This is a genomic window from Cupriavidus sp. SZY C1, from assembly GCF_032190535.1.
Taxonomy (GTDB): domain Bacteria; phylum Pseudomonadota; class Gammaproteobacteria; order Burkholderiales; family Burkholderiaceae; genus Cupriavidus; species Cupriavidus pauculus_C.
On the sequence record NZ_JAUANU010000004.1, the window covers coordinates 227,408 to 284,176 of the forward strand.

50 protein-coding genes and 1 pseudogene (1 of these 51 running past the window's edge) are annotated in these 56,769 nt (G+C 62.0%); 19 read left to right on the plus strand and 32 right to left on the minus strand.

Annotated elements, in window-relative coordinates:
* Positions 1–269: 269 nt before the first annotated feature.
* Positions 270–2,126, minus strand: coding sequence for an FUSC family protein (locus QTN24_RS09295; protein ID WP_313836625.1), 1,857 nt, complete (start codon positions 2,124–2,126; stop codon positions 270–272).
* A 122-nt stretch (positions 2,127–2,248) separates the two neighbouring features.
* Between QTN24_RS09295 and QTN24_RS09300 the strand changes: the two genes are divergently transcribed.
* The gene (locus QTN24_RS09300) at positions 2,249–3,139 is read left to right on the plus strand and encodes a LysR substrate-binding domain-containing protein (RefSeq protein WP_313836627.1); all 891 of its coding nucleotides are present in this window, start codon (positions 2,249–2,251) and stop codon (positions 3,137–3,139) included.
* Positions 3,140–3,371: 232 nt separating this feature from the next.
* On the opposite strand, the gene QTN24_RS09305 is transcribed toward QTN24_RS09300, so the two are convergent.
* From QTN24_RS09305 to QTN24_RS09335, 7 genes are all read right to left on the minus strand, one after another.
* Positions 3,372–4,538, minus strand: a complete 1,167-nt coding sequence (locus QTN24_RS09305; protein WP_124684286.1) for an ABC transporter permease — start codon at positions 4,536–4,538, stop codon at positions 3,372–3,374.
* A gap of 9 nt (positions 4,539–4,547) precedes the next feature.
* The gene (locus QTN24_RS09310) at positions 4,548–5,702 is read right to left on the minus strand and encodes an ABC transporter permease (protein ID WP_124684285.1); all 1,155 of its coding nucleotides are present in this window, start codon (positions 5,700–5,702) and stop codon (positions 4,548–4,550) included.
* Between the two features lie 10 nt (positions 5,703–5,712).
* Entirely contained in the window at positions 5,713–6,432 is a 720-nt protein-coding gene (locus QTN24_RS09315) for an ABC transporter ATP-binding protein (protein ID WP_124684284.1), read from the minus strand.
* Between the two features lie 3 nt (positions 6,433–6,435).
* Positions 6,436–7,644: an efflux RND transporter periplasmic adaptor subunit gene (locus tag QTN24_RS09320; RefSeq protein WP_313836632.1), complete on the minus strand. Its 1,209-nt coding sequence runs from the start codon at positions 7,642–7,644 to the stop codon at positions 6,436–6,438.
* Between the two features lie 74 nt (positions 7,645–7,718).
* Entirely contained in the window at positions 7,719–9,131 is a 1,413-nt protein-coding gene (locus QTN24_RS09325) for an FAD-binding oxidoreductase (protein WP_313836634.1), read from the minus strand.
* A gap of 34 nt (positions 9,132–9,165) precedes the next feature.
* Positions 9,166–9,861 (minus strand): FadR/GntR family transcriptional regulator, encoded by a 696-nt coding sequence (locus tag QTN24_RS09330; protein WP_124684281.1) that lies wholly within the window; start codon positions 9,859–9,861, stop codon positions 9,166–9,168.
* A gap of 86 nt (positions 9,862–9,947) precedes the next feature.
* Positions 9,948–11,111, minus strand: coding sequence for an ATP-binding protein (locus QTN24_RS09335; protein WP_313836636.1), 1,164 nt, complete (start codon positions 11,109–11,111; stop codon positions 9,948–9,950).
* Between the two features lie 175 nt (positions 11,112–11,286).
* Between QTN24_RS09335 and QTN24_RS09340 the strand changes: the two genes are divergently transcribed.
* Entirely contained in the window at positions 11,287–11,652 is a 366-nt protein-coding gene (locus QTN24_RS09340) for a glyoxalase superfamily protein (protein WP_124684279.1), read from the plus strand.
* 15 nt (positions 11,653–11,667) lie between these two features.
* Here the strand turns inward: QTN24_RS09340 and QTN24_RS09345 are convergent, their stop codons facing one another.
* The gene (locus tag QTN24_RS09345) at positions 11,668–13,404 is read right to left on the minus strand and encodes a Na/Pi cotransporter family protein (RefSeq protein ID WP_124684278.1); all 1,737 of its coding nucleotides are present in this window, start codon (positions 13,402–13,404) and stop codon (positions 11,668–11,670) included.
* A gap of 91 nt (positions 13,405–13,495) precedes the next feature.
* Between QTN24_RS09345 and ampC the strand changes: the two genes are divergently transcribed.
* Both ampC and QTN24_RS09355 read left to right on the plus strand, forming a co-directional pair.
* Positions 13,496–14,710, plus strand: coding sequence for a class C beta-lactamase (ampC, locus tag QTN24_RS09350; RefSeq protein WP_409558996.1), 1,215 nt, complete (start codon positions 13,496–13,498; stop codon positions 14,708–14,710).
* A gap of 285 nt (positions 14,711–14,995) precedes the next feature.
* Entirely contained in the window at positions 14,996–15,430 is a 435-nt protein-coding gene (locus tag QTN24_RS09355) for a nuclear transport factor 2 family protein (RefSeq protein WP_313836642.1), read from the plus strand.
* A 12-nt stretch (positions 15,431–15,442) separates the two neighbouring features.
* On the opposite strand, the gene QTN24_RS09360 is transcribed toward QTN24_RS09355, so the two are convergent.
* The gene (locus QTN24_RS09360) at positions 15,443–15,994 is read right to left on the minus strand and encodes a GNAT family N-acetyltransferase (protein ID WP_313836644.1); all 552 of its coding nucleotides are present in this window, start codon (positions 15,992–15,994) and stop codon (positions 15,443–15,445) included.
* A 111-nt stretch (positions 15,995–16,105) separates the two neighbouring features.
* The gene (katG, locus tag QTN24_RS09365; RefSeq protein WP_313836646.1) at positions 16,106–18,361 is read right to left on the minus strand and encodes a catalase/peroxidase HPI; all 2,256 of its coding nucleotides are present in this window, start codon (positions 18,359–18,361) and stop codon (positions 16,106–16,108) included.
* 268 nt (positions 18,362–18,629) lie between these two features.
* On the opposite strand from katG, the gene QTN24_RS09370 reads away from it, so the two are divergent.
* Positions 18,630–19,103 carry a YbaK/EbsC family protein gene (locus tag QTN24_RS09370; RefSeq protein ID WP_313836648.1) on the plus strand — a complete coding sequence of 158 codons (474 nt, stop codon included), beginning with the start codon at positions 18,630–18,632 and terminating at the stop codon, positions 19,101–19,103.
* A gap of 67 nt (positions 19,104–19,170) precedes the next feature.
* On the opposite strand, the gene QTN24_RS09375 is transcribed toward QTN24_RS09370, so the two are convergent.
* Both QTN24_RS09375 and QTN24_RS09380 read right to left on the minus strand, forming a co-directional pair.
* A complete protein-coding gene (locus tag QTN24_RS09375) occupies positions 19,171–20,673 on the minus strand; it encodes a DUF1254 domain-containing protein (protein ID WP_313836650.1) in 1,503 nt (500 codons plus the stop codon).
* A 2,098-nt stretch (positions 20,674–22,771) separates the two neighbouring features.
* A complete protein-coding gene (locus QTN24_RS09380) occupies positions 22,772–24,379 on the minus strand; it encodes a PIN domain-containing protein (protein WP_313836652.1) in 1,608 nt (535 codons plus the stop codon).
* A 242-nt stretch (positions 24,380–24,621) separates the two neighbouring features.
* Here QTN24_RS09380 and QTN24_RS09385 point away from each other — a divergent pair.
* Positions 24,622–25,820, plus strand: a protein-coding gene (locus QTN24_RS09385) for an IS3 family transposase (protein ID WP_116311498.1) whose coding sequence is annotated in 2 segments (ribosomal slippage) — positions 24,622–24,937 and positions 24,937–25,820 — 1,200 coding nt in all. Because the reading frame shifts where the segments join, the coding sequence is not laid out codon by codon here.
* A 20-nt stretch (positions 25,821–25,840) separates the two neighbouring features.
* On the opposite strand, the gene QTN24_RS09390 is transcribed toward QTN24_RS09385, so the two are convergent.
* Positions 25,841–28,105, minus strand: a complete 2,265-nt coding sequence (locus QTN24_RS09390; RefSeq protein ID WP_313836654.1) for a hypothetical protein — start codon at positions 28,103–28,105, stop codon at positions 25,841–25,843.
* 116 nt (positions 28,106–28,221) lie between these two features.
* Positions 28,222–29,157 (minus strand): LysR substrate-binding domain-containing protein, encoded by a 936-nt coding sequence (locus QTN24_RS09395; protein WP_052495059.1) that lies wholly within the window; start codon positions 29,155–29,157, stop codon positions 28,222–28,224.
* Positions 29,158–29,567: 410 nt separating this feature from the next.
* On the opposite strand from QTN24_RS09395, the pseudogene QTN24_RS09400 reads away from it, so the two are divergent.
* Both QTN24_RS09400 and QTN24_RS09405 read left to right on the plus strand, forming a co-directional pair.
* Positions 29,568–30,194, plus strand: a pseudogene (locus tag QTN24_RS09400) (aspartate/glutamate racemase family protein); the annotation flags it as partial.
* A 63-nt stretch (positions 30,195–30,257) separates the two neighbouring features.
* Positions 30,258–31,097 carry a D-alanyl-D-alanine carboxypeptidase family protein gene (locus QTN24_RS09405; protein ID WP_052495066.1) on the plus strand — a complete coding sequence of 280 codons (840 nt, stop codon included), beginning with the start codon at positions 30,258–30,260 and terminating at the stop codon, positions 31,095–31,097.
* A 261-nt stretch (positions 31,098–31,358) separates the two neighbouring features.
* On the opposite strand, the gene QTN24_RS09410 is transcribed toward QTN24_RS09405, so the two are convergent.
* Positions 31,359–31,739, minus strand: coding sequence for a winged helix-turn-helix transcriptional regulator (locus tag QTN24_RS09410; protein WP_043355288.1), 381 nt, complete (start codon positions 31,737–31,739; stop codon positions 31,359–31,361).
* Positions 31,740–31,832: 93 nt separating this feature from the next.
* Here QTN24_RS09410 and QTN24_RS09415 point away from each other — a divergent pair, with 93 nt between their 5' ends.
* The 3 genes from QTN24_RS09415 to QTN24_RS09425 all read left to right on the plus strand — a co-directional run bounded on the left by QTN24_RS09415 (position 31,833) and on the right by QTN24_RS09425 (position 33,718).
* A complete protein-coding gene (locus QTN24_RS09415; RefSeq protein ID WP_043355290.1) occupies positions 31,833–32,237 on the plus strand; it encodes a DoxX family protein in 405 nt (134 codons plus the stop codon).
* A gap of 12 nt (positions 32,238–32,249) precedes the next feature.
* Positions 32,250–32,981, plus strand: a complete 732-nt coding sequence (locus QTN24_RS09420) for an SDR family NAD(P)-dependent oxidoreductase (protein ID WP_043355291.1) — start codon at positions 32,250–32,252, stop codon at positions 32,979–32,981.
* Between the two features lie 98 nt (positions 32,982–33,079).
* On the plus strand, positions 33,080–33,718 hold the full coding sequence (locus QTN24_RS09425; protein WP_043355292.1) for an NAD(P)-dependent oxidoreductase: 639 nt from the start codon (positions 33,080–33,082) through the stop codon (positions 33,716–33,718).
* A 258-nt stretch (positions 33,719–33,976) separates the two neighbouring features.
* On the opposite strand, the gene QTN24_RS09430 is transcribed toward QTN24_RS09425, so the two are convergent.
* Genes QTN24_RS09430 through QTN24_RS09445 form a run of 4 tightly spaced genes read right to left on the minus strand, consistent with a single transcriptional unit; the run spans position 33,977 to position 36,280 of the window.
* A complete protein-coding gene (locus QTN24_RS09430) occupies positions 33,977–34,708 on the minus strand; it encodes a hypothetical protein (protein WP_066735637.1) in 732 nt (243 codons plus the stop codon).
* A 47-nt stretch (positions 34,709–34,755) separates the two neighbouring features.
* Positions 34,756–35,391, minus strand: a complete 636-nt coding sequence (locus QTN24_RS09435) for a hypothetical protein (RefSeq protein ID WP_043355296.1) — start codon at positions 35,389–35,391, stop codon at positions 34,756–34,758.
* 29 nt (positions 35,392–35,420) lie between these two features.
* Positions 35,421–35,744: a hypothetical protein gene (locus QTN24_RS09440; RefSeq protein WP_066735635.1), complete on the minus strand. Its 324-nt coding sequence runs from the start codon at positions 35,742–35,744 to the stop codon at positions 35,421–35,423.
* 5 nt (positions 35,745–35,749) lie between these two features.
* A complete protein-coding gene (locus tag QTN24_RS09445; RefSeq protein WP_043355300.1) occupies positions 35,750–36,280 on the minus strand; it encodes an HAD domain-containing protein in 531 nt (176 codons plus the stop codon).
* A 330-nt stretch (positions 36,281–36,610) separates the two neighbouring features.
* Between QTN24_RS09445 and QTN24_RS09450 the strand changes: the two genes are divergently transcribed.
* Complete coding sequence (locus QTN24_RS09450) at positions 36,611–36,874, plus strand: helix-turn-helix domain-containing protein (RefSeq protein WP_043355301.1); 264 nt, start codon at positions 36,611–36,613, stop codon at positions 36,872–36,874.
* 25 nt (positions 36,875–36,899) lie between these two features.
* On the opposite strand, the gene QTN24_RS09455 is transcribed toward QTN24_RS09450, so the two are convergent.
* Together QTN24_RS09455 and QTN24_RS09460 are read right to left on the minus strand one after the other, a co-directional pair.
* Positions 36,900–37,100 (minus strand): H-NS family nucleoid-associated regulatory protein, encoded by a 201-nt coding sequence (locus tag QTN24_RS09455; protein WP_373424148.1) that lies wholly within the window; start codon positions 37,098–37,100, stop codon positions 36,900–36,902.
* A gap of 60 nt (positions 37,101–37,160) precedes the next feature.
* A complete protein-coding gene (locus tag QTN24_RS09460; RefSeq protein WP_043358190.1) occupies positions 37,161–38,192 on the minus strand; it encodes a DNA-binding protein in 1,032 nt (343 codons plus the stop codon).
* A gap of 526 nt (positions 38,193–38,718) precedes the next feature.
* Here QTN24_RS09460 and QTN24_RS09465 point away from each other — a divergent pair.
* Positions 38,719–40,008, plus strand: coding sequence for a tyrosine-type recombinase/integrase (locus tag QTN24_RS09465; RefSeq protein WP_313836656.1), 1,290 nt, complete (start codon positions 38,719–38,721; stop codon positions 40,006–40,008).
* A 25-nt stretch (positions 40,009–40,033) separates the two neighbouring features.
* On the opposite strand, the gene QTN24_RS09470 is transcribed toward QTN24_RS09465, so the two are convergent.
* The 3 genes from QTN24_RS09470 to QTN24_RS09480 form a co-directional block, all read right to left on the minus strand.
* Positions 40,034–40,369, minus strand: coding sequence for a helix-turn-helix domain-containing protein (locus QTN24_RS09470; RefSeq protein ID WP_043355318.1), 336 nt, complete (start codon positions 40,367–40,369; stop codon positions 40,034–40,036).
* Between the two features lie 461 nt (positions 40,370–40,830).
* The gene (locus QTN24_RS09475) at positions 40,831–41,238 is read right to left on the minus strand and encodes a DUF4345 domain-containing protein (RefSeq protein WP_043355321.1); all 408 of its coding nucleotides are present in this window, start codon (positions 41,236–41,238) and stop codon (positions 40,831–40,833) included.
* 10 nt (positions 41,239–41,248) lie between these two features.
* Positions 41,249–42,313, minus strand: coding sequence for a sterol desaturase family protein (locus QTN24_RS09480; protein WP_306418434.1), 1,065 nt, complete (start codon positions 42,311–42,313; stop codon positions 41,249–41,251).
* Positions 42,314–42,329: 16 nt separating this feature from the next.
* On the opposite strand from QTN24_RS09480, the gene QTN24_RS09485 reads away from it, so the two are divergent.
* The gene (locus QTN24_RS09485; RefSeq protein ID WP_043355323.1) at positions 42,330–43,328 is read left to right on the plus strand and encodes an AraC family transcriptional regulator; all 999 of its coding nucleotides are present in this window, start codon (positions 42,330–42,332) and stop codon (positions 43,326–43,328) included.
* Between the two features lie 230 nt (positions 43,329–43,558).
* Here the strand turns inward: QTN24_RS09485 and QTN24_RS09490 are convergent, their stop codons facing one another.
* From QTN24_RS09490 to QTN24_RS09500, 3 genes are all read right to left on the minus strand, one after another.
* Positions 43,559–43,897 carry a DUF4286 family protein gene (locus QTN24_RS09490; RefSeq protein ID WP_052495067.1) on the minus strand — a complete coding sequence of 113 codons (339 nt, stop codon included), beginning with the start codon at positions 43,895–43,897 and terminating at the stop codon, positions 43,559–43,561.
* 327 nt (positions 43,898–44,224) lie between these two features.
* Positions 44,225–45,850 (minus strand): GMC family oxidoreductase, encoded by a 1,626-nt coding sequence (locus QTN24_RS09495; RefSeq protein ID WP_196765235.1) that lies wholly within the window; start codon positions 45,848–45,850, stop codon positions 44,225–44,227.
* Positions 45,843–47,219, minus strand: coding sequence for an MFS transporter (locus tag QTN24_RS09500; RefSeq protein WP_063778466.1), 1,377 nt, complete (start codon positions 47,217–47,219; stop codon positions 45,843–45,845). The genes QTN24_RS09495 and QTN24_RS09500 overlap by 8 nt, the downstream gene beginning before the upstream one ends.
* A gap of 1,035 nt (positions 47,220–48,254) precedes the next feature.
* Here QTN24_RS09500 and QTN24_RS09505 point away from each other — a divergent pair.
* From QTN24_RS09505 to QTN24_RS09525, 5 genes are all read left to right on the plus strand, one after another.
* Positions 48,255–49,544 (plus strand): cytochrome P450, encoded by a 1,290-nt coding sequence (locus QTN24_RS09505; protein WP_196765234.1) that lies wholly within the window; start codon positions 48,255–48,257, stop codon positions 49,542–49,544.
* Between the two features lie 23 nt (positions 49,545–49,567).
* Positions 49,568–49,765, plus strand: a complete 198-nt coding sequence (locus tag QTN24_RS09510; RefSeq protein ID WP_043355325.1) for a ferredoxin — start codon at positions 49,568–49,570, stop codon at positions 49,763–49,765.
* Complete coding sequence (locus QTN24_RS09515) at positions 49,765–50,961, plus strand: NAD(P)/FAD-dependent oxidoreductase (protein ID WP_062794398.1); 1,197 nt, start codon at positions 49,765–49,767, stop codon at positions 50,959–50,961. The genes QTN24_RS09510 and QTN24_RS09515 overlap by 1 nt, the downstream gene beginning before the upstream one ends.
* A gap of 31 nt (positions 50,962–50,992) precedes the next feature.
* Entirely contained in the window at positions 50,993–51,961 is a 969-nt protein-coding gene (locus QTN24_RS09520; RefSeq protein WP_043355327.1) for a Bug family tripartite tricarboxylate transporter substrate binding protein, read from the plus strand.
* 62 nt (positions 51,962–52,023) lie between these two features.
* A complete protein-coding gene (locus QTN24_RS09525) occupies positions 52,024–53,451 on the plus strand; it encodes an NAD-dependent succinate-semialdehyde dehydrogenase (RefSeq protein WP_062794397.1) in 1,428 nt (475 codons plus the stop codon).
* A gap of 257 nt (positions 53,452–53,708) precedes the next feature.
* Here QTN24_RS09525 and QTN24_RS09530 read toward each other — a convergent pair whose 3' ends face one another.
* From QTN24_RS09530 to glcE, 4 genes are all read right to left on the minus strand, one after another.
* Complete coding sequence (locus QTN24_RS09530) at positions 53,709–54,155, minus strand: MarR family winged helix-turn-helix transcriptional regulator (RefSeq protein WP_081050314.1); 447 nt, start codon at positions 54,153–54,155, stop codon at positions 53,709–53,711.
* Positions 54,156–54,461: 306 nt separating this feature from the next.
* Positions 54,462–54,986, minus strand: a complete 525-nt coding sequence (locus tag QTN24_RS09535) for a gamma carbonic anhydrase family protein (protein ID WP_043355330.1) — start codon at positions 54,984–54,986, stop codon at positions 54,462–54,464.
* Positions 54,987–55,113: 127 nt separating this feature from the next.
* Positions 55,114–56,373, minus strand: coding sequence for a glycolate oxidase subunit GlcF (glcF, locus tag QTN24_RS09540; RefSeq protein ID WP_043358198.1), 1,260 nt, complete (start codon positions 56,371–56,373; stop codon positions 55,114–55,116).
* A gap of 10 nt (positions 56,374–56,383) precedes the next feature.
* Positions 56,384–56,769: the final stretch of a glycolate oxidase subunit GlcE gene (gene glcE, locus QTN24_RS09545; RefSeq protein WP_062794395.1), read on the minus strand. It continues 688 nt past the right edge of the window; the window shows 386 of its 1,074 coding nt (coding positions 689–1,074); its start codon lies off the right edge, out of view — the gene reads right to left on this strand; it ends in the stop codon at positions 56,384–56,386.

The following is a 56,769-nucleotide window of genomic DNA, read 5'->3' on the forward strand; positions in this document are numbered from 1 at the left end:
AAGTCGTTTTTTCTTGTCGTTCTGCAGCTTTTGCTGCTTCTGCTAAATCTGGGCTTTTGTAAGAAAAGCTTGCAGATTGTAACAGTATTGTATGGAGCGTTTGCAACACTTGATCGGCGATTTGGGAGCCGGGTGTTGCGTCTGCCGCACGTTTTTGGGGCGCCAGATGGCAAAAAAGCCACACCCCGCGAGGGATGCGGCAAGTCTCGTCTCACCCGCGAAGCAATGCGCCCGGCCGCGAGGTCAGCCGGGCATGTCAGGGGCGCCCGTCATTCGTTTTTTTCATGGGGCGCGAGGGTCAGGCCGAGCACGACCAGCGCGCTCTGAAGCTCATCGGCCAGCGCGCGGTCGGGCACGTCGCCAAGCCCGGCGAGCGTCGCGTCGATCCACGGGAGCCACCCATCGGGCGCGGCTACGGTATGGCCGGCCTGGGTTCTGGCCCGGAAGTGGCGCGCCACCCCGCTCAGCACGCGCCGGACGGGTTTGCGAACGGGCGGCGGCAGCGCTGGCAGCGCGCGCTGCAGGGTCAGCGCGCAGTAGCCGACCTGGAGTTCGGTAAAGCCGTCCGACGCCAGCCGGCCACCGCTAGCGCCCAGGCGCGGCATCAACTGGCCGAGCCGGTCGAACATCCGCGCGCCCACGTGGCCGTGTCGGTCGGCGGCGCGCCATGTGGCGGCGCGCGCCAGGTCGTCCCAGCTTGCGCTAATCAGCCGCTGCGCGGCCACGTGGGCGCCGAATGGCCGCGCCAGCATCGCCCAGACCGGCGCGAACAGCATCGCCGCCGCGTTGGCCAGGCTGGTGTTGAACAGGCCGATGAAATTGGCGTCGTAGACCGCCTGCACGTTGGCGAATGACGCCGTGTTGACCGACAGTAGCATCGCCATCAAGTGGAAGCCGGGCCGCGTGATCAGCACGCCGATGCCCAGGTAGGGCACGGCCAGCAGGCCGGCCAGCGCCTCGAAGGTCTGCGCGTGTGGCACCACCAGAAACAGGTAGCCCGACGAGATCAGCAGGCAGACCGCCGACCATCGCGCGAACGATCGGGCGACCGGCCGGGGCGCGTCGATGGTCGCAAAGAAGCAGCAAGCGATGGCGGCCACCGCCACCGGCCCGCCGCCGTCTTCCCAGCCCGAGAACATCCAGAGCAGCCCCGCGCAGAACACGGCCAGCCCGGCCGAGGCGGCGCCGAATGCGAGCATCACGTGGTCATGGCCCGCGCTGGCCGGTTCGTCCGGTTCCGGGACCGGCGCTGACAGCCGGGCGTTGTCGATGCCGTCGTGCCACGCCGCGCAGGCGCGCATCAGCATGTCGCGCCGGGCGTCGAGGTGCCGGGCCGCGCGTTCGAGTTCGGCACGGGGCAGCGGCGGCGCGTCACACCGCAGCGCGCGCCGCACGACTTCCAGGCCCGACAGCACCGGCATCAGCCGCGACATGCTGGCTCGCAGCGCCCGCGCGTGAGCCACCGCGTGGCGGCTTTCCGTATCGAACGACAGATGGACGATCAACTGGTCGAGCGCCAGCATGTCGGCGGCCAGCCGGTGGCGGCTGGCCAGCGCGTGGGGATGGCCGGCGGCGATATCGGCGGCCCACGTGGCGGCATCGGCCAGCCAGACGCCAGCCCGCTCGCGCAGCGCCGGGGCCACCTTGGCCGGCAACACGATGGCGCCGACCAGGCTGGCGCAGACGATGCCGATCACGATTTCCTCGATGCGGGCCACGGCGATGTCGAAGATGTCGGCCGGCTGCATCACGGCCGGCAGCGCGACAATCGGCAGCGTATAGGCGGCCAGCAGGAATACGTAGCTGCGCGGCGACCGCTGCAGCAGCGACAGGTAGACCAGCGCCGTTATCCACAGCGCGACGGCGCCGGTCAACAAGATGGGCATGTTCACAAGCTGCGGCACCGTGGCCACGGCCGCCGCCGCGCCCAGCACCGTGCCGGCCACGCGATAGGCGGCCTTGGAGCGCGTGGCGCCCGTGAGCGGGTGGGACACGAAGTAGACCGCCGCCATCGCCCAGTACGGACGCGGCAGGCCAAACCAGAGGGCGATATAGAGCGCCAGCATCGCGGCGGCAAAAGCCTTCAGCGAGAACAGCCACTGTTGGGCATGCGGCCAGCTAGCCATGTTCTTGGGCGCCGGCGGAACCGGCGGGGTGGGGGCGTTGGACGAGCAGTGTAGTCGCCTGTCGTCGATTCCGATCATGATTTAAAATGCCGCGTCTCAGTCGGAATATTCATGGAAAAACCATGCCCATCGACATCCGCGCGTTGCGCTACTTCGTCGAGACCGCGCGCCTGAAGAGCTTTACCCAGGCGGCGGCGTCGCTCTACGTCACACAGTCGACCATCAGCAAGATGGTCAAGCAGCTGGAGGACGAGGTGGGCCAGCCGCTGCTGATCCGCGAAGGCAAGTCGGTGCGGCTGACCGATGTGGGCCGGGTCGTGTACGACCGGGGGCAGGAGGCGCTCGGCGTGGTCCACCGGCTGACGCTGGAGGTGCAGGATTTGTCGTCGCTCGGGCGCGGCCAGTTGACCGTGGGGATTCCGCCGATGGTCAACCTGTTCTTCTCGCCGGCGGTCAGCGCGTTCCGCAAGCGCTATCCGAACATCCAGCTGACGCTGTCGGAGCATGGCGGGCAGGTGGTGGAGCAGCACGTGGCGAACGGCGAGCTGGAAGTGGGCGCCACGGTGCTGCCCGGCGACAGCGGGCTGGCGCTGGAGGCGCGCCAGTTCGCCAAGTATCCGATCTGGGCAGTCGGCCCGCATCGTGCCGCATGGGCCAGCGGGCGCACGGTCACGCTGGAGGCGCTGCGCGACGAGCCGCTGGTGCTGCTGACCGACGAGTTCTCGCTGACGCGCAAGCTGCGGCAGGCATTCCTGGACGCCCGCATTGAGCCGCGCGTGGTGGCGCAGAGCGGGCACTGGGACTTCCTGGCATCGATGGCCGCCGCCGGACTGGGCACCACGTTCCTGCCCGAGCCGCTGCTGTCACGGCTGGAAGCGCGCGACAAGCTCGCCGTGGCCCGCCTGGCCGAGCCGACGATGGACTGGGTACTGGCCCACATCTGGCCACCCGGCCGCTACCTGTCGCACGCCGCCCGCGCGTGGCTGGAGGTGTGCGAGGAGGTGATGGGGTAGGGGGGCTGCCGGGGGTTTTTGGCGATGGCGGTTCGGGTCCCCAGGGTTTGCTCCCCTCTCCCGCAGCGCGGGAGAGGGGCCGGGGGTGAGGGCGTTGAGGCGCTGCTTGCCGACATGTGCCAATTTGAACCGCCGGCCCTCACCCCCAACCCCTCTCCCGCAGGCGGGAGAGGGGAGCTAGAGCCGTCGGGATATCAAAACGGCAAGCGACAACGGGGAAGCCAACACCCCCTCACCGCGCCCGCAGCGCATCCACGATATTCAGCCGCGACGCCCGCAGCGCGGGCAGGAAGCCGCCGATCAGGCCCATGGCCATCGAGAACAGCAAGGTCTTGATGATGATGGCCGGCGTCAGCACGAAGCGGAACGACAGGTCGGCGAAGGTCTGGAAATTGGTGGTGGAGAACGACGCGAACTGCATCAGCGACGCGCAGAGCAAGCCGGCGATGCCGCCTACCAGCCCCAGCAGCACCGCCTCGATCAGGAAGGCCATCAGCACGTTGGCGCGCTGGAAGCCCAGCGCGCGCAGCGTGCCGATCTCGCCGACGCGGTTGGCCACGGACGCGTACATGGTGATCATCGCGCCGATCATGGCGGCCACCGAGAAGATCGTCGTCAGCGTCAGGCCCAGGATGTTGATGAACGCCGACAGCGCACGGGACTGGTCGCTGTAGAACTGCTGCTCGCGCTTGGCTTCGTTGGCCAGCCGGGGGTCGACGTCGATGTCGGCGCGGAAGCGGTCGAAGGCGTCGGTGTTGGCCAGCCGCAGCACCATCGACGAATAGCCGGTGCGGCGGAACGACTGCATCAACTGGTCCACGTCGCCCCAGATCTCGGAGTCGAAACCGCTGCCGCCCGCGTCGAAATGGCCGACCACGGTCCAGTCGCGCTGGGCAAAGCGCAGGCGGTCGCCGATGCGCACGTTGCCGTAGCCCTTGGCGATGCTGCTGCCGACGATGATCTCGGACGAGCCGGGCTTGAACACGCGGCCCTCGGTCAGCCGCACCTGGGGGCGCAGCGGCACGCCCAGCGGCGACACGCCGCGGATCACCACGTTCGACGGCGTGGCCTGGCCGGTCTTGGTCAGCGATATCAGCACCACGGCCTCGCGCGAGGCCATCGGGCGGCCTTCGGGCGTCAGTGCGATCGACGGGTACATCTCCAGCGCGGCCGCCTGGTCGCGCGAGATGGCGCTCTGGATCTCGGTCTCGGCGCCCTTGCGGATGACCACGACGTTGTCGCGCTCGCCGGTGGTCACCAGCGTCTGCTTGAGGCCCGCGTCGAGCATCAGCATCGTCGCAAAGACGAACACGACCAGCGCCAGCCCGCCGGCCGTCAGCGCCGTGGTCAGGCGCCGGGCCCAGACGTTGCGGGCGATGTAGTGGAGCGGAATGACCATGGCGTTCCGTCAGCCGATGGCCCGCAGGCCCTCGACGATGCGCACGCGCGCCGCCTGCACGGCCGGCACGATGGCGGCGGCCACGCCCACCACCAGCGCGCAGCCGGCCTGCATCGCCATGGTCTCGTGCGAGACCGTGAAGACCGGGAATACCCCGCCCACGGCCTGCTTGAAGAAGCGCGCCGCCGGGGGTGTCAGCAGCATGCCCAGCGCACCGCCAAACGCGCTGATGATCATCGATTCGCCAAACACCAGCAACGACAGGAAGCCGGGGCCGAAGCCCAGTGCCTTGAGCGTGGCGTACTCGGTGATCCGCTCGCGGGCGCTCATCGCCATGGCGTTGGCCATCACGGCCATCACGATGACGATCACCACGTACGACACCACGCGGATCGCCGCGATGATCTGGTTCGACATCGCCACGAAGCCAAGCTGGAACGCCTGCTCGGTCTCGGTCAGCGTCTCGGCCAGCGAGTTCTTGAAGACGTTGTCCACGGCGCGCGAGATGGCGGCGGCGTTGTCCGGGTTGTCCACGCCCAGCACGAACACGCCCACCTGGTCGGCCTGGCGGGGGTTCTTCTTGCGAACGGTCTCGTTCAGGTAGTCCCAGTGGAACACCATCTGGCGCGTGATGGTGCTCTCGTCGCGGCCTTCCATGATGCCGCGCACCACGAAGTCCCACGTGCCGGCGTAGATCGTCCCCTTGATCGGGATGACGTCGCCCACCTTGAAGCCGTACTGGTCAGCCAGCTGGCGGCCCACCAGCGCGCCGCGGCGGTCGCGCTGGTAGTCGGCGCGCTGCTCGGGCGGGACGATGAATTCCGGGTACAGGTCGAGATAGTTGTCGGACACGGCGAACTGGGCGAAGAAGTTCTTCGGGTCGCGGTAGACGCCGCCGAACCAGTTGGAGCGGGCCACCTGGGTGACGCCGTCGACGCCCTTGATCCGGTACTCGTAGTTCAGCGGCAGCGCAAAGGTCAGCGAGATCGCGTTGCGGGTCACCAGCCGCGCGTTCGACGCCGCCGAGGCGCCGGCGTACCAGGCATCGACCACGGTCTGCAGCAGCCCGTAGGCCAGCACGGCAATCACCAGGCCCAGCACGGTCAGCGCCGTGCGCAGCTTGTGGCGCATGGCGTTGCGGGCGATCAGCTTGGGCAGGTACATGGCGGGGACGTCAGCGGCGCGGCTCGGTCTGGATCAGTTCACCTTTCTCAAGGTGGACCAGCGACTTGGCGGCCTCGGCCGCGTGGGCGTCGTGCGTGACCATGATGATGGTCTTGCCGACGTCGGCGTTGAGCCGTTGCAGCATCGCCAGGATCTCGGTGGCCGACGTGCGGTCCAGGTCGCCGGTGGGTTCGTCGGCCACGATCAGCGTGGGGTCGGTGATCAGCGCGCGGGCAATGGCCACGCGCTGCTGCTGGCCGCCGGACAGCTCGGTGGGATAGTGGTCCATCCGGTCGGCCAGGCCGACCATGCCGAGCACCATTTCCACACGCTCGCGGCGCTCGGCGCGGGTCAGGCGCGTGAGCATCAGCGGCAGTTCCACGTTCTCGTAGGCCGTCAGCACCGGCATCAGGTTGTAGAACTGGAAGATGAAACCGACGTGGGCCGCGCGCCAGTCGGCCAGCGACGACTCGGGCAGGGTCGAGATATCCACCCCGTCCACCAGCAGTTCGCCGCTGTCGGGCCGGTCGATGCCGGCAATCAGGTTCAGCAGCGTGCTCTTGCCGGAGCCCGATGGGCCCATCAGCGCGATGAAGTCGCCGGCGGCGATGTCGAGCGAGATATCGGACAGCACGGGCACGGTCTGCGCGCCGCGCTGGTACGACTTGGCCAGGTGGCGGATCGAGACAAGCGGGGTAGGGGCCGCTCCGGCGGCGTGGGCTTCGGCCATGGCTTACTTCTTGGCGACGGTGACGCGGGCGCCGTCGGCCAGCTTGTCGCCGGGGGCCAGCACCACGGTGTCGCCGGGCTTGACGCCCTGCACGGCCACCAGTTCGCCGACCTTGGCGCCGCGCGTGACCGGCACCTGGCGGGCCTTGCCGTCGGCCACCACGAACACCACCGGCTTGCCGTCGCGCTCGACCACGGCCGACGGCTGCACGGCGGTCAGCGGCTTGTTGTCCTCGGGCGGCACGGGCTTGGACAAGAACGCGATCTTGGCGCTCATGTCGGGCAGCACGCGCGCGTCGCGGTCGACAAAACGCACCTTGACCAGCACGGTGGCCTTGGAGCGGTCCACGGTTGGCACGATGCGCGACACGCGCCCGGCCATGCGCAGGTTCGGCAGCGCGTCCAGCAGGATCTCGCAGGGCTGCTCGACGGTGATCTTTGCGATGTTGGACTCGGCAACGTCGGCCTCCACCTCCAGCGTGTCCATGTCGGCAATCGTCACGATGGCGCCCTTGGTGTCGGCGGCGGCCGAGAACGGCGTGATGTTGTCGCCGACGTTGGCGTGCTTGATCAGCACCACGCCGTCGAACGGGGCGCGGATCACGGTCTGCTCGACCGAGACCTCGGCCGCCCGGGCGTTGGCCTTGGCCGACGTGATCGACGCCTGCGAGTTGTTGATCGACGCCCGCGCCTTGTTGTAGCGGGCCAGGTCGGCGTCGTACTGCTGCCGGGAGATGGCCTTGGGCTCCAGCAGCATCTCCGACCGCTTCAGGTTGACCTCGGCATCGCGCAGTTCGGCCTGCTGGAGCTGCAGGTTGGCCTCGGCCACCTGCACCTGGGCGCGCGCCTGGGCCGCCGATGCCTCCACGTCGCGGCTTTCCACGCGGGCGATGATTTCGTCCTTCTTGACGCGCGAGCCTTCCAGCACGCCCAGCCATTCCAGCCGGCCCTGCGCCTTCGATGCCACGGCCGCCTTGCGTTGGGGCACCACGTAGCCGGTGGCGTTCAGCAGCGTGTAGTTCTGGGACGGATAGGCTGCGGAAACGGTGGTGGTTTCCACCGGCTGCGGGCCGGCCAGCCGGGCGCCGATGCCGATGGCCGCCAGCAGGATGACCGCGATGACCGCGTAGCGCACCCAGCGGCGGCGCCGGCGGGGCGCGGGCGCCATGGCGCTGCGGTCGATTTTCAGCTTGCTCAGGTCTTGATCGGCCAATTTGGGAACCGTTCGGTGGCGGTATGCACGAAAAGGCTCCCAGTATAGCGACTGGCCGCGGCGCTCAGGCGGGGCTAGAGGAGCTTGCCGGGATTCATGATGCCGCTGGGGTCGAACACCTGCTTGATGGCGCGCATCAGCCGCAGTTCGAGCGGGTCCTTGAGCGCCAGGAAGGCGTCGCGCTTGAGCTGGCCGATGCCGTGCTCGGCGCTGATGCTGCCGTCGTAGCGCGCCACTTCGTCCATCACCTCGTCGCTGACCGGCTTGCCTTCGCCGAGCGCCCATTTGGGGTCGGCTCCCAGCGGGCGCGACAGGTTGTAGTGCAGGTTGCCGTCGCCGAAATGGCCGAAGATGAACGGGCGGATGCCGGGGTGCCGGGCCTGCAGCCGGGCCTCCATCGACGCCATGAAGTCGGGAATCCGCTCGATCGGCAGCGATACGTCGTGCTTCAGGTGCAGGCCGTCGGCGCGCTGGGCCTCGGAAATCTCCTCGCGCAGCCGCCACAGGCCCTGCAACTGGGCCAGCGACGCCGACACCGCCGCGTCCAGGCACAGCCCCTGTTCCAGCGCCTCGCCAATCACCGATTCCAGCAGCGCGTTGAGCACGTCTTCCGACGCCGTATCGGCGATTTCCAGCAGCACATAGGCCGGAAAGCGCTCGGCAAACGGCGCCTGGACGTTTTCGGCATGGGTCAGCACGAGGTCCAGGCAGGCACCGGTGAAGAACTCGTAGGCCTGCAGCCGCGCCCCGCAGCGCGCGAACAGCAGCGAATAGAGTTCCAGCGCCTGCCGCGACGACTCCACGGCGGCCAGCACCACGGCGCGGGAATCGGCGCGCGGCGACAGGCGCAGCGCGGCGGCCGTGATGATGCCCAGCGTGCCTTCCGATCCGATCAGCAGTTGCTTGAGGTCGTAGCCGGTGTTGTCCTTGCGCAGCGTGCGCAGCCCGTGAAAGATCTCGCCGTTCGGCAGCACCGCTTCCACGCCCAGCACCAGTTCGCGCGTCATGCCGTAGCGCACGACGTTGACGCCGCCGGCGTTGGTCGCCAGATTGCCGCCGATCTGGCACGAATCCTCGGCCGCCAGCGACAGCGGGAACAGCCGGTCGTTTTCCTCGGCGGCGCGGCGCAGGTTGCCCAGGATGCAGCCGGCTTCGGCCACCATCGTGTTGGCAATCGTGTCAATCGAGCGAATCTTGTCCATGCGGTCCAGGCTGATCACGACGTTGGCCTGGCTGGCGTCGGGCGCGGCCCCGCCGCACAGGCCGGTATTGCCGCCGCGCGGCACCACCGGGACGCCGGCCTGCTGGCACAGCGCCAGCGCCTGGGCCACCTGTTCGGTACTGCGCGGGCGCACCACGGCCTGCGCCTGGCCCTTGTAGAGGCCGCGCCAGTCGGACAGCCAGGGCGCCACGGCGTCAGCGGCGGTGGCGACGATTTCGGGACCGAGGGCCTCGGTCAGGCGCTGGGCGAAGGGCGTGATGGACATCGTATTGCCTCTGAAACGGTAGGGAGACGGGGATTCAGGACTGGCGCAGCGGCAAGCCCAGGCGGCCGGCCGCGTTGCGCAGGTGTTCGGTGGCGCGCTGGCGGGCCAGATCGGCGTCGCGGGCGCGGATGGCGTCGAAGATCGCCACGTGTTCGCCGTGGACCCGGCCCGGCAGCCCCGGCTGGCGGCTGGAATTGACGCGGGCGGTCCGCACGGCCTGGTGGAGCTGCAGGTTCATGTACTGCAGCAACTGCTGGTAATAGGGATTGTGGGTCGCGGTGGCGATGGCGATATGGAACTGGATGTCGGGCTCCACGCCAAGCTCGGCATCGTCCAGCCGCGCGGCAATGGCATCGAGCAGGGCGCCCATGCGCTGGAGGTCGGCGTCGGTCCGGTGGCGGGCCGCCATGGCTGCCGCCGCGCTCTCCAGGTCGATCCGCAACTCGAAGATGGCCGCCAGGTCCGTTGCATCGGCATGGCCGGCCAGCCGGAATCCGCTGTCGCTGACACGCGAGCGGACGGTACTGCCCAGCCCCTGCCGGCTCTCGATCATGCCCTGCGACCGCAGATGCTCGGTCACCTCGCGGATCACGGCCGCGCTGACGCCGTAACGCTCGGCAAGCTGCTTGCCGGTAGGCAGCCGGGCGCCGACGGGAAACGTGCCGTCGGCAATCTCGCCACGCAGCTGCTGGATGACGCGCTCGGTCAGGGTGATAGGCCGTGTCTGCATAGGCCAGCACCTTACGCTTTTCTGGTTATATGAAAACTAGGGGTAAACGCTTAGATCGAAGGAGGGCGCCAAGGCGGGCGGCGCGCTCAGAGCTTGCCTTCCAGCGATTTCCGTTCGCGCCACATCTCCTGCACGAATGGGTCGGTGATGCCGTACAGGCCGTGGCCCTTGCGCATGATGAGGTTGGTGGCCATCAGTTCGTTGACCACGGGCTGGGCCTCCTCGACCTTGACCTCGCGCCCGATGGCCTGGGAGTAGGCGGCGGCCGCGTCAGCCGAGAACAGGCCCCGGGCGTCGCCCTTGGCCGTGGCGATGCGGTCGAAGATGGCCGTTGCCAGGCCGCCCAACTGTTCCAGCTTCATCAGTTCGATATCGGCGGCGGCCGAGCGCAGCGTGTTGGCGATGACCGGCAGGTGCTCGTCGGGATTGCTGCCGTCGGGCAGGTGGAAATGCAGCTGGCGCAACGCCTTGATCATCTCCTCGGGCCGGTTGCCGAGCGTGTGGAACGCCTGGATGGCCACGTCGAGCGATGGCAGGGACGTAAAGCCCTCGGCGGCCAGCCGTTCCAGCAGGTAGGCCACGTAATCCTCGTCCAGCACCGGGTAGGCCACCGACGTGGCGCCCGTGAACGCCTGGTTGCGCCGGGCCGTCAGTTCGCCGACCAGCGCGCGGTGGGACCCGGTGCCGACGAACAGGAAGTGCCCGGGGGTGTCGGGCCGGGGATTGATCGCGTCGCGCGCCGCCTTCAGCGCCAGCAGCATCTGGTTGCCTTCCTCGGACGTAATCGCGTGCTGGACTTCGTCGACGATCAGCACGACGTCGGTGCGGCCCTGGTCCACCACTTCGGACAGCGCCTGCGCCAGCGTGGCGCCGCCGGGCTCGCCCAGGTTTTCCAGCTTGAAGCCGAACTTGAAGCTGAAGGCGCCCACGTCGATGCCGGCCACCCGCTTGAGCTTGCGCCGGGCCGCCGCCGGCGGCGACTCCAGGGCTTCGAGCTTCTTGCGCACCGCGTCGCGGATCAGCGTGGCGGGGCTGCGCTGGGTGTCGCTCCACAGGTCGACATAGATCACGATGGCGCCCAGGTCTTCCAGCGCCGGGATCAGGTCGTTCAGCAGGAACGTGGTCTTGCCGATCCGGCGCAGGCCAGAAAGGAACAGCCCGGACCGCAGGCCCTCGTCCAGCACGCTGGGGTAGAGCAACTGGCGCGCCATCTGGCTGGCCAGCTCGGGGCGCTTGTAGACGTAGCTCATCGGGTTTAGGTGGAATTATGAATTTCCAATAATTATAGGGAATCCATAAAACGAAGTAAAAGCCGGCGTGGAGACAAATCCTAGTCAAAGTGGATGACAGTACACGTGAGCGTCATGCCGCCGTGGCAGAATCGCCAGATTCCAGCTTCGGGCGCCTTTCCATAGGCGATTTGCCATGCAGATGTCGCAAGCCATTCCGATCCTCCGCATCTTCTCGGAGGACAAGGCAAGGGAGTTCTACGTGGACTTTCTGGGCTTCAAGCTCGACTGGGAGCACCGGTTCGGCGACAACTTTCCGCTCTACGCGCAGGTCTCGCGTTCGGGGCTGGTGCTGCATCTGAGCGAGCACCATGGCGACGCCACGCCCGGTTCGGCGATCTTCATCCCGATCGACGACGTGGACGCGCTGCACGCCGAACTGACCGCGCGCGCGTATCGCTACGCCAAGCCCGGCGTGGAGGATGCCGGCTGGGGGCGGCAGTTGCAGGTCAAGGACCCGTTCGGCAACCGGCTCTGCTTCTGCCAGCAGACCGAGGCGTAGCGCAAGCTGCCGGGCTCAGGTTGCCTGCTGGGCGGACGCCTGGACGGGCACGCCGGGCTGGACATCGTCGAGCCGCACGTCGCGCAACTGCGCGGTGGCCTTGGCGATGGCGCGCGACAGCCGCGCGATCTCGTTCAGGTGCTCGATCATGTCGTTGGCCAGCCGGAAATTGGCCACATCGTCGTGGCTGCTTAGCTGCAGCTCGGCCATGATGCCCTGGCGCGCCGCCATCGCCATGGCTTCCAGCGCCGGCTTGGCGGCGACGATGCGCTGCACGGTGTCGGCGGACGGATGCGCGACGGTGTCCACGGCCTGCGCAAGCTGGTCCAGCACGGAAGCGGCAAAGGCCATGGCGTCGGCGTTGCGCCAGCGGCCGGCATCGGCGCTGTGCGACAGGCGCCGCTGGCTCAGCGCCAGCATGCTCGTGGTGGCCACCTCGCGCGTGGCATCGAGCGTGGCCGCGATGCGCGCCAGGTCCACCAGTTGGCGGCTCTCGTCCTCGCTGCCGTTGCCTTCCGACAGCCGGCCGATATAGCCGATGACCGCGGTGCTCAGCGCTTCGGCGGCCTGGTCCTGGCCGGCCATCGCCACGATGTCCTGTGCGGTGCCCTCCACGGCGATCTCGGCGCTGCGGCGCACCAGCCCGTGCACCTGCCGGCCCAGGCTGGCCAGTTCGAGCTGCACGCGGGCGATGCCCAGCGCCGGCATGTCCAGCAGCGTGTCGTCGAGGTAGCGGGGCACGGCCGGGTCCTGCGCGGTCGTGCGCGTGGACGGCGCGATGCGCTCGGCCAGCCGGCCGATGGGCCCGGTGAACCAGATCAGCACCGTCGTGCTGAACACGCTGAAGATGGTATGGGCGTTGGCGGCCTGGCGCGGCGTCTCGGCCGCCAGCCGCGCGGCGCCCGTCAGTTCCGGCGCCGACGGCGACACCAGCCGCACGAGGTCCGCAAACTGCGGGATCAGGAAGGCGAAGAACAGCACGCCCAGCACGTTGAACAGCAGATGGACGACGCCGACCTGCGTGGCTTCCGCGTTCTTGCCGATGGCGGCCAGCAACGCCGTGCCGCAGGTGCCGACGTTGGCGCCCAGGATCAGCGCGATGCCCGATTCCAGCGGGATCAGCCCCTGGCTGCCCAGCGCGATCACGATGGCCAGCGTGGCGGCCGAACTCTGCACGATGGCCGTAAACAGCGCGCCAATCAGGATGCCCAGCGCCGGGTTGCGCATGTCCTGCATCGCCGCGATGAACGGCTCGTAGTTGCGCAGCGGCCGCGTGGCATCGCCCATGAACTCGATGCCGAGGAACAGCAGGCCCAGGCCCAGCAGCACGCCGCCCAGCTGGCGCAGCAGTTCCTGCCGGGCAAAGGCGTGCAGCAGGAACCCGAAGCCCAGCAGGAACGGCGTGACCGCCGAGATATTGAACGCGATGATCTGCGCGGTCAGCGTGGAGCCGATGTTGGCGCCCATGATCACCGGGATCGACTGGCCCAGCGTCATCAGGCCGGCCGATACGAAGCCGACCAGCAGCACCGTGGTGATCGTGGAGGAATTGAGCAGGGCGGTGATGCCCGCGCCCGCCAGCACGCCGCGCAGGCGGCTGGCCGTGAGCGTGCCGAGCAGCGATTGCAGCCGCGCGCCGGCAATCGCCTTGAGCCCGCCCGTCATGCATTCCAGGCCGTAGAGGAAGAGGGCCAGCCCGCCGGTCAGCAGGCCCACGATTTCGAGCAGGTTCAGCGAGGCAGCGGACTGCATGGCATGGGGACCTATCGGGAGGGCGAGGCTGCCATTGTATGCCGCACGCCGGCGGATACAATGCACTCCTTCGCCCCCGCCCGACACCGCCATGCGCCGCGCCGCCGCCCTCCGAATCCCGCTCCGCCTTGCCGTGACAACCCTGGCCACCCTGGCCACCTTTGCCGCTACCGCCGCCGGTGGGCCGGCCTGGGGCGCCGATGCCGGGGCTGACCCCATCCGCGCGACGGTCGACGCCGCCGTCCGGCCGGTCATGGCCAAGTACGACGTGCCGGGCATGGCCGTGGCCGTCACGCAGGGCGGCCAGCATCGGGTGTTCAACTACGGCCTGGCATCGCGCCAGGGCACCCGGCCGGTCACCGACGCCACGCTGTTCGAGATCGGATCGGTCAGCAAGACGTTCACGGCCACGCTGGGCGCCTATGCGCAGGCGCGCGGCGTGCTGTCGCTGGCCGACAAGGCCAGTCGGCACATGCCCGCGCTGGCCGGCAGCGCCTTCGATGGCATCAGCCTGCTGGAACTGGGCACCTATTCGGCCGGCGGCCTGCCGCTGCAGGTGCCCGATGCCATCAATACGCTGCCGCAGATGGTGGACTGGCTGCGGCAGTGGCAGCCAGACTTCGCGCCCGGCACCCGGCGGCGCTATTCGAACGTGAGCATCGGCCTGTTCGGCCATGCCGCCGCGCAGGCGCTGGGCATGCCGTTTGGCGACGCCATGGCCGGGCAGTTGCTGCCGAAGCTGGGGCTGTCGCATACCTGGATCGACGTGCCGCGCGCCCGCATGGGCGACTACGCCTGGGGCTACAAGGGCGACAAGCCGGTGCGGGCGTCGCCGGGCGTGTTCGACGGGCAGGCGTATGGCATCCGGACCACGGCGGCGGACATGATCCGCTTTGTCGAACTGAACATCGACGGCCAGTCGGTGGCGGACCCGGCCGTGCGGCAGGCGCTGGCGACCACGCACGCGGGCTATTTCCGCGTGGGGCCGATGACGCAGGGGCTGGGCTGGGAGCGCTATGGCTGGCCGGTGACGCTGGACGACCTGCTGGCTGGCAACGACGCCCGGATGGTGCGCGACGCGCAGCCCGTGCAGCGCATCGACCCGCCCGAGCCGGCGGCGGCCGACGTCCTGCTCAACAAGACCGGGTCGACCAATGGCTTCGGCACCTATGTGGCCTACGTGCCCGGCCGCCGCATCGGCGTGGTGCTGCTGGCCAACCGCAACGTGCCGATCCCGGCGCGGGTGACGGCGGCCTACGCCATCCTCCAGGCGCTCGACCGCGCCGGCGCCCCGGCCACCCGCTGAACACCGTCCGCCCAAAAAAAGACCCGCCTGAGGGGATCAGGCGGGTTTGCAGGGGGAGGTTAAACAGGACGGGTCAGGTCCTGCGATGAAGCTTAGAGTGAGGCACACGCAGTCGATGTAGGCGTTTGTCTGATTTTGTATTTCTAGCATTTTGACCGCAACTTAATCGACCGAATGCAGCCAGTGCATGGTCGTTTCATGGTTGGGCCGCTGGCGTTTTGCCGATCTCCCGGCTACGATGTTGTTATGCAACTGGTTGCATAACAACACACCGAGGAGACCCGCATGGAAGTTCACGGCCTGATTCCCGCCGCGCAGCAGACCCTGGCCGCCTGGCACGGCCTGCTGGCGCGCAATGCGATGGAGGAACTGGACCCGCTGCTGTCGGACCAGATCGTCTTCCGCTCCCCGGTGGCGCACAGCCCGTATCCGGGGCGGGCCGCCATCAAGCTGGTGCTGAAGACCGTCAATACCGTGTTCCAGGATTTCACGTACCACCGCGCGTTTGCGTCCACCGACGGCCGCAGCGTGGTGCTGGAATTCAGCGCCACGGTCAGCGGCAAGGCGCTAAAGGGTATCGACATGCTGCGCTTCGACGATGCCGGCCGGATCGAGGAATTCGAGGTGATGGTGCGCCCGCTGTCGGGCCTGCAGGCGCTGGGCGAGGCGATGGGCGCGCGGCTGGCCGGGCAGAAGGCCGTGCTGGCCGGCGCTGGCTGATGGCTTGGGCCGTCAGAGCGACAGGTGGACGACGCGCTGCGACGGGTCGTCCGGGCAGGGCGTATCGGCAAAGCCCAGCCGATGCGCCAGCCGCCGCATGCCGGTGTTCGATGCCAGCACGTAGCCTTCGATGGTGCCGAACCCGGCGGCGCGCGCGAATTCGATCAGCGTTTGCAGCAGCACCCGGCCCAGCCCGGTGCCTTGCCAGCCGTCGAGCACGGTAACGGCAAACTCGCAGGCGTCGCGGCCCGGCAGCGCCACGTAGCGAGCGCCGCCAACCAGATGGGCCCCCACGCCGTCCGTGCCGTCCACGGCGGCCAGCGTGCATTCGCGGCCCGGCTCCGGGTGAACCACGTCGTCCAGCAGGGCGTCCGGCAGGTCCTTGATCGCGGCCATGAAGCGCGTGTAGCGCGAATCCTCGGACAGCGCGTGGAAGGCTTCGAGCACGCCGGCCTTGTCGTCCTCGCGGATCTGGCGCACGACGATCACCTGCCCGTTGCGCAGGATTACCTGCATCGGCAGATAGGGCACGGTCGGCGTGTGTGAAACGGTGGCTTGCGGCATGGCAGGGCCCGCGGATTGAGGTCCTGTCATGGTAGGCAACGGGGCAGGGAAGGGCAAAGGGCGCCGCGTACCGCTGCGGCGCCCCTGGGGCACAAGACGCGTCCGGCTACGTCACTTGCGCAGGTCGAAGCGGTCCAGGTCCATCACCTTGGACCAAGCGGCGACGAAGTCCGTATAGAACTTGTCGGCGCCGTCGTCGCTGGCATAGACCTCCGACAGCGCGCGCAGTTGCGCGTGCGAGCCGAAGACCAGATCCACGCGCGAGCCCGTCCACTTGACCGCGCCGGTCTTGCGGTCGGCGCCTTCGAACACGTCGCGCGACAGCGGCGTCCATTCCAGCGACATGTCGAGCAGGTTGCGGAAGAAGTCGTTGGTCAGCGTCTCGGGCCGGTCCGTCAGCACGCCGTGCGCATCCTTGCCGTGATGGACGTTGAGCACCCGCAGCCCGCCGATCAGCACCGTCATCTCGGGCGCGGTCAGCGTCAGCAACTGGGCGCGGTCGATCATCATGTGCTCGGCCGGCACGCGCACGCGCGGGTTGATGTAGTTGCGGAACGCGTCGGCGGTGGGCTCCATCGCGCCCATCGACTTCACGTCGGTCTTCTCCTGCGACGCATCCATGCGGCCCGGCGAGAACGGTACCTTCAGCATCTTGCCCGCCTTCTCGGCCGCCTTCTCGATGGCCGCGCCGCCCGCCAGCACGATCAGGTCCGCCATCGAGACCTGCTTGCCGCCCGATTGTGACCCGTTGAAGTCTTTCTGGATGCCCGCCAGCGTTTCCAGCACCTTGGCCAGCTTGTCCGGCTCGTTGACGGCCCAGTCCTTCTGCGGGGCCAGCCGGATCCGGCCGCCGTTGGCGCCGCCGCGCTTGTCCGAGCCGCGGAACGTCGACGCGGCCGCCCAGGCGGTCTTGACCAGTTCCCCGATCGACAGCCCCGCAGCCAGCACTTTCTGCTTGAGCGCGGCAATGTCGTTGTCGTCGACCAGCGGGTGGTCCACCTTCGGGATCGGGTCCTGCCAGAGCAGTTCCTCCTGCGGGACTTCCGGGCCCAGGTAGCGCTCGATGGGCCCCATGTCGCGATGGGTCAGCTTGAACCACGCGCGGGCGAAGGCATCGGCAAACGCCTGCGGGTCGTCCTTGAAGCGGCGCGAGATCTTCTCGTAGATCGGGTCGAAGCGCAGCGACAGGTCCGTGGTCAGCATGGTCGGCTTGAGCTTCTTCGACGGGTCGTATGCGTGCGGCACCGTCTCGGGCGCGTCCTTGGCCACCCACTGGTTGGCGCCGGCCGGGCTCTTGGTCAGCTCGTACTCGAAATTGAACAGGTTTTCCCAGAAGCCCTGGCCCCACTGCGTGGGCGTGTTGCTCCACGTCACTTCCAGGCCGCTGGTGATGGTGTCCGGGCCCTTGCCGGTGCCGAACTGGTTGCGCCAGCCAAAGCCCTGCAGTTCCAGGTCGGCCGCCTCGGGCTCGGGGCCGACATTGCTGGCCGCCGCGGCGCCATGGGTCTTGCCGAAGGTGTGGCCGCCGGCGATCAGCGCCACGGTTTCCTCGTCGTCCATCGCCATGCGGCCGAACGTATCGCGGATGTCATAGGCCGCCGCGAGCGGGTCTGGGTTGCCGTCCGGGCCTTCCGGATTGACGTAGATCAGGCCCATCTGGACGGCGCCGAGCGGGTTCTCCAGGTTGCGGCCGGGATCGGTGCGGCTCACTTCCTCGCCGTGCTTCTCGGCATCGGCGACCAGCACGCCGCCATCGTCGTCATTGCCCGCCGCGCCCTTGCCGTAGCGTACGTCGCCGCCCAGCCAGGTCTTCTCGTTGCCCCAGTAGACGTCCTGATCCGGTTCCCAGGTGTCCTCGCGCCCGCCACCGTAGCCAAAGGTCTTGAAGCCCATCGTTTCCAGCGCCACGTTGCCGGCCAGGATCATCAGGTCCGCCCAGGAAATCTTCTGGCCGTACTTCTGCTTGACCGGCCAGAGCAGCCGGCGCGCCTTGTCCAGGCTGACGTTGTCCGGCCAGCTGTTGAGCGGTGCAAAGCGCTGCTGGCCGCGGCCGCCACCCCCGCGGCCGTCGCCGATGCGGTAGGTGCCGGCGCTGTGCCAGGCCATCCGGATGAACAGCGGGCCATAGTGGCCAAAGTCGGCCGGCCACCAGTCCTGCGAGTCGGTCATCACGTCGGCCAGGTCCTTCTTCAGCGCGGCGAAGTCGAGGCTCTTGAAGGCCTCGGCGTAGTTGAAACCCTTCTCCAGCGGATTGGATTTGTCCGAGTGCTGGCTGAGCAAGTCCAGCCTGAGCTGCTTCGGCCACCAGTCCGCATTGGTGGTGCCGCCGCCCGCGGCATGGTTGAAGGGACACTTTTCGTTAGACATGCTCTCTCCTTTGGGGGAACCATCGGTAGTTCTAGTCTTTCTCGCGTCAACACTTCCACGCGGCCCTGCGTTGGTCAGGTCCTGTCGCACGAGAAATATAGGCGAGAGCCCATGGCAAAAACATGAGAGCTTTGCAATCGCCGCGATAGGGCAACGCTATGACGCGAAAGGCATCGCGATTCGGGTTAGCCCGACCTGATCCCCCCGGTGCATGACCTATAGTTGCGGTACTCAGAACGACAGCGCCACGCGCGCGGAGGGTGCGATCATGACCATGTCAGTCAGGCTCGCGAGATGCCTGAGCCGCAACGAAAGCCATTTCGACACGGTCAGGCGCCCCGGCGACATCCGCGAAGTGGCCCCGTCCACGGCGCCTGCCGTGCCCCAGGACCGCCTGGCGCGCACTGTCCTGTTCGAGGACGAACGCGGCTACCTGACCGCCGTCATCCCCGCCAGCCACCACCTGAAACTGGCCGAGCTGCGCAGGCAGACCGGCCGCGAACTGGGCCGGGCCCACGCGGAAGGGGTGCGCGAGGTGTTCCGCGACTGCGATCCGCGCGCGCTGCCACCAGTCGGCATGGCCTATGGCACGCAAACGTGGATCGACGAAAGCCTGCTGGCGCACGACGACGTCTATTTCGAATCGGGTGACCGCGACGCGCTGGTGCACATGCGCGTCGACGACTTCGCTCGGCTCATGGCGGACGCGAGGCGAGGGCGGTTTGCCCATCGTGTGATGTAGCGCGGGCGGTGGCCCCGCGACGGGCCGCGCCATGGGACCAAGGTCCAATGGCGCGGCCGGCTTGCGTCTATTCCACGGGCTCCAGGTCGCCCGGTTTCCACGTCTTGTCGAACCACGGCTCCAGCGGCCCGTACAGCCGCAGGATCACCTGCCAGCTCTTGCCCGGCCGCGTCTGCACCCAGTTCGACGCCTGGCCCGGCGGCGCCTTCGGGCCGAACCAGATCGTATAAGAGCCATCGGGGCCCGCCTTCAGGCCCTTGCTGTGGCTGTCGATGCCGGCCGCCTTCTGGTCGGTTTCGAGCATCGAGCGGGTCTGCGCGTCGTAGACCGTGAACGACCAGAACTGCCGGGCCGGCACGGGGCCGGGCAGGGTGATCCGGTAGGTCTTGCCGCCGTCCAGGTAGGTCCCGCGCGCGTCGCGCACGGCGAATGCGTAGGCCGAGCCAGTACCGGGCTTGGCGGCCGCCATGGCCGGCGTGATGCCGGTGGCGGCGTAGTGGAACAGCGTGCGGGCGTCGAGCATCCGCTCGCCGTGATCCAGGAACTGGTAGCTGTTGCCGATGAAGCCGTTGCCCCATTGGCGGTCCGGGAAGAACTTGAGCCGCGGGTCGCGCGACGCGAACAGGATGGCCCGCGCCGACGCATTGCCCACCGCCACGGCATCCACCAGCAGCGCCTTCATGCGGGCATCGGGCCGGAACGGCTGGCCTTTCTTGATGCCGATCGAGGCAAACAGGCCGACGATCTCCGGATCGAATGCGTCGGCTGGCTCGTGCTGGATGACCGCGTCGATTTCCTCGAAGAAACGGAAATCGTTGGCATGGATCGTGTTGAATTTCTTGCCCGACAGGTTCACGAACTTCGTCGGCGGCGGCTTGGCGGCGGCCGCCAGCGGATAGACGCGGGCGCGATCCTTGACCAGCTTCACGGCCGCGGCCACGTCGTCGTGCTCGACAAACACGCGGCACAGGATCCAGTTGATATAGGTGGGCGATCTGGTGATGAAGTAGCCGCTGTCCGGCAGCGGGCCCTTGTAGTCGGGCGGCACGAACAGGTACTTGCCGCCTTTGCCCTGGTCCGGGCCGGTCAGCCCGACGTCGGTCACGAAGCGGAAATAGGCATCGTCCACCGGCCCCAGTGCGTTGGGCGGGATTTCCACCACCACCGGGCCGTCCTTGAGATCGATGCAGAAGAAGTTGTAGACCGTTGTGGCGTTGGGCGTCAGGAACAGCGACCGGGCGTCCATCAGGTTCTCGGTGATGCCGATGGCCTGGTTCGGCGTGACGCCGGCCTCGCGCAGCCCGGTGCACATGGCCTGCAGCGAAGCGGCCGGGATGCCGGACAGGAACGCCTGGATGCCGCGCGAGAAATCAAGCTGGTCGTAGACCTTCTGGACCGTGGCGTCGTTGGGCAGGCCATCGAAGAACTCCAGCGGCCCGATCCGCGTGTCCACGCGGGACGGCGTCACGATATCGGGCGGCACGCTGGCCGCGTAGCGCGGTGCCTGCGCCAGGGCTGGCAACGACACCAGCCAGATCAGGGCGCCGATGAACAACAGACGTGTCGACATACGTTTCCTTTGCTGCAATGAATGGCCCATGCAGCATAAGGCGCCAGCGTCGCCGCGGATCGGGGTGCCGTATTGAATGTTTTCGGGGGCTGCGTTAAGTGGCTGGGATGGGGTTGGCGGCAGGCAGGTGTCCGAGGAACAATCTATCTTATGTTAAATGAAAGATGGACAAGGACAGCCGACTCTGGTTTTCCCGCACTGTCAGTCGAAAGACGCAAAACTATGTTTGATCGCGACGTAAATACGTGTCCGAATGCTCTTCGGCTCATACGCGCCAAAACAAACATACTTTTTCATTTGCATCCCTTACTGCCCACAGTTTTGTTATCGGCCGAATGCCTTCGACCCGTGCGATGATGTCCAACGCATACGTGCCGCAGGAGTTTACATGGCCGCTCAAGAAGATGGGCTAAGCATCTCACCGTTTCCTTCTTCCCTGAGGGATCTCCGAACTCTATGCCAACCAGGGCATCCTTGCGATCCCGTCGATCGCGCTTTACATGATGGCGCGTATCAGGAGCTGGGGACTGTACTGCAGTGGCTGTCTGGATTTGCTACCCATGCTACGGAGCGTGCCTATGAGAAGGAAGTCCATAGGTTTTACTGCTGGGCGCTCTTCATCGATCGAAAGCTGTTGGCCGAAATCACCCCGTCAGACCTAGACTTCTATGATGCATTTCTCCGGGATCCTCCAGACTCCTGGTGCGGAATGCGCAATCGGCGTCGTACTGCCGGAGATTGGCGGCCGTTCGAGGGAGCTTTGTCGGACGCGAGCTGCTCATTCGCATTTCGCGTCTTGGAAAGTTTATTTTCGTTTCTGGTCGATTTCCGGCACATCCAATATAACCTCTTCCGCGAGCGACGAATCCGTCGGAAGAAAAGTGCCATGGGATCCACAAAGCCCTCGAGATCCCTGCCCCTTTTGTCGTTTGTTCGATTACTCCGAGAGCTCGAGTTAGAGTGCGAGAAGTTTCCAGTCGGACATCCAGCGCATGACGAGGCCGAGCGGATGCTCTTCGTAATTCGGTTCATGGGAAACACTGGCATCCGCGGGGAGGAGTTGGCCTGTATCCGCCTGTCCGATTTGTTTTGCTACAAGTCACCAAGCTCCGGAGATGAAACGTGGTCGCTTTCTTTAAGGAACGCGAGCGGGCAGCAGGCAAGGAAGATTGTCCTGAATCCTTCGGCCAAGTATGCCATTTACAGATACTTGGCGGCACGTGGTATCCACATTCCTCCTCCTCCGTCAGCAACGCCCTTGGTATCCCGGCTCCACGGAGACGAGCAAGCTGTTCCTTTAGGCCGGGACTCAATCTATGGAATAGTAAAAAACGCCGTGAACCTCGTTGCCGACAGGATCGAACACAAAAATCCGGATGAAGCTGCCCGTTTTAGGAAGGCAACTCCCCATTGGTTGAGGGTCACGTATCGTCGAATGAACGTAGATTCTCGGCAAAATGTCTACGCAATCCCAAGGATGAGTGCTTAGCTTACGGCATATCGGCACCGCTGCACCCGCCCAGGGCACCACCATTCGGCATATGGATACGCGAATAGTCTCGGCATCGTTGTCACTGGCTGGGTTACCGGCTATACGAGCCTGTGGAGTGTTGTGCCGCCGCCAACTAGCGCTGAATCTGAAAATCCTCTAACTGCTATTTCTCGTTCACACATCGCGCCACGCTCGAGTGCTCAGGTTCGCCTTCAGCGCAATTCTGAGCCATAGAGACGAACAAAAGCCCGCTTGCGCGGGCTTTTGGCGGCCACCAATGAGACATTGGGGTGGCCTCGTAGGCTAGGCCTGCTTCCATTATGCCATCGCGAAGCAGGGCTTCATCTATCTCGCAGACGGGGGCAGATTCCAACTGCCGCCGATAGCCTGAAGATGGGCCGCACTGCCAAGGCAGCCAATTGCCTGGCGGTCACGGCAAAGCGTCGGTGGACGCGAGCAGAACGCTTATGATTGACTACTAGCCACGCATTGCTGCCACGATATCAGCGGATTGCCAAATGCACGTGCGTCATTCATGCGCAACGTATAGGTGATGCGACGAAAGCTGGCCTGCCCTGCCCTACGCGTTGACCCGTCGCCGTCCTATTAGCTTGCCGTTGCCGGTGACACCGTGACGTTTGTGAGCGCTTTCGCATTTGGCTGATGAACGACGAAGCCGGTTCTGCAATAGAGCGCTCCGATCGCGGGCGGCTCTATCGCGCCGCCCTCCCCGGCCAATGCAATTCCCGTTTCTAAGCCATGCTCCAGCACGTTGAGAAATTCAGCCTTGTCTTCCCTGGGAATCTCTCGTGTAGCGGGATACGGCGAGGTATAAGCAAACAACATGTCCGCTACTTGCCGCAACCATCGGGCAAAGCCCTCGCGCATTCCTGTGACGTTATCCTTTCTGCGAAACAAGCCATTGGCGATAAATTTCACGAACTCTACAACTGCGCCGTACTGCATGGACACGTTTGGCATTCCTTGAATCAGGTCGCGCGCTAGGCCGATCGCGTACCGGCGATTGAGCGCGGTTGCGAGGTGGGTGGCAACAAATTCAAGCGTCCGCGCCGCCATCTGCGGCTGCTGGAGTCCCCAAAAGACGTCATCTGCATGAAGGGCGAAAACGGTGCGATTGTGCAGCGCCGAGTTGAGGGCGAACTCTGCGTGATCACCACGTGAGATCTTGCCGTCCTGCAAGCCCTTCATCGCCACGAGATAGGGGAACACACCCTTGATACCAAACACTCCATAGACCCAGTTCCTAAGGCGTTCATCCACCGAGAACAAGGCTGCCCCCTTTTCGAGGCACAACGCGAGCGCGTCATAGGTATCTGTATCGAGAAGATCCTTTAGAAGGATGAGTTCGTGAGGCATTTGCTCCGGCCCATACACCGGGCAAACTTCGCAGTGTTCGTCCATTAGCCTCAATGCTTCGGTATATTGGCTTGCCTTCCACTTGCGAGCCTCTTCCGTGATAGGCAAGAATGCGAACTGCCCATCTATATCGGCCGCATGTCCCTCTGCGCGAGAATCCAACGCCTCGACTTCCGCTTGTTTGAATCGATCGTAGGTCCCCCGGCAAACATACACCCGTGGCAACACTGAGAGAAGATCACCCTGTCCAAAGCGGACAAGTTCAGCCAGCGTGAGCGCGTCCATCACAACGGGGAACGATTGGTCGAGCAACAATGCACTTGCGGCCTCAAGCTCTGGCGCTGTGGTGACACCACTTGCGAGCGGAGGGTTGCGCTGGTCCCAACTGAAGACCATTTGCATGCCGTCGGCGCCGAGCATTTGCGCACACAAGCCAAGCGGAAGCTTGCTCTCGGCGTATTGCTCCATTACCGATTTGCTACGTTGCGTTTGCGCCTTGAGTCGGTCATGGATGGGCGAGACATCCAGGTTCCCATCCTCTTTCTCGGTCAGGCTGAAGAGCTGCAGACCAGGCGCGGGTTCTAGCGATTTCGACAAGAGTTCGTGCGCGTACTCGCCCAGTCCTTGATGAGCATCACTGATCTCACGAATCGTGAAATTGCGAACATCGAACGTTCCCTCGATGTCAACGGTGTCGCCGCATGCCAGTCCTAGCATCGTTTTCGCCAGCGGGCTGTCCGCAGCAAGGAATCTCGCAGATTTCGGCAGATCCGTCATGCCTGCAGGATCGATCACGATTTTTACGATGCTCCTGTCCGCGCCCTCAAGCGTCACCATGGAGCCAGGCCTCACCTCCGGAAAGTGTGTTCTACCGTGTCTGGCTCGGTGACCGATCAAAACTCCCATTAGATAGGAGGAGGCGGCACTGACGTCGTCCATGTTCGAGCGGAACATGCGATAAAGCCGCGCGTACCCGACCTCTGGCTGGAGCGGCACCTTGAATCTCAGGACACCTGGCACCTCTTATAATTAGGGGTAGTCTTGTGACTAGTTTCAAGCCTAGGCAAATAGTGGAAAGCATCGAAGTTCTGACCGAACCTGAGCGGCGGCGGCGCCGTTCAGCCCAGGAAAAGCTCGCCATCATTCAAGAAACGATGGAGCCAGGCGCCACCGTTTCAGCGGTCGCGCGGCGGCACGGGCTCAATCCCAATCAGCTGTTTGCCTGGCGCAAGCAGTACCAGGAGGGCAGCCTGGCTGCCGTGACTGCTGGCGAAGCTGTGGTCCCAGCTTCGCAGTTGGCTGCTGCCTTTAAAGAGATCAGGGAGTTGCAGCGACTGCTGGGAAAGAAAACGCAGGAAGCAGAAATCCTGAAAGAAGCCGTGGAGTACGGGCGCTCAAAAAACTGGATTGCGCGCTCGCCCTTACTGCCCGGGGACGACCAATGAAGACGGTCTGCGATGTCCTTGGCGTGGCGCGCTCTGCGGTGGCAGTTAGACAGGCCCGATCAGCGGATTGGCAAGATGGTCGCCGTGCCCGCGAGCACGACGATACGACGCTTGTGACTGAGATCCATGAGCTGGTTGCAGACCTGCCCACGTACGGCTATCGAAGGATCTGGGCTCTGCTACGGCGCAGTCACGAGCTCAGCGGGGCACCGCCTGTGAACGTCAAACGTGTTTACCGCGTCATGCGAGAGCATCAGTTACTGCTTCGCCGGCCTGGGCGAAGACGCGATACACGTCGCCATGATGGCCGTGTTGCTGTCGACCAAAGCAATACTCGTTGGTGTTCCGATGGCTTTGAATTCCGTTGCGGCGATGGTTCGGCGCTACGCGTCACCTTTGCGCTCGATTGTCATGACCGGGAGGCTATCAGTTGGGCGGCAACCACCGGCGGTCACAGCGGGGACATTGTTCGGGATGTCATGCTAGCGGCCGTCGAGCAACGCTTCGGCGCTGTGCAGACCGGGCAAACCATCGAGTGGCTGTCGGACAATGGGTCGGCATACATCGACCAACGTACGCGAAGCTTCGCCCGGGAATTAGGCTTGGAGCCACTGACCACGCCGGTGCGTTCCCCGCAGAGCAACGGTATGGCCGAATCCTTCGTCAAGACCATGAAGCGCGATTACATCGCGTTCATGAACAAGTCTGACGTGCCCACTGCCCTATCTGAGCTAACGATCGCGTTCGAACAATACAATGACTGGCATCCGCATAAAGCGTTGAAGTATCGTTCGCCTCGGGAATTCCGGCGGGTCGCAATATCATCAACTTAACGGTGTTCGGGTGTCCTGAGTTACAGGGTCAACTCCACTGGCTTGCCATACTGCAACTCTGCCGCCGCCAAGTGCGCGATCTGCTTCAGGGTCCCCGTAAGACGCTCGGGCGCCTCGCTGAAGGCGTTTCGGATTTGTGCGGGTGGTCTGGTATGAAGAACAACTTGGTACCAAAAGACCCATGCTTCCGCCCGCTCTGGATGGGCCTCGCGATGCAGTCTCGCAAGCAGTTCGAGCTGGCTCCAGTCATTGGCTTCTTGTGCGACGCCCATCGCTAGGCGGCGGAAGGCGTCATCTGAAAGCCATTCGGGTGGCACTTTTTCCAGGAGGTCTTTTGACTTTCGCCGGTACCCACCAAACAATAGGGCACGCAGTCGTCGCGTCTGAATTGGTAGGCTGCGGCCGCTGGGGTCCACCGACTCCAAGAGGCCGACGGCGTCGGAGAACTGATCGGCGCGAATCAAAATATCCGCGACGATCAGACGCTCGCGCGAACTCGAATGGGTGGAGACTCGCTTCTTTATGACCTCGACAAACCGGAGCGCTTCGCTGTCACGGCCGGCATTGAGCATCAGCCCCGCAAAGGCGCTGAGTGTAATCAGATCAAGGCCATCAGCGGGCGTCTCACTGACTTCCTTGACCACCTTTTCGGATTGGCCGGAGTTGCACGCGCACACCATTTCAAGCAGCTTGACAACCGGTTTCTCGTCCGGCGCATGCTCGCGCAATGCGTGAGTGATGCGAGCAAATGCCTCGGACTCGCCTCGGTTTGCGGCCGTTTCGGCCGCAAGGAGCAATCCGTCTTCGTCCAGCGCATTGAGGTGGGCTATGGAAAATTTAACAAGATCCTCGTGCCGGCGGAGGAAGAGCAAGGATCCGATGTGTAGGGCGGCCACGTTATCGGCATACTCAGGAATTTCCGTTTCGATTCGCTCGCATATGGCGAGCGCCACGCCAGGCTTGCCGGTTAGCATGTGGGCAAGCGCCACGTGCGAGGCAGCTTCGGCCCTGTGCTGGCTATTTTCGATCCGCCATAGTTCTGTTGCCGCAGGCTCGAACGCGGCGATTACCTCATCGAGACCCTCACGCAAATCTTCGGCGTAGGCGTCGAAGTCCGCGGAAATCCCGTCCTTTCCTGCGACGCTAACGATGATGCCTGCGGCCCCTTTGCGGGTGAAAAGGCCTGCATCCTTTGCGCGTAAAGCTCGCCGTGCGTAGGTTACCGCCAAGTCGCTCTGTTGCCGATAAAAGGCGTAGGCCATCATTTGCAGCGCATCTGCTTCTTCTCTGAAGCGCGCCGGCAATTCGGCTTCCGTCAAGTCCTCGTTCTCGCAGATTCGAGCATTGGTAGCCGCTAGCCAAACATGGAGCGAAAGCGGGAATAGGCCTAGCAGGCGTGCCCCTTCAGCGTTGGCAAGCTTGAGGTCTCCCTGGATGATATGCGCTCGGATTTTGTTAGCGGCGATGCGCTCGTCATCCCAAAACAGGTCATAGGCACGTAGAAACCACTCAGCAGCGACCTCCTCACGATTCTGTTGCCAGTGTGCAATGCCATTCTGAAGAGTCCAGCGCGCCTTCTGATGTCTGTCGAAGCTCGCGATCTCGGTTTCGAGAGTGGCAAGCAACTCCTGCGCAGCCTGAAATTTCAGGCCGCGCAGCAGGTCGTTCACCTTGTCAAGCTGCCTCGTCACAAGCCCATTCGGTGAATCTGTCCGACCTGTAGGCAACATCTGCAATAGTGCCGCCTTGAATGTTGCTTCCATCGTCGCAGGCATGGCAGCGATCTGCGCCCCAGTCCTTTCTCCCTGCTCACGTAGCACCGCAATGGCACCGCCCGCGCTGTTTGGGGAGTATTTCGGATGCAATGCGTCGTATCGTTGGATGTGGTTGCATATCTCGGTCCACGATTCCACTTCGACCAAGAATTGGCCATTGGCCTGCCGAAGGTCGCTGACTTCCTGTGCGTGCTTGACGAGCGCCGTGTCGCTTGCAGCTGTCGTGGCAATTATGAGGCGGACAATCTTCCAACCCGCCGCGTCGGCCGCGGCAACCTCATCATCAATTGTCTTGGTGGTCACCCCGCCATCGACATACCGCTTGCACTGGATGCCAATTCGACCGGCTCTTGATGTAACGAAAATGTCTACACCGCCCTGCTTCTGCCCTGATCTGCCGTTCCTCTTTGGAGTCGGATCGTCGAACACGACACCGTAGACATCCGTGCACATGTTTTCGAAGCTGTCAGCATTCGTTGGCTTTGAGATCTCGATCTCGAACGCGCGCATTCTGTAGGCCTTTCTAGTTCTGTGTCGACGGATGACCCTTGCAACCATTCCGCGGTCATTGCTTCCCCGCATTCTGCCAACAGGTCCCAGCGACTCCCCTTCCCTTCGCCGCTTGTTCAGACTGGAGCATCATCTTCGACGTGTTCACACGATGAAGTATTGTCCAATGACTGCCACAGGTCTTGCAGCGTAGGGTTGGCGTTGGCAATCGCCCGGTAGCACCTGATTTCCAATTGAGCAGTCCAGGTGTCGTGGCCCGCCTGGACGAGGCGTCCCGCTGCGATCTCCTCCGCAACCGCGCTTACCGGTAACCACGCAACGCCGTATCGCTCGACCACCATCTTCATCAGCAACATCGCCATGTCCGCCTCGTAGCAGCTACGCAGATGGTACGGTGCGTCGGCGCTGTTCAAGATCATATCGACAACGCGTCCCATGAATGTCGTGGCCGTGTACGCGAGGTACGGGAGCGGAGCGTCGGTCGTGCCCGGCAGCGAAAAGATCGGTTTGCCGCGGTCGTCTGGCGCAGATACAGGGATGAAATCCTCATGGCCTAACGTGATGCCGGCGAACTTGTCGCGGTCGAGCAGGATCGGCACGAGTGGATGGTGATAGCCGATCATCAAGTCGCAACTGCCTTCAGCCAATGCGACGACGGCATCGTGAACGTTCGCTGCGACGACTCGCGCATTGAAATCACCGGTTTGTTGGTGGAACTGCTTCAACCACCTTGGCAAGAACGTCAACGAGAGCGTATGGCCGGCGGCGATCTGGATGGAACGGCCTGGCATCTTTGCCTCCTGGCGCAGTTCCGAACGCAGTTCCGTAATGGCACCGACGGATTCTTTGCTTTGCTCGCAGAACCTGCGGCCAGCAGGCGTCAATTCGACCGGGTAGGTGCCTCGGTCTACCAATTCGACGCCAACCCAATCTTCCAGCGACTTTACGCGTCGAGAAAGTGCTGATTGCGTAACAAATCGGAGCTCTGAGGCCCGGGAGAAGCTGTGCGTCTGTTCGATCGCCAAAAGATCTTCGATCCACTTCAGTTGCATTTGGCACCTCTTTGCCGCTGAGGGTCACACGTACCCAAGTGGGCAGCCGAACGCCCACGTAAACCCCATGTATGGACCGAAAACGCAAGAAATAAGCGAATCCTGATCATCAAAGTACAGCATAAAGTGCGCTATGTGGCGCTCCAAGCAAAACTATTCTGGTATGGAATAGTTTCAATTTACATCCTCATAAAGTGGATTCCATTGCGCTCCTAGAATCCGGTTGGCAAACAAGGCGCACTGATGAGGAATGCGATGGCTATTCAACAAGATTTCAAGGGAACGCGGCGCGAGCATGACTTGCTTGGCTACCGCGAGGTGCCGGCAGACGCGTACTACGGCATTCATACGCTGAGGGCACTGGAGAACTTCCCGATCACTGGCGACCCAATCTCGCGTCCAAGGACCAGGATCACATTAAGATGGTCGTGGAGCAGAATCCGCAAATCCCGGATCGCACGGCAAATCTGCTGCGCCACGAAGCGGACCCGACAGTTGCACTCTACGCAACCTGCAAACGTCTGGAATCTGAGGGGGCAAACGCCATTGCGATCCCCTGCAATACCGCCCATGCGTATGTTGAGCGGATTCAGCCGCATCTCTCGATTCCGATCGTCAACATGCTGACGGAAACCATCGGACACATCGTCGGCAAGTATGGAAAGGGAACGAAAGTTGGACTTCTTGCGACGTCGGGCACGGTGGAGAGTCGGGTATATCACGATGCTGCCGCAGGGCAGCTAGAACTGATCACACCGTCGCCCGACTTCCAGGCGATGGTGATGGAGGCAATCTATGGCCCGACAGGCGTGAAGGCTGGCTACACGCAGGGGCACTGTGCAGCGTCGCTTCGGGCAGCCATCGAGCACCTCCAAAATAAGGGTGCGCAAGTCCAGATCCTCGGCTGCACCGAACTCCCGCTCGTTTTCTCGCAGACCGACAGCTTCCCGGTCGGAAGCGCGAGCGTCGCACTAGTGGACCCAACTGATGTCCTTGCAAAACGGTGCGTCCAGCTAGCGTCCTCCGCCCAGGCGTAGTCACCTACACAATGCTCTCCTCGAGGCGGCCTCACGCCTCGGCCCACGCACGACAGTTCATTGATGCCTTTTTTGCGCTTCACTCGTTTTCTTGCCGCCTCGGCATTTGCTTTCGGCGCCCTCCCCCTCCCCGCAACGGCCGCGCAGGCTCCACAGATTGCAGCACGCTCTTACATTTTGCTCGACAGCGGCTCGCATCGCGTCATGCTCGAGAAGAATGCTGACGAGCGTCTACAGCCCGCGTCGCTAACTAAAATGATGACAGCCTACGTCGTGCTTGACGCCCTGAAGGCGAGCACGATCAAGTGGGAACAGTTGGTGCGTGTGGAGGCCAGCGACCTTGCTCATGTGGGCGGCGACGAGGCAACCATGCGCCTCCAGGCCGGCCAGATCATCAGCATTCAGGACCTACTGACGGGTCTCATTGTTGTCTCAGCAAACGATGCGGCAATGGTCCTGGCCCGTACGGTCGCCGGGTCGGAGGACGCATTTCTAGGGAAAATGAACGATTACGCCAATCGTCTAGGGCTGAGTGCCAGTCACTTCGCCACCCCTTCCGGCATTACCACGCCAAACCACTACTCGACTGCCCGAGACATTGCCCACCTGTCGGTGCGCTTGACGGAGGATTTTCCGGTCTACCTGGCCTTCTCCGCTCAGCGGGATTTCAGCTATGGCAGCTTCACCAGACACAACAAGAATCGGCTGCTGGACGATCCAACTATCGATGGCCTGAAGACGGGCCATACTGCCAAGGCAGGCTATTGCCTGGCGGTCACGGCAAAGCGCTCGGTGGCCAAGGGCAAAGCGATGCGACGTGTTTTCGCTGTGGTTCTCGGCGCACCCTCCAACGATGGGCGCTTCGTCGCGGGCAGGCAACTGATCGATTACGGCTTTCATTGAGCCCGCTGCGGCTCTGAGCCGCTCGTCGCTGGGGATGGTCAACGGCAAGCAGCGGTATAGCCCTCTGACTGCATGTTGTGCCGGCGTATGGGGGCGCGCAATGCGAAGCACGAGAACTCCAGGTCGCCGTTGACGGGAGTTTGTGTAATTCCTGGCACGTTAAGACTCTCCCTCACTAGCGGGTTGACGATGCTCACCCCTGCGCTTGGCGAGCGTGATGCGAACCGGTGCCGGGGCAAACGCAGTCTCATGCCGGATGCGCTAACTCCCCTTTGCCCTGCGCCCGCGCGACGTCGGCTTCGCCGGCACACTTCTCCCATACTCATTCCACCACGCTGTCAGCGCCTCCATCGTGGCCCCCAAGCCGCGCGCCTTTGCCGTGATCTCGTACTCGACGCGCGGCGGCACCTCAGCAAACACCGTGCGCGATATTAGGCCATCCGCCTCCAATTCACGAAGCTGTGCCGTCAACATGTGCTGAGTGATCCCCGGTATGGCCTTGCGCAGTTCCCCAAAGCGATAGATCCGCTGGTTGAGCAGCCACATGATTTCCAGCTTCCACTTTCCCGACAGTAGCGCAAATGCCCGGCGCATTTCCTCGTGCATGTTGATCTCATCGCCGCCATTAGTCTTCTTTTCCATACTAACCACCAGTTTTTCATCCTACTTGCTGACTTTTAGCTTAGACGACATTCTGTTGCGTGTCGATGCAATCCCCCAGCTTTAGGAAACCTCATGACTCAAAGTTACGTGTACTGGATCAGCACGGCGCTGCTCTCCTTGCTCTATCTCGCTTCCGCGACGATGTATTTAGCCAAACGGGCTTGGGTTGTCCAGGCACTTACAGACCTTGGCTATCCCGGCTATCTCGTACCGTTTCTCACTGCGGTAAAGCTCCTGGGCGTGGCCGCCATTTTGGCGCGCGTCAGCGCGCCGCTAAGCGACCTGGCCTACGCCGGCATGTTTTATCACCTGCTGCTGTCTGGTTTGGCTCACCTTGGCGTCCGTGAACTGAGAGGTGCGCTGCCTGCGGTAGTCGGCGTTGTGCTGCTCGTTTCGTCGTTCGCAACACAGAACATCGCTCGCGAGACCCCGTCCCCCTACGCTCCATTTGCGGAGCGCCAAACATCCCTCAACTAACGGAGATCAACCATGGCTCGACTCAACGGAAAAGTCGCGATCATCACTGGTGCCAGCCGCGGCATCGCAAAACTGTTTGCCGCAGAAGGCGCCAAAGTGGCCGTTCTTTCGCGCACCCTGGCCAATGTGGATGCGGTCGTTGCCGACATTCGCGCTGATGGCGGAACGGCAATCGGCGCGCTTTGCGACATCGCCAATGCCGGCGAGATTAAGGCAGCGGTGGATAAAGTCGTCGCTACCTATGGCGGGATCGACATCCTCGTCAACAATGCCTTCGACTCATCCGCGCCGTTCTCTTCCATTACCGATCTGTCGACGGAACAGTTGCAGCGCAATTTCGAGATGGGACCGATTGCGTATCTGCGGACGATGCAGGCGGCGTACCCCTACCTCAAGGCGAGCGGTGAAGGACGTGTCATCAACTTCGGCTCAATGGCTGGTGTCCTGGGCTTGGTGGGATATGGTCCGTACAACATGGCCAAAGAGGCAGTGCGCGCTCTCACCCGCACCGCTGCCCGTGAGTGGGGCCCCGACAAGATCACGGTGAATAATGTACTGCCGGTGGCCGAGACATGGGGTCCGGAAACCAACGTCCCTCCGCCGACCAACCCGCTCGGCCGCTATGGTTCGCCGGAAGACGATATTGCGCCTGTCGTCCTGTTCTTGGCGAGTAAGGATGCCCAGTTTTTGACCGGATACAGCCTTACCCCCGACGGCGGCTCGATCATCGACAGCGCTCGATAGCTCGGAGCAACTGTCCGTGGTTCGAACACGTATGCAATGCTATCAAATTTGATCGGGCCACTAGCACCTGAGGCTGTGAAGCGGCAATTGAGAGAGAGATGAAAGTTACCCTTTTCGGAGCGACCGGGAAAACCGGGCCATCCCTTGTAAACGAGGGCCTGCAGCGCGGCTTCGAACTCACCGTCTTTGCACGTTCCAGCAGTAAGTTTGAGAACGCCAATGTGCAGATTGTCCGAGGCGAGTTTACCGATATTGACTTGTTGCGAGACGCAATCCGTGGATCAGATGCGGTGCTTTCGGCGCTGGGCCCTGCCAGGCAGCCACACCCGAAAGGTATGCCAATCACTACGGCGACCCGGGCAATCATCTCAGCGATGGAACGCGAGCAGGTGAAGCGGTTCATCGCGGTCTCGACCGGGACAGCCGCTGATCCTGGCGATGATTTCGACCTCAAGATCTGGCTGCCTGCCGCAATCATCAAGTTCGCGATGCCAAGTGCTTACGAAGATATGATCGGACTTGCAAGAGCGATCCGTATCTCGTCGCTTGATTGGACAATGGTTCGAGCGGCTGTATTGAAGAATCGCCACGCCGCGGAGCAACTCAACGTCGGCTTGTATGGTCACGCCAAGCATTCGCTGACGGTCGCCCGTGAAGACTTGGCCAAATTCATGTTTGATCAAATTGCGAACCACGATTTCGTTCGCCGGGCTCCCGGAATCAGCACCCGACAATGACTTCGGGGAGGAGACCGCTAAGCGCTTAACTGCCCGGCCCAGTGTTCATGAACGCTGATTTTCCGTCCTGCTTACAAAGCGGTAAAACACATCGATTTCCGGGACTGTTGGGAGTTGCACCGCCTTTCAGTCACGAACTGGACTCTCGGCGCATGAATGATGAGCGACCAAGAGTGTCGTACGGGACGGCGGCATTTGACGTCGGTGAAGGGCGCCTCCTACGGCCGTTCTCGTCAGTCCACAGCGCTGCCTCGAACTCTAATGGATGGCCTCGGCACGCAGCAGCTTCCACGTGCCAATTTGGTGGTCGAATACGGCCCCATCGGGAGCCACCGCAGATCGCACATCCCAAAATTGATACCGGTCTGCCTTCCCGCCGATGGCGATAGTTTGTCCGCGGGCAATGCTCGCGCCCTTCACCAACAAATGCCGGGTAATGATTCCGACAACATTCGCACAGTTTGGGATTTCGGCCGGGGCACTGACTTCCTTCATCCCAAAATTATGCATACCGCAACTATAGGCACCGCTGCCGGCCCCATCGACCGTCACGACAAACGCCCGAAGAATCCCATCGACGCCCTCGCTCGCGAAGTCCAGCCATTTTTGCGGCGTATGGGCAATGCCGACGTGCTCGACGAGCACACCCAGCGCCCCAGCTTGAACCACAGCGCTTGCCGCAGCCATCAGATGCATCATCCGATGCAAACTGCCCCCCGCGCCCTTGATAATGACGCACGACGCGTGCTGCCTCACTGCACGCATCTCGCTGGTGTCGTGCCAGTGCAGACCAAAACACCAAAAATCCAGCACGGTATTCCTACGACGTCCTTTCCGAAACTCGATGAGGACGCTCTCCCCCGTGTGCAAATCCGTGAGCATGCCGTCAACAAGACGATACTTTGGCGCTTGAGAACTTAGCGCGGATAGAAATTCGGCACGGGAGACCCACGCGCCCGGAAGGGAAAGAACAACGAGAGAGTTTTGCATCGGACGGCTACATGAAAGTTGTCGAAGCGGCGGCGGAGCGATGCTCGTCACATACCAACTTCGATTTGATCTAATCGACAAAGCAAGGCGTCGGTTAGCCAGGACAGGAAAGCGCACCATCCGCCGTGTGAGAGACCCTGGCCGTCAGGCGTATCGATCAGCCACCCCGACGACTGGCCCGGCGCGCAATCGAGTTGCCACCGTAGCCATCGACGGAGAGGCACCGTGAACTCCGACGGCACGTCGTCAAGGCGGATGTATTCTTCGGGTTCAGATTTGATGGTTTGCAGTCCGCCCGGCAACCAATTCGCCAATGCGCAGTGTCGTTGCGCTGGTGTCGACGTTCGTTCCTCCCTCGGAGGATCTTCGTAACCTACGGTCACCGCCGTCACGCAATCTTCGCAACTGAGCGCACCATCATTCTTTGCGCGTTGGATGTTGCGCAGAATCTCCTGCGTGCGAAGAAACTGGCGCTCGGAAATCTCCCGGGTCGCCCGGAGCCGGCGATTCGCCCGGTACAACGTTTCCAGCGGGTAGCGTTGGGCGAGTTGGACCACATCAAACAGGGTCGGACGCGCGAGGATGATAGGGATTTCCGCCGGGGTGCCGCGCAGTTTGGGGTTGGACCATAGGTGTGCACCCGCGCGAAACGCCAGGTCTCGGAATACAAATTTTTCAGCCATGGTACCCCTCCCAGCAACTCGAAACCGTCTTAGATCGACTCGCGCGATAGCACGGTGCCCTGCGGCACGTCCTCCGAACGATGCATCGTGCGCTTAACCGGTGCCACGACGCTAAGCGCCATGCCGACCAATTGCATTGGGCGAACGAGGTCCCGTTCCACATTGTCTAGCGATGCGATGGTCCGGAACGTTGTGCGCGGCCCCGGGCCCCGCGCATCGAACTCGTCCATGACGATTCGGTAGGCACCGGTCACCAGCGAATCGCCCGCGATGTTCTCGATCTCAAGCTGCCCAAGTGTTCGGCGGCAGTCTTCCTGTCCGTCTGGAATGAGTTCCACGGTCACGCGTAGCATGGTGTTCACTTCCCGCTGAGCGTGCTTGCGGCCATCCCCTGCAGTCGCTGGGTCAGGTCGCACCGTGTCGACGCGCTCGCAAGCCCCAGCGCCCCATCCGTCTCGACCAAGTGGTCGCGCAGCGCGACGGGCCAGCCCTCGCTGTCGTCGTCGATGGCCAGCCAATGTTCGGCCCGCAGCCCAGATCGCGCAACGTATCGCGCGATCTGGGCATACCGCGTGAGTTCGCTGAACCAGCTCGCGTCGATGCGGTGCGCACCCTCATGGTGTCGCGCCATGGCCGAATGCCAAGTAGCGCCGATCACGCGCGCCTGCAACGCAGCGGGCAGATAGGCTTGGGTTCGGCTGAAGCTCTTGAGCACGCGCACCCACGACGTGGAGAGAACAATCTGGACCTGGGGATAGGGGGCGAGAGCTTCCACGAGAATCGGCGCCCACATGAACAGCGAGCCTGCCGCACGCAATTGAGGCCGGCCATTGACCAGATAGGCCGCATCGGGGTGCAGAACACCGTCGTAGTCCAGAAACAAAATCATCGTGCATCGTGTCGTTGCGCTGACGCAGGGCAATGCGTAGCCGCTCGTGCCTGCCGCCCCAGATCCGCCGTTCGGCGGCAGGCCCTCTCGGTGCTATGCGCGCGGGGCGGCGATCGGTGTGCGCAGCAGTGTGACGCCGCGCGAAGCCCTTGGTTAAGGGCCGCTGCAAAGGCGGCATTGTGTCTCAACGACTACAGAATGAGAAGACCTTGACGCAAGAATATGTTCGGAAAGCCTTGTCTTTCATGGAAACGGCGAGCTTATATAGCAGGAAAATATTGTGACTCAACGACCACTGACAGATAAGGGAACGGTCCGCAATATGGACGCATGTCCCGTGTCCATCAGCCCTCCGCTCGTGAATTGCTCGCCCTGAATATTCGGCGACTGCGCGCGGCCTATGCATGGACGCAGGAAGATCTGGCCTGGCAAGCGGACATGGACCGTTCGTTTCTGGCACACGTCGAAAGGGCGGCCCGCAATTTGTCGATCGACGTCATTGAACGGCTGGCGCTCGCCCTGGAAGTCCCGGTCGCGGAACTGTTTCGCGTGCCAGACGTGACGCCCCCGCGCAAGCGCGCCCCGCGTCATTGAGCCAGGGGCGTTTGGCGCAGATTCCTCAGTCGATCTGAAAGAATTCCGGCTGCTGTCCGGCGTTGATGGCCCGCTGAAACCAGTCGGGACGCTCCCCTCGCCCATCCCAGGTTTGCCCCTCGGCATTTTGCGGTAGCGTGGCCGTGCCGCTGTGGGCGCGAAACAGCCGGCCGCCAATAAATCGGCCAGTGTCAGGCCCGATTGCGCCATCTTGATACGCACCCAGCGAATGGCGTCGGCGCGGGCAATCTCATGGGGCGCGTGCATGGGCGGTGGCTCGAAGCGGTTAGGCGGCGGCCTTGCGCCGTGCCCCGGATCGCACCTTGGCGCCGTCGCGCCAATTGCCCAGCAACTCGCGCGACAGGTCCCGTTCAGTCTCGGCACGCTCGGCCCGCCGGGTCATTTCTGCCAAGGCCTCCTGGGCGGCACCCAGTTGTTGCTGTCCGCTCTCCTGCGCGTCCTGCAGCGCCGCGCAACGTACCTGCGCCGCCTGCGCCTGGGCTTGCCAACTACCCAGCGCTTCGGCCGCGGCCACCGCTTCCTGCCGCTGCATGTCGCGCAAGCGATCCACCTCCACCCGCGCCGCATCGAGTCCCCGGTCACTCTGGCGCCGCGCCGTGCGTTCCTGGTCCAATTCCAGTTGGGCACGCCGCACGGCAGCGTCCCCGCGCGCCTCCATCGCTTCGAGTTGCTCGCGCATGCGCTCCAGCTCCGCCAGGAAATCACTGCGCGCGGCGCCCGCCTGCTCGCGCGCCGCCAGCAGTTCGCTCTGCAAGGCCTCCCGGTGCGTCGATGCGGCTGCTTCGGCGCCGCGCGCCTGCGCCACCTGCTCCTGCAACTGGCGGCATTCAGCCCGCAACGCCTCGCGCTCGCGCTCGAGCGCGGTGAGCGCGGCTTGAGCGTCGGCGAAAGCCATCTGCGCGGCATCCCGCTCGGCCGCGACGACTTGCTCCTGCGCCTCTATGTCTTGGCGCGTCGCGGCGAGTTCGGCCAAGACGGCTTCGCCGGCGGCGCGCCAGATGGTCTGGACGGCGTCGGCAGCCACCTGCTTCAGGCTGTCGGGGAGATCGGGATGGTCAATCGTGACCCGCGAACGGGCGCGCAGGTCTTGCCAGAACTGCTGCAGCGCCTGGGCCGGCGTGCCCATGCTGCCCTTGCGCACCAGTTGATAGAGCTTGTTGGTGGTGGGCGTGATGCCGTAGCGAAAGAACAGCAGCCCGCACACCTCGCGGTAGAGCGTGCGCGTGTCGGCGTGAAGGTGCCGCAACTGCTCGACCTCGGCTTCGAGGCGAAGGGGATCTACAGCGTCTGGCGTCATGGTCGAGCACCTTTTTGGACATTCAGAGTTAAATATTACTACGTAATACGTAGTGGATAACAAGATTCGTGTAAAAGTTTAGACATAAGTACGCTTATGTCTATAATATTGGCTCGAATCGCCTCCCCACGCTGCCCCTGTCGGTATGCATAAATTTGTGCCCTCTTTTTGCAGAATTTTGTTCCCGACCCCCATGGGCACGCCTGGCTGGCGCGCTGGAGCGCACGCACCGGCGGCAGGCGCGGCGTGACTCGGCTAGCTTGCGTGGCACGCCTGACGGCGAACGTCATCGCTTTGCGCAGCTGAATCCCGTCCATCGGATCGCCCCGCGCCGTCGGCGGGGTGAAGGCTGACGACGGACCGATGCGTTGGGGGAAGGTACAAAATTGCTTCAAGTGTCGGCTGGGGGAACAATTTCTTGCAGCGTTTCTCGACGCAATATTGTTACCATCGCCCTGCAATCGGCTTGCTGGCGTGCGACCAGCGGGAACAAATTTGTGCAAACCGACGCTTAGGCCGATACACCATGGAACTGCTCCCGATTAAACCTTTGGATGGCCTGGCCGCCCCGCTTCCCACCCCGCTGGAGCGCCTGCGCCTGACCCCGGCGCTGTCCGGCGCGGCCGGCAGCAACCGCGCGCCCGCCAGCGCCACGCGGATCGCCGCGGCCGACGACCTGGCCGCCGTCACCGCCTGGCTCGCGCGCTATGCCGACAGCACCGCGACGCTCACCACTTATCGCCGCGAGGTGGAGCGGCTGATCCTGTGGACCGTGCTCCAGGTGGGCAAGCCCTTGTCCTCGCTGACGCACGAAGACCTGCTCGCCTACGAGCGCTTCCTCGCCGATCCGCAACCCGCCGCGCGCTGGGTGCTGGCCGGCAGCAAGAAGCTTGCACGCGGCCACCCCGACTGGCGCCCGTTTGCCGGGCCGCTGTCGCCGTCCAGCGTGCGCCACGCGATGGTGATCCTGAACGCGCTGTTCGCCTGGCTGACCGAGGCGGGCTACCTGGCCGGCAACCCGCTTGCCCTCGCCCGCCGCCGGCGCGCCCCCACCCGAGCGCGCATCACCCGCTATCTGAGCCACGACCTGTGGGAAACGGTCAAAGACACCGTCGCGGCCATGCCGACCGAGACCGCGCGGGAACGCCGGCACGCCGCGCGCTGCCGGTGGGTGCTGACCGTGCTCTATCTGGGCGGCCTGCGCGCCTCCGAGCTGACGGCGACCCCCATGGGCGCGTTCTTCTGCCGGCGCGATGGCCAGGGCATCGAGCGCTGGTGGCTCGAGGTGACCGGCAAAGGCAACAAGACCCGGCTGGTGCCGGCGACCGACGAACTGATTGCCGAACTCGCGCGCTACCGTCGCGCCCACGACCTGCCGCCTACCCCGCAGTTCGGGGAGACGCGGCCACTGGTGCTGCCGGTGATTGGCAGAGAGGGTGGCGAGAAACCCCTGTCACGCGGCGCGCTGCACCTGATCCTGAAAGAGGTGTTTGGCATGGCCGCGGAGCGCCTGCGGGCGCGCGGGCCCGAGTGGGGGGCGCAGGCCGCGGTGCTGGCCAGCGCCTCGGCCCACTGGCTGCGCCACACCGCCGGCTCGCATATGACCGACCAGCAGGTCGACCTGCGTTATGTGCGCGACAACTTTGGGCACAGCTCGCTGTCGACGACGAGCGGCTATCTGCACAGCGAAGAGGATGCGCGGCACGAGGCCACGCAGGAGCGGCACCGCATCGGATGGATCAGGAAAGCACAAGGCGCGTCAGCACACCAAGCGAAGTGCATTTCCGCACCGATCTGGGATCGCATCAGAGATTGATGCCCAGCCTGATCGCAGGCCTCTACTACTCTTCCAGCCAGGCGTGCTGTCGCCTGGCCGCGTCCTCGCCGATCTTGGCCGTATGGGCCGCTGCCTGTTCAAGCCAAGGCGCATGCGCCCTGGGAACGACCAGCATCGCCAAACCCAGTCCGTCCAACGCACGCAGGGCGTGCTCGAGATTGACGCCCTTGCCGTTCTCGAGCTTGGACAGCATGCCGACCGAGACCCCGCAATGTCTTGCCGCCTGGTCAATGGGCATCCTTTTCCCTGCCCGCGTTGCTCGAATGCGGTCGCCCAGTTGGTGAATGGTGCGAATCGTCGCACGCGACGGTGGCTTCGGATCAGGTAGTGGTCGTGGCATGGAGGTCGTTCTTGCAAAAGGAACACCAGCGTGGAGAGCGGTTTTCTGTGTTGTTTCACTATCGTGAAATTATACTCTCACAATGGCGGCCGGATGCCGGCAAAGATCTGCGCCTGCTAATAAGCACTTCGCAGAGGGTGGCAATTGCAGACACGGCATCGAAAGACCCCAGAAGAGACCGAACACTACGGTCCTGGACGCAACCTCCGTAGTCTCTACTGGGGCCAGGCCCCAACACCTTGACTGCTCTCGGGAGAGCTAGCGTTCTCTTCGCTGCGTCGGACCCGTCGCGATGAAAGGATGCTTAGAAAGCGGTGAAGCCCGTCAACGCGGATATCTCGCGCGTTGTCCGCAAGACCGGTATCAGGACAGGTGGAGGTTGATCGGTGCGAGTTTAACTTGATAGGACTGGGTGAACGATGACCTCATGTCCACGCGTCGCGGGCGCTCAAAGTGAGCGCTCATCTCATGGAAGAGCGCGCATCATGTTTGTTGAGGAAGCACAACAGCGCTAGGCCGGTGAATGCCGCTGCTGCTTCGATTCCAAGCAACATTCGAACGAGATCATTTGGCCACCCGTCAGCGGAAATGCTGACCAGCCGCCCGAGCACCAGGCCGCTGGTGAACACGACGTTGATCCACATCGAGGGCTTTCGCCACGCCTTCGAGAGTAGACCCAGGGCCAGCAACAGACTGATACCGAGATGCATGCCACCGTAGTTGGCACGGATCTCATTGAAGGCATTCACCGAATGGGGTTGCATATCGAGGCCCGCCATTGCCGTAGCGGGGTCGTGAAACGTATGCAAGCCAATTAGCAGGAAAGCCAGTGCCGAAACGGCCAGGTATATTTGAGAGAGGCGATGCATGAGTTGGCTCTCAGGTAGCGGACGTTGACGGAGTGGGTGTCGACTCACTGCCGGTCGGCTCGTTCCTGTCCACCGTCCATGTGTGGATGGGTTCATGACCACGGCGCACCCATTCCGGCGGCCGCCACAGGTGTTGCAGTCGCTGCCACACGGGCCCCGGTGACATCACGTCACGCCACATGTCGACAAACTCGTGGAGATTCAGCACCAGGATATTGTAGGACTTAATCTGTTGGGTGATGCCGTATTGCACCGTCTCCCGTTCTTCTTCGAAAGTGCCAAACATGCGATCGAAAATGATCAACATGCCACCGTAGTTCTTGTCGATATATTGGTCGTTTCGGCCATGATGGGCACGGTGATGGGACGGTGTATTGAAGATGTACTCAATCCAGCCAGGAAGGCGGCGGATCAGTTCGGTATGAATGAAATACTGATAGGACAGATTCACGGCCAGGATGAGTGCGACTGCGGCCGGCGGCACACCGAGGAGCACGGGAGGAAGGAAAAAGATGAAACTCCCAGCGACCACATTGAGCATCGATTGTCGTGCCGCCGTAGTGAAGTTCATGTTCTCGCCGGTATGATGAACGACGTGCGCCGCCCAAAACCAGCGGATTCGATGGCTGGCGCGATGAAACCAGTAGTAGCAGAACTCGACCGACAGAATGATTGGGAGAATGGTCCAACCGTCCACCGGGATATCAAACAAACGTTTTGAATATACCCACGCATAGATGGATCCTGTCACAAGAGCCACTCCCAGGGGCTCCATGATCTGGTAAGTGGTGCCCAATGCGATGTTCGCCCACACCTCTTTCCAGTTCAGTGTCGATTCGGCTCTACGCCTTCGATTGATCAGGGTCTCGAGACTGAATGCAATGATGAAGAGAGGAACCATGCTGAGCATGAACGCCTGCTTCCAATCCACGGACTTCCCAAATATGGAATGCAGCCAGTTCATCATATCGGACGGCAATTTAGACTCCTGTTCGCTTGGCTTGCCGACAGTTTGATCAAACTGGTGACCCTCCGCATTGACAGTCCTCGACACTTTCTTGACACTTCGCGACATTGTTCATTGTCATCCCATGTCCGCGCCCACCGCTTACTACGCCAGCACCTACGTGAACCTGCTTTTCGACTACTTGCAGGACCAAGGGCTGGATGCCGTGCATGTGCTGGGGGAATCCAGCCCTAATTGCCAGGAAGTGCGACTCTACGCGCTCGATCACTGGCGGCGTTTGCTTGAGCGTGCCGCCGAGGTTTGCAATGATCCGCTCCTCGGATTGCACGTTGGCCAGCGCATTGCGCCTGCGCATCTCGGCGTGCTTGGATACGCACTTGGGGCTTGCCCTGACGTCGGGGCTGTCTTGCAACGCTGGCAACAGTACGACCGTGTGGTTGCAAACGTTACGCCGGCGGAGCTAAGAACCGAAGGTAAGTCCGTCGTGATGACGTGGCCCCGTTCGACGGAACCAACGGGGCCGCTCGTTGACGAAACGGCCTTGGCTGCGATGACCCGTTTCACGCGAGCCATGACAGATGGTGATGTGAGGCTGGAGGAGGTGTGCTTTGTTAACGCAACACCTCAAGACACCACCCCTTATCTTGCATACTTCGGCTGCCCGGTGAAGTTCGACCAACCGGAGACGAGTCTGCGCTTCCCCGTCGACCTTTTGCAGGCGCCTCTGCGTCAACCTGATGAAGCGCTACTGCGAATCATGGAGCTTCAGGTACAGGCTCTGCTGGGTGCCATGCCGAAGATGGATGACATGGAACATGCCATCAGGCAAGCGGTAGCCGGGCTCGCGCGTCAAGGCGAAGTGAGCCTTGAAACAGTGGCTTCCTCCATGCACATGACCCCCCGCACGTTGCAGCGGCGACTCGACAAACTGGGTCTGAAATTTCGCGAGCTACGTGACGACACGAGACGCCGGATTGCAGAGAATTACCTAAAAGATCCACGGCTTTCGCTCGCTGAGGTGGCCTGGATACTTGGGTACTCGGAGCACAGTGCATTTACTCGCGCATTCCGGAGATGGACATCGCAGAGCCCGCAAGCCTGGCGCCGCGAAATGGATGCGTGATCCGCTACGGGCAACAGCGCAGTCGCCCATGTGATTGCAGCGCTGAAGGTTTTAGGCTGGCCTCCTCGGCCCAAGTCCCAAGCTCTCGCACCGGGTTGCATGGCCTTCCATCGCCGCTACGGCGGAGTAAGCGACCCGCCCTGGCCCGTCGCCTCACGTGGCGGAGAAGCTGTTGAGCTTCTACCCGACTCATCTTTGAGACGACGGGAAAGCAGGTACTTCCATGCCGTCTACTTACTGCGAATCACCTCGGTGATTGGCTCGAAATAGCAACCATATTTGACATCGCCCACCGTGTCACTCATTTGCATCTCCGCTGTGTTGACGCGAGCCTGGATCCCATCTGTGACGACCTGCGGGTCAGCGGCCTCGCAGTTATAGAGTGCCAGGTACTGCCACGGATGAGGCCCCGCTTTTCGCTGCTGCTCCGTGCGACTGAAGCGCTGTGCGCTCACCACGCCCGGTACGCGCAACACGTCTGGAAGGTGCTGCTCGGTATACCAGCGATTGAACTCTTCTTCACGCCCCGGAACCGCGTTCGTGAGTACCAGATAGGTGAACTTGACCATTCTTATCTCCTTAAGGTTATTGAAGTACAGGGAATGTCCAGCGGCCGATGCCCTGTGACGCGCCCGTGATGGGTATGTGTTGACTGGCGAGTCCCTTGTTCACGTGGTCCTCTTTGCTGGAACCCGCGCTTTGGCATTCCGGCGGTTTCGGCGCTTGAGAGAAAGGGTGTGGCCCAACGCTTCCATCAAACGACGCAAGCCCGTAGACGTTCCCATTCGATGCTGGGAAATCTATGCTGCAACCTTTCGTCCCCGTGTAAGGGGACAACCGGGAAGAAGGCGACGGAGCAAGCTCGAAACGCCAGTGAACAGAGTTCTCCGAAAACTTCAACGAGCGGATGTGCGTGAATTTCGTATCAAGTCTGCGGCCTTCTCTGCCATGGCCATAATGGGAAGGTTCGTGTTCCCACTGATGATCGTTGGCATCACAGATCCATCAATTACTCTCAAGTTCTCAACCCCGCGCACTTTCAACTCCTCGTCAACAACAGCGTTGTCGTCGACTCCCATGCGACACGTGCCAACCGGGTGATAGATGGTTTCCGCATGCGAGCGTATCCATGCCTTACGGGCTGCACCGGTGGAGAAAGCATCGATGTCGAGCCTTCGTTTGATGTACTTCCGGAGCGCCGGCTGGTCGACAATCTCGCACGTGCGTTCCACGCCGCGCACCAAACTCTCCAGGTCAGACTCGTCTGAGAGGAAGCGAGGGTCGATTCGGGGAGAATCGGACGGATCTGAAGAACGCAGTCGCAGCACGCCTCTACTTTTTGGACGCAGCTGGCATACGCGGACTGCAAATCCGTGGGGAACTTTTTCGTTAGGCGGTGGATTGCGCAGCGCAATGATCAGATGGGCCTGCCACTCAGGCAGATCCGGATTTCTGTCGGAGTTGTAAAATGCTCCTGCCTCAACGCCTTGAGAGGAAGCCGGCCCGCCTCCTGAAAGAAGATAGCGAGCTCCTGCCATTCCGCCTCTTACCAGGCCGATATAGGGCGTGAGCGTATTGGGCTGCGACGCTTCTAAGCGAATCGCGCAATCAAGATGGTCCTGAAGGTTCTCACCGACGCCTTGCAGATCGACCACGGGAGCGATACCAATCGACTGCAGATGTTTGGCCGGTCCGATCCCCGAAAGCATCAGGAGTTGCGGTGAGGCAATGGCCCCTGCTGTCAGAATCACTTCGCGGTCCGCGCGAAGCTCCACCTCCTCCCATCCATCCTCAATCACTACGCCTTGCGCTCGCTTTCCGGCAAGGAGAATCCTGCGGACTTTACAGTTCGCCATCAATGTCAGATTGGATCGGTTACCTGCTCGATCCAGGTAACGATAAGCACCGGATCGCTTTCCCTCGGCAATCGTAAGCTCGTAGAATCCTGCGCCTACCTGCGACGCCCCATTGAATCCGTTGTTCTCCGGCATACCGGCCGATACTGCGCTCTCTATGAACGCAGTCGATATGGCGTTTTGCTGCGTGCCGTATGACAGGCGAATCGGACCCGCGTACCCGCGATCGTCATTCCTCGCCTTCGTTACCAGTGATGCATCCTCAATCTTTCGAAAGTACGGACGAAGGGATTCATAGTCCCAGCCCGACAGGCCCTGAGATGCCCAGTTGTCGTAATCGGATCGGTTCCCCCGGATAGCAATCATGGAATTGATCGAGGATGAACCGCCCACCACCTTGCCCCGGGGTATATAAATATTCCGATTGTCCAGTTGTGTCTGGGGCTCCGTCCAATAGCGCCAGTTGAATTTTTGGCTCTTATAGAGAACCCGGATCCCTGCCGGCATCTGAACAAAGATGGATGACGCGGGAGCGCCCGCCTCTATCAGCAGTACCTTGACGCTGGGATCTTCACTCAGCCGAGAAGCGAGAACACACCCTGCCGAGCCGGCGCCGATAACAATGTAGTCGTATGTAGCGGTTTTCATAATCAGGAGATCACTCAACGCGAGCCGATGCCTTGAGCGCCATGCGCACGCGGCGAATGTGCTCGTCCGACTGTCCGAGCTCATCAATCGGTACTCGTGACGTTTCAGGAGACGCCAAGATGGCAAAAATAGACAACACTGCGCCCCCCATCATGAAATAGGCGGGTGATGAAGGGTTTCCGGTCAGCTTCGTCAGAGAAGCGCTGATTAAAGGAGCGGTGCCGCCAAATAGCACCATGGCCACGTTGTAGCCTACCGACATGGCGCTGTAGCGTGTGCGTGTCGGAAACAACTCCGTCATCATGCAGAACGGCGCGCTGCCATACATCCCCATCAATACCCCGACGCTAGCCATCGTGGCAATTACCACCTCTGGTGTCGAGCCCACGACGATCCGGAACAAAGGAAGCGCAACGACGAGGTATGCCAATGCCGCCGTAAAGGCGACGGGTCGTCGACCCACGCGGTCGGATAGCGCTGCAGCGAATGGGATCACAATCACTGAACCCAGAAAGGCCAGGCCGGACGCCGCTAGAGCTTGCCCGCTACTCAACCGTCCAGTTGACACGAGATAAGACGGGAGATACGCCAGGATCAAGTAGTAAGGGATGCCGTGTGAGATCGCTACGCCAAGACATTTGACAATGCTTCGCCAGTCGTCACGAAGGGCTTCGCGCAATGGTGCTTGTGCCGCGCCCTCGCGTTCCAAGTGCAACCGGAATGCCGGTGTTTCCTCGATGCGCAGCCGCAGCCAGAACGCACCCAACCCAATCGGACCAGCGATCAGGAAGGGCAATCGCCAGGCCCATGCCTCAACTGCCGTCTGACCAAAAATGCTGGTGATCGCCAGAACAAGACCGGATCCGCTCAACGCACCAATTCCAGCCGACATACCGAAGAACCCGATCACAACGCCACGCCGGCGTGTCGGGGCGTACTCGGCAAGGAATGCGAGTGCTCCACCTGCTTCGCCTCCCGCGGAAAATCCCTGAATCATGCGTAGGGCTACCAGCAGCAAAGGAGCGGCGATGCCAATCGCCTCGTATCCCGGTAGGACACCGACCAACCCCGTCGAAACGCTGATCAAACCAACGACAATCGCGAGCGTATCGCGCCGTCCAAGCCGGTCTCCCAGCGATCCAAAAAACAGAGCGCCGAGTGGTCGGGTAACGAATGCGACGGAGAATGCCGCGAAAGCCGCTATCAGGCTAACGATCGGGTCGCTGCTTGGGAAGAACACCTTCGCCAGGGTGGCGGAAAGATAGCCATACAACGAGTAGTCAAACCACTCCAGCATGTTTCCCACGGCGGCACCGGAGATCGGCTTGAGAACATCCCGGACCCGCTGGGGGGTGGGGGTCGAACCTCTTCGGGGATGATGTTGCATTGATTTTGTCTCCACTTCTATAAGCAATGTTTGAAAAACCGAAGCGCGCTTACTCTTATTTGTGGTAAATATTAGGTAGCCTACCTATTACAATCAAATAGGCGTTTACCCTCCCATCAACGAAGTCAGGTGGCTGATTTTGAGCCGCAAATGACACTTTTACGCTTTATCTTGACAGACCATCGTGGCGACCTACGCTCTATGTAATCGATTGCATCGTGGAATGGGCTATGCGCCGATGCGAACGAGTGTTGAAAGACCTGCTTTTTTCTTGCGGTGGCCCCCCTAACTAAAGTCGATCACCCCGGAGGTAGCTATGTCACTGATGGCAGCGGTACGCGAGGCGTTCAATCAATGGGAGCGCTTTCGATTCATGTCGATGTTCGAGTACCTCAGTGCCGAGTTAGGGGAGAGCTGGAGCCTATTTATTTGATTTGTAGGCTGCCAAAGCGAGGTCGCTTCGGCTTTCTCGCTTGCCTTCTTGCACCGGCTTCACTGTCCCCCCGCGCCTCTTTAACAACGCGTCGTGAGGCTGCCCCCTTGGTCAGCGAGTGGTGGCGATCGCGCACTTCTAACCCCACGTCCATGCGGGTGTTTTTTCACGCCTATGCATAGGTAAGAACCGAAGCCCTGCGATCCCGACCTTACGGAAGGTCCCGGCGTCAAAGGTGGCCTCCAGCAGGTCCCAAGCGGGCCTCCGGCCGCGCCTCACTCGGTACCGACCTCTGTCGTCAGCCAGCCCGGCCGGACCGCATATCTACCCTGGGACGAGCTATAACAACCAGAAGGCAAACAGTCCTCGCGCATACCCAGTGGGTCACCGGCGGCATATCTTGACCACTGAAATCGGCGGTCGCCCGCCTTCAGGCCAACTGGGCTCCCCCAGTCTAGCCACGCCCTCCTCTCCCACCCCTGGTCCCGCTCGAGATTTGTGACGCGAGGTCAATCCTCTGCACCGATTAGGGTAAACCCCTTTTGCATATAGTAGGTAGGCTACCTAATATGTACTCACAATTTCCCATCGGAGACATATTCATGACCGCCCCCCAAACCCCCACGCAGTCGACTGGCTGCCCGTTTCACGCGGCCTCACCTGCGCAGTCCACGTGTCCGATGCACGCTGGCGGGGACAGCGGCATCCCCGACTTTCCGCCCGAACGGGTCGATCCTTTGTCGCCGCCGCCGGTGTACTTCCAGATGCAGCAAGGAAGCGGCTTGGGGCAAGCTAGGCTCTGGGACGGAAAGATCGCCTGGCTGATTACGCGCTATGACGACGTCCGCTCGGTCCTGTCTGACCCTCGCTTTAGTTCTGACATTACGAATCCCGGCTATCCCACTGTCAGTGCTGCAATGAAAGTTGCCCGGGGTAGTAACCGGACCTTCATCACCATGGATGCACCCAAGCATGCAGAGCATCGGCGCATGCTGACAGGTGAATTCTCGATCCGCAAAATCGAGGCCCTTCGCCCGCGGATTCAGGCGATCGTAGACAAGCTGCTGGACGACTTCGCAACAAAGCCTCAACCCTCCGACCTGGTTAGCGCCTTTACGTTGGCTACGCCGGCATTGGCGATCTCAGAGTTGCTTGGCGTTCCGTACGAAGACCATGACTTCTTTCAGGAACTGGCGATGGTCCTGACGTCGAGTAGTGCGACGCTTGAGGAGGCCATCGCCGCAAATCATGAGTTGTGCGAGGTGTACCTGAAGGGCCTGGTGGCGAAGAGATCGGAGAACCCCGGGGAAGATATCCTCAGCCGCCTCATCGTCAATCACGTACGAAAGGGCGATATCACCGAAACGGACGTTGTTTCCCTTGCAAGGCTCTTGCTGATTGCCGGCCACGAGACCACGGCGAATACGACCGCAATGGGAGTGCTTTTCCTCCTGCAACGACCGGATATCTGGAATGAGCTTCGACAAGACACAAGCCTCGTTCCAAATGCGGTGGAAGAAATTCTGCGCTATCTGGATGTCACACATTCAGGAAAGCGTCGTGTCGCGACCGAGGACATTGTCGTGAACGGACAAATGATCCAGGCGGGCGACCCCGTTGTAGTGCTGAGTGTCTCGGCCAATCGCGACAGCTCGAAATTTGAAGATCCGAATGTGTTCGACCTTCGCCGAGATTCAAGGACGCAGGTCTCGTTCGGATACGGCCCGCATCAGTGCATCGGTCAACCCCTCGCACGGCTCGAAATGCAGATCATGTTCACCGCCTTGCTGGAGCGGTTTCCGAACCTCGAGCTTGCTGTTCCCGTGGAAAGCCTTGAGTTCAAGGGCGATTCACTCATGTATGGCGTCAAGGAACTCCCTGTTCGCTGGTAATCCCGACTTAAATGAGAAGCATCATGAAAATCACAATCTACCCCGAAAAGTGCTGCGGTTCTGGTCAATGTGTCGTCAACGCGCCGGATCTGTTCGACCAAAAGGACAATGGCATCGTCATTCTCTTGAACGCAGAGCCGTCGGCTGACCAATTCGAATCAGCACGCCTGGCGGCTGGCATCTGCCCAGCGCTCGCCATCGAGATTCACGAGGATCAGTGATGAACTCCCCCGAGCACATCGTCGTTGTCGGCGCCTCGGCCGCCGGCATCACGGCAGCACGAGCGCTGCGCGCACAGGGCTGGGGAGGGCGGCTCACGCTGATTGGAAAGGAAGGCGGCATGCCCTATGACCGCCCTCCTCTTTCAAAGCGGCTGATGGCAGGAGAATGTCCGGTAGAGGCGCTCAACCTTGTGTCCGAAGACGGCATGAAGGCGCTGAACCTGCACTACCTGGACGGGACATCGGCCACCGGCCTCGATACGGACGCCAGTTCACTGCAACTCAGCAACGGCTCCACACTTCAATATGATCGCTTGCTGATCGCCACGGGCGCGGACGCTCGAGTGATTCCCAACCTCAGCCAGGCGGCGAACTGCTACAGCCTGCGCAACTTAAACGACGCGCTGGCGATTCGGGAACATCTGACTGCCGGAAAGCGGGCACTAGTAGTCGGCGCGGGCTTCATCGGCACAGAGTTAGCGGCGATTGCAAAGACCAGCGGCTGTGAGGTGACCGTCATCGACAAGTCGAAAGTTCCTCTCGGGGCGCGAGTCGGGGATATCGTTGGGAAGCGGATCGAAAAACTCCATGAAGCCAACGGCGTGGTTTTCCACAACGACTGCGAACTCAGGGAGGTGAAATGGCGTGACCGCACCATTACCGAAGTCCGCTTGGACACTGGGGTTGTGATTGCTTGCGACGTAATTGTTGTGGCTATCGGCGCAGTTCCCAGCGTGCAGTGGTGCAGCGGATTAAACATCCGCAGCGGCGTAGTCTGCAATGAATACTGTGAAGCAGCCCCGAACGTATATGCCGCCGGCGATGCTGCAGAGTGGTTTCACAAAGGCTACGGCGAGCACATGCGTATTGAACACCGGACGAATGCAAGCGAACAGGCGATGGCCGCGGCAAAGAACATGCTCGGCTCTCGCGTTGAATACGCTCCGCTGCCGTTCTTCTGGTCGGATCAGTACCAGGTCCAAATCCACAGCTACGGACGCATCGGCCCTCAATACACCGTTGAAGTTGTCGAAGGGGATCAACTGAAAGACGACTCCTGCATCTTTCGCTACTACCAGGGAGACGTTTTGATGGGCGTTCTTAGTTGGAACGCCAGTAGAAAAGCGCGTGAGCACATCAAGCTGTTGAAGGAGGAGTGGACGAAGAGCCACGCTCCAGCTGCGGTAGCAGGTTAAGGCTGTATTTCATAATAAAAGAGGAGACAACATGACAAAACCCGCTTCGGCTATCCGCAGAGCAGTCCTACTCTGCTCCCTGGCCCTGCCCTCCATCCTGTACGCCCAGCAATCTGGCCCGTTGCCGGTCCGGCTCTTTGTTGGCTACGGACCGGGCGGTGGCACCGACGTAGTTGCACGCGCAGTTGGCGAAGAGCTGGCAAAAATCTGGAATCGGCCCGTAATCGTCGAAAATCGGCCAGGCGCAAACGGGGCGATCGCCAGCAAGGCTGTCGCGCGAGCTGAACCGGACGGTTCGATCCTTCTGGTCATGCCCCCGTCCACGTTGATCATCGACGCAAACTTGCGCCCCACTGTTGCTGTCGATCCCACCAAGGAACTCACCCTTGTGAGCGGGCTAGCCGCAACCCCACTCGTTGTGGTGACCCCGGCTTCCGCGCCATACAACAACCTCGCTGACCTCATTAAGGCAGCTCGTGCGGCCAACGGGAAGTTCACGTACGGATGGGCCAACTTGGGCATGCGTGTCGGTATGGAGGAGTTCGCGCAAAAGACCGGGGTAAAGATGACCCCAGTCGGCTACAAGAGTGCTGGGCAAAGTGTCCCCGCTATCGTTTCAGGCGAGATCGATATGCTCATGATCGATATGGCACCGATCGCGCAACTCGTTAAGGCTGGAAAAGTGAAGGCCTTTGCCGTGTCGACGCCAGAACGCTCGCCTATGCTGCCAAACGTCCCTACATTCAAGGAAGCGGGGATTGACGTCCAGCTTACGGGAACCATCGCCCTGTATGCGCCTGCCAAGATGCCCCAGAACGCAATCAAAAAAATGCAGAGCGATGTCGCTACGATTTTGAAGAACGGCGAGCTTCGCACGCGGATGCAAGGCACTGGAATGGAAGTCATTACGCAGTCCCCGGAGGATTTCGAGGGCTACCTTAAGCAGCGCAAGAAGAGCATTGATGCAGTAATTAAGGTCGGTGATTTTAAGCTCGAATAGATCGACCTCCGTCACAAGCACAGAATTTCGTAGCTAACCTCTTAGTCATTGGAGTACACGCTGTGTATCCAGAATTATCCCTTTACATCAATGGCGAATTTCTCGGCATTGAAGGCCGGCGACACCAGGACGTAGTCAATCCTGCGACGGAGGAGGTCGTTGGGCGACTGCCGCTCGCCACCCGCGAGGACCTCGACACCGCCGTCGAGGCGGCTCATCGAGCTTTCCTGACGTGGCGCGACTCATCGCCTTTGGAACGCAGTGCAATCTTGCGTAAAGTTGCGGAGCTCGCCCGTCAAAGGGCGCCGGAAATCGGCCGCAACATGACCATTGACCAGGGGAAGCCTCTGCACGAAGCCGTGGGCGAAGTAACGGTTTGTGCAGAGCATGCGGACTGGCATGCAGAAGAGGCTCGGCGGATCTACGGCCGCGTGATCCCCAGCCGCAACCCTAACGTCCGCCAGCTCGTGCTACGTCAGCCGGTCGGAGTCTGCGCAGCCTTCACCCCTTGGAATTTTCCCTTCAATCAGGCGATCCGGAAAATCTCTGCCGCGCTTGGCGCAGGCTGTACGATCATTCTGAAGGGACCAGAAGAGACACCGAGTGCCGTGCTGGCGATCGCTCAACTGTTCCATGATGCGGGCCTTCCTCCTGGTTGCTTAAACATTGTATTTGGCGTCCCGGCGGAGGTGTCAGCACACCTCATTGCATCTCCGCTGGTCCAGAAGATCTCCTTTACGGGGTCCACTGCTGTTGGCAAACAACTAGCAGCTCTAGCAGGATCCCATATGAAGCGAATCACTATGGAGCTTGGTGGTCACTCCCCTGCAATCGTCTTCGACGATGCGGATGTCCATACCGCCGCCGAGATGCTTGCAAACTACAAGCTGCGAAACGCTGGTCAGGTATGCGTCTCGCCCTCCCGCTTCTTCGTCCAGCGCGGGGCTTACGATAGGTTCCTCAGGCGTTTTACGGACGTCATTGGCGCAGTGCGGGTCGGCAACGGTATAGACAGCTCGACACAGATGGGACCGCTCGCAAACCAACGCCGTGTTGCTGCAATGGAAGGGTTGATTGCCGACTCCAAAGCGCGCGGCGGAAAGGTTGTCGTGGGAGGGACCAGGTGCAGCGACACAGGACATTTCTTCGCGCCCAGCGTCGTTATAGACATTTCAGACGACTCCATGCTCATGACTTGCGAGCCATTCGGCCCTGTCGCCCCGGTTGTAGCGTTCGACGATCTGGATGAGGTGCTGGCACGGGCGAACAAACTGACTTACGGCCTGTCGTCTTACGTGTTTACCGAGTCAGCGAAGACAGCGCATGCTGTCTCTACCCGCCTTGAGGCCGGCATGGTCAACATCAACCACTTTGGAAGCGCTCTCGCCGAAACACCGTTTGGAGGCATTAAAGATAGCGGTATCGGGAGTGAGGGTGGGACCGAGACGTTCGACGGCTATCTCGTCACGAAATTTGTAACTCAAGTGTAGATCGGGGGCCGCAAAGGGCGATACGTCGCCCTTTCCCCCGAAGCTACGTTCCCAGTCAGGTTTTGGCGCCTAAGTGAGTGTTAGGCGCCTTTTTTATTAGCGTATAGGTCGCGGCAGTGCGCCCCATATTGGGCGATGCGGTTGCTCTCGGCGACTCTGACAACTCCCTGCATGGCTCCGCAGTTGCAGCGCAAGCGCGGCCGGCTAGCGATAAGCCTTCTCGAATCGTGTCGTCTTCCAGGAAGATTTCGTTGGTATTACTCGTGGTCCAGCCACGGTTCTCTTTTGAACATCTTATCGATGATGGGGAACATCGCGATCACCGTCTGCAACTCCTCGGGCGTCAATCCCTCCATGCGCTTGCCCAGTGCCGCCGTCCGCTGTGCGGCCAATTTGCCGGCCACAGCCCGGCCTTCATCAGTAATCTGAATCATGTTGTTGTACGAGCCGACGGGTGCGGAGCGCGCGATTAACTCGGCGTCGACCATCCGCCCGACAATCTGCGTCATCGTAGGCAATCTGACGCCTTCATTCCTGGCCAGATCGCTAACTCGCATCGGCCCTCTTACGAGCAATGCACTAAGAACAGCGCTCTGCGCGGGGGGCACGTGCGCCGCTCTCATTTCCCGCCGCAGCGCTACAACGATCCGCATCAAGCGGGGTCTAAGTTCGTCCGCAAGCATTTCAACCGTAGGTTCTGTCATGTCTACAAAAAGGGGGCAATCACTGAGCAGATGATATAACGATTCAGTGAAGAATGATCGCGCGAAGTACCTGGAGGCACCGAGTCGATATGGTCCGACTGGTGAGGGTAGCGACCACGCAGACAGCGGCGGCGCGTGAAGGGGTTCTGTGCCTGTGGCCGGGTAGCAACTCAAGGCCGGGCCTTGTCGCGTTCGTTCGCGATGGCCGGAGCACCAATCTTGATGGAGAGGGATGACGAGACGAGGCGCTGGCTGGCGCTCTCGTCTCAAGGCGTCGACGCTTGATCCGCCGACGCGCGGAGCTTGCTAACTCAGCTTGACCAGGTCCTTCTTGTACGTCTTCGCCTTGTTAATGTAGTCGTCAGCGTTCTTCTCGATCGCAGCTTTGACTTCCTCCGTTAGTTCACGTACCTGCTTTGCAGGTGTGCCCATGACCAAGCCTCCTGCCGGGAAGTTCTTGCGCTCGCCGATCAAGGATCCGGCCCCCACGAGGCATTGTTGTCCGAGTTCGGATCCATTCAGGATCACAGCCTGAATGCCGACCAGACTACGTGCTCCGACCTTGCAACCGTGAAGCATCGCCTGGTGTCCAATGGAGACCATCTCGCCTACCTCGACGGGAAAGCCAGGATCGGTGTGCAACACAGCCCCCTCCTGGACGTTCACGCCTCGCCTAATCGTGATCTTTTCATTGTCGCCGCGGATCACAGCGCCGGGCCAGATGGACACGTCTTCGGCGATTTCCACGTCGCCGATGATTACCGCATGCTCGGATACATACGAGCTCGGATGAATTGTCGGTTCTTTCTCTCCAATTCGATAGATCGCCACAAAATGCTCCTCTTATCTTGATGTGACTAACTTTTCGCCGACCGCGTTACTTGCAGGAGGCGAAACACTACTGCATGGGCCGCTCTCGCAGCCCGTGCCGACTTCGACGCCGTTTCTTGCCCTGCCGCTAGATAAATACTTGTTCCTCTGGTTGGACTGCCGGCTCGATTGCATCATCCAGTACCTCGATCCAGTGCTTTACTGGCGTGGGCGTTCCACTTTGCAAATGCTGGATGCAACCGATGTTCGCGGACACGATGCAGTCAGGTTGCTTCTCGCTCAGATGCTCGATCTTGCGGTCTCTGAGCTGGAGTGAAATTTCGGGCTGCAGAACGGAGTAGGTGCCGGCTGAGCCGCAACAAAGGTGACTCTCCACGCTGGCACGATGAACGGAAAAGCCCAACTGTCCCAGATGCTCCTCCACCACTCCCCGCAGCTTCTGGCCGTGTTGCAGCGTGCACGGCGGATGGAACGCCAAGGCCGGCTTGTCGCACGCTTTGACTTTGCCGCGCAGTCTTGGCAGAAGTTCAGGAAGCAATTCGCTCAGGTCGCGGGTCAACTCGCTAACCCGAGCTGCCTTCTCGGCGTACTCCGCGTCATGCTTTAGCAAGTCGGCGTAGTCCTTCACGGTCGCGCCGCAGCCGGACGCGTTCATGACAATTGCCTCGACTTCACCGCTGGAAATCGCCGGCCACCAGGCGTCGATGTTTCTGCGCATATCATCGAGGCCGCCCTTGTGATCTCCGGTGTGCAGCCGGATCGCGCCACAGCAACCGGCTCGAGGAACACTTACAACCTGAAAGTCGGCTGCATCGAGTACCCGCGCGGTCGCAGAATTGATGTTCGGCATCATCGCCGGCTGCACACAACCTTCGAGCATGAGCACTTTCCTGGCGTGGCGGCGCGTTGGGCGCTGACCCGCAGGTCTGCTCGGCGTAAGCTTGTTGGCGAGCTTGGAAGGAAGTAGCGGCCGAACCATTCGGCCAATCTTCATGGCCGGCAAGAACAATGGCGAAGTTAGCCCCTCACGCAGCAGCCAACGCACCGCGCGGTCTTTTGGCGGACGAGGAATTCGCTCATCGACTAGCTTCCGCCCAATGTGAACTAGCTTGCCGTACTCGACACCGCTGGGACAGGTGCTTTCACAGTTCCGGCACGTCAAGCAGCGGTCTAGATTCTGTTGGGTGCTTGCTGTGACCTCTTCCCCCTCAAGCAACTGCTTCATCAAGTAGATGCGTCCCCGGGGTCCGTTACGTTCATCGCCCAGAAGCAGGTAAGTCGGACACGTTGCCGTACAAAAGCCGCAATGCACGCACTTGCGCAGAATCTCTTCGGCCTCCGCCCCTTCTGGAGTGTTGGCAAACTCATGACTTAGTTTTGTCTGCATATGGAGCCCCTTACAGGCCGGGGTAGAGTCGACCAACATTGAAGATGCCATCGGGATCAAACGCTTGCTTGAGATTGCGATGAATCTCGAAGAGCGCATCGCTCGGTGGCGTGAACACGCCGCTCCTATGATGCGGATCCCTGAACAGCGTGGCGTGACCACCAAGCGATGACGCCATTTCCCGAACGTCCTCGATGGGATCGTCGGTGTATAGCCATCTCAATGCACCACCCCATTCAATAAGCTGATTCGCGGCCAAGAAGGGTTGGGAGACTGCCGGAACGGAAACACGCCAGAGAGGCGCGTCGCTCTGTGAAAAGAAGTCGTGGCGGTGGTCGCGGACGGCATCCCACCAGGACAACGCTTCGTCTGGTTCCAGCTCAGTCCCGCCCAAAC

Coding starts and splice junctions, on each gene's coding strand:
- katG (WP_313836646.1), bottom strand. CDS start 18,361: ATGTCTAACGAAAAGTGTCCCTTCAACCATGCCGCGGGCGGCGGCACC.
- QTN24_RS09490 (WP_052495067.1), bottom strand. CDS start 43,897: ATGGTCAAGTTCACCTATCTGGTACTCACGAACGCGGTTCCGGGGCGT.
- ampC (WP_409558996.1), top strand. CDS start 13,496: ATGCGCCGCGCCGCCGCCCTCCGAATCCCGCTCCGCCTTGCCGTGACA.
- QTN24_RS09300 (WP_313836627.1), top strand. CDS start 2,249: ATGCCCATCGACATCCGCGCGTTGCGCTACTTCGTCGAGACCGCGCGC.
- glcF (WP_043358198.1), bottom strand. CDS start 56,373: ATGCAGACAAAACTAAGTCATGAGTTTGCCAACACTCCAGAAGGGGCG.
- QTN24_RS09510 (WP_043355325.1), top strand. CDS start 49,568: ATGAAAATCACAATCTACCCCGAAAAGTGCTGCGGTTCTGGTCAATGT.
- QTN24_RS09505 (WP_196765234.1), top strand. CDS start 48,255: ATGACCGCCCCCCAAACCCCCACGCAGTCGACTGGCTGCCCGTTTCAC.
- QTN24_RS09370 (WP_313836648.1), top strand. CDS start 18,630: ATGACCATGTCAGTCAGGCTCGCGAGATGCCTGAGCCGCAACGAAAGC.
- QTN24_RS09355 (WP_313836642.1), top strand. CDS start 14,996: ATGGAAGTTCACGGCCTGATTCCCGCCGCGCAGCAGACCCTGGCCGCC.
- QTN24_RS09380 (WP_313836652.1), bottom strand. CDS start 24,379: ATGGTGACGCTTGAGGGCGCGGACAGGAGCATCGTAAAAATCGTGATC.
- QTN24_RS09475 (WP_043355321.1), bottom strand. CDS start 41,238: ATGCATCGCCTCTCTCAAATATACCTGGCCGTTTCGGCACTGGCTTTC.
- QTN24_RS09500 (WP_063778466.1), bottom strand. CDS start 47,219: ATGCAACATCATCCCCGAAGAGGTTCGACCCCCACCCCCCAGCGGGTC.
- QTN24_RS09360 (WP_313836644.1), bottom strand. CDS start 15,994: ATGCCGCAAGCCACCGTTTCACACACGCCGACCGTGCCCTATCTGCCG.
- QTN24_RS09520 (WP_043355327.1), top strand. CDS start 50,993: ATGACAAAACCCGCTTCGGCTATCCGCAGAGCAGTCCTACTCTGCTCC.
- QTN24_RS09305 (WP_124684286.1), bottom strand. CDS start 4,538: ATGGTCATTCCGCTCCACTACATCGCCCGCAACGTCTGGGCCCGGCGC.
- QTN24_RS09330 (WP_124684281.1), bottom strand. CDS start 9,861: ATGCAGACACGGCCTATCACCCTGACCGAGCGCGTCATCCAGCAGCTG.
- QTN24_RS09515 (WP_062794398.1), top strand. CDS start 49,765: ATGAACTCCCCCGAGCACATCGTCGTTGTCGGCGCCTCGGCCGCCGGC.
- QTN24_RS09375 (WP_313836650.1), bottom strand. CDS start 20,673: ATGTCGACACGTCTGTTGTTCATCGGCGCCCTGATCTGGCTGGTGTCG.
- QTN24_RS09435 (WP_043355296.1), bottom strand. CDS start 35,391: ATGGCTGAAAAATTTGTATTCCGAGACCTGGCGTTTCGCGCGGGTGCA.
- QTN24_RS09480 (WP_306418434.1), bottom strand. CDS start 42,313: ATGTCGCGAAGTGTCAAGAAAGTGTCGAGGACTGTCAATGCGGAGGGT.
- QTN24_RS09425 (WP_043355292.1), top strand. CDS start 33,080: ATGAAAGTTACCCTTTTCGGAGCGACCGGGAAAACCGGGCCATCCCTT.
- QTN24_RS09390 (WP_313836654.1), bottom strand. CDS start 28,105: ATGCGCGCGTTCGAGATCGAGATCTCAAAGCCAACGAATGCTGACAGC.
- QTN24_RS09485 (WP_043355323.1), top strand. CDS start 42,330: ATGTCCGCGCCCACCGCTTACTACGCCAGCACCTACGTGAACCTGCTT.
- QTN24_RS09395 (WP_052495059.1), bottom strand. CDS start 29,157: ATGCAACTGAAGTGGATCGAAGATCTTTTGGCGATCGAACAGACGCAC.
- QTN24_RS09450 (WP_043355301.1), top strand. CDS start 36,611: ATGTCCCGTGTCCATCAGCCCTCCGCTCGTGAATTGCTCGCCCTGAAT.
- QTN24_RS09430 (WP_066735637.1), bottom strand. CDS start 34,708: ATGCAAAACTCTCTCGTTGTTCTTTCCCTTCCGGGCGCGTGGGTCTCC.
- QTN24_RS09325 (WP_313836634.1), bottom strand. CDS start 9,131: ATGTCCATCACGCCCTTCGCCCAGCGCCTGACCGAGGCCCTCGGTCCC.
- QTN24_RS09345 (WP_124684278.1), bottom strand. CDS start 13,404: ATGCAGTCCGCTGCCTCGCTGAACCTGCTCGAAATCGTGGGCCTGCTG.
- QTN24_RS09440 (WP_066735635.1), bottom strand. CDS start 35,744: ATGCTACGCGTGACCGTGGAACTCATTCCAGACGGACAGGAAGACTGC.
- QTN24_RS09405 (WP_052495066.1), top strand. CDS start 30,258: ATGCCTTTTTTGCGCTTCACTCGTTTTCTTGCCGCCTCGGCATTTGCT.
- QTN24_RS09310 (WP_124684285.1), bottom strand. CDS start 5,702: ATGTACCTGCCCAAGCTGATCGCCCGCAACGCCATGCGCCACAAGCTG.
- QTN24_RS09340 (WP_124684279.1), top strand. CDS start 11,287: ATGCAGATGTCGCAAGCCATTCCGATCCTCCGCATCTTCTCGGAGGAC.
- QTN24_RS09445 (WP_043355300.1), bottom strand. CDS start 36,280: ATGATTTTGTTTCTGGACTACGACGGTGTTCTGCACCCCGATGCGGCC.
- QTN24_RS09295 (WP_313836625.1), bottom strand. CDS start 2,126: ATGGCTAGCTGGCCGCATGCCCAACAGTGGCTGTTCTCGCTGAAGGCT.
- QTN24_RS09415 (WP_043355290.1), top strand. CDS start 31,833: ATGACTCAAAGTTACGTGTACTGGATCAGCACGGCGCTGCTCTCCTTG.
- QTN24_RS09335 (WP_313836636.1), bottom strand. CDS start 11,111: ATGAGCTACGTCTACAAGCGCCCCGAGCTGGCCAGCCAGATGGCGCGC.
- QTN24_RS09410 (WP_043355288.1), bottom strand. CDS start 31,739: ATGGAAAAGAAGACTAATGGCGGCGATGAGATCAACATGCACGAGGAA.
- QTN24_RS09530 (WP_081050314.1), bottom strand. CDS start 54,155: ATGACAGAACCTACGGTTGAAATGCTTGCGGACGAACTTAGACCCCGC.
- QTN24_RS09315 (WP_124684284.1), bottom strand. CDS start 6,432: ATGGCCGAAGCCCACGCCGCCGGAGCGGCCCCTACCCCGCTTGTCTCG.
- QTN24_RS09420 (WP_043355291.1), top strand. CDS start 32,250: ATGGCTCGACTCAACGGAAAAGTCGCGATCATCACTGGTGCCAGCCGC.
- QTN24_RS09470 (WP_043355318.1), bottom strand. CDS start 40,369: ATGCCACGACCACTACCTGATCCGAAGCCACCGTCGCGTGCGACGATT.
- QTN24_RS09460 (WP_043358190.1), bottom strand. CDS start 38,192: ATGACGCCAGACGCTGTAGATCCCCTTCGCCTCGAAGCCGAGGTCGAG.
- QTN24_RS09465 (WP_313836656.1), top strand. CDS start 38,719: ATGGAACTGCTCCCGATTAAACCTTTGGATGGCCTGGCCGCCCCGCTT.